Consider the following 44810-nt stretch of genomic DNA (forward strand, 5'->3'; position numbering starts at 1 on the left):
GTGTAATTAACCAATGCCATTAAAGCTGGCACTTCTGAAATTTTTTTAGAGGCATATAAGCCGATATTAAAATCACAAATACGGATACCAATTGGTAGTGCTGATGTTTCGTTAATCGCAAGATTCATCATGAGATACTTGTGCATATTAATTTACCTAACAGGTTGAATGTATTTTTAGATTAATGTATTTAAAGTGGGAATAACTTATGCTTAAAAATTAGAATAGCCATGGAATAAGTCGAATATTTTAATCAATTAAAAGTACCGTATGCGGTTGTAAACAAAACGCACTGGTGTATATTTGATATATCCAAATTTTCGAGATTAGTTATGGAAGTTGAAAACCTAAGTAAAGACCAGTTAGAAGACCTAATTAAAAAGGCACAAAACCAAATTGTTGTAGTAGAGAATAAGAAACTTGATGACGGTTATCTCAAAATGTTTGAGATCGCAAAAGAATTAGGCTTAACTATTCTTGAATTAAATGAGCACGGCGAAAATCGTAAATTAAATAAAAAGCCAGTGGTTAAAGCAGATCCTAAATATCGCAACCCGAATAACCACAAAGAAGTGTGGGCCGGTCGTGGTAAACGTCCATCCTGGTTAAATCGTGAGATTGAATCTGGAAAAACATTAGAAAGTTTTCTTATCGTATAAATATTAAAAGGGCTTAAATGATTTAAGCCCTTTTTTTAAATGCAATTGTCAGTGTTGTTTAGAGCACGTGCGCGACTACTTAACAAAGTTCAGCTTTGATGTGTTCTAACACATCATCTTCAACACCCTCATTAGAAAATGCTTCAATGAATTCATTCAGGTTTTCATTGCTTAATGGCAAACTTCCGTATTGATCTACTGCAATCATTTGTGAGTTATGCACCAGATATTCAATACTGCAGTCAACAGAACAAAAGGTTTCTTGAATTACATCATTCACCTGATGGCCAGACTTTTTATCGTTAGTATCAATATCACTATTACAGTGAGGGCAACTAAATAATCCCATTACGCAACTCCTTTCTCAATTAAGCTAATTACACCGTGTTCTAATTGATCATCAAACCAGTGCCAGATAATGAAGCGGTCTGTACCTTTGCCCCATAGATGAAAGTCTTCTTCGATTTCATCATCATTGTTTATCGGGGTGTTGCCAAACTCTTCCCATAATGTTTTATGGGTTTTGCCTTGCAAGCTTAATACGCCATTTTCAGAATTTGCTTCAAACCAATCTAGGATCTGATAGCGATATGTACCTTTATTCCAGATATGGAATTCGCATGGTAAGGAATTAGATTCATCAAATTGAATCTGCTGTAATTCACTCCATAACTGGTCTATTGATTTAGCCATGCTTTATAACTCCTTGCTTAATAATTCAATTTTAATAAATAAAAGCGCTCAAAAACTTTTCTTAAAAAACATATAAAATCTGTTAATAATTCCTTTTGGAAAAATACTATCTAAGCAAAACTATTGTTATTATCGAGTGAGCTTATTAAGAGGTTTAAGCATGAATCTAGATAAATACGTTAAAACAGATATAGACGATGGCAATGGTCACATTTGGCTTAAATTTACGAATGATTCAGGTAATGATACTTTTGCTTGTAGTCAATGTGGCTATATGAGACGGGTAGATAGTAATAATCGCCCACTAAACAAAAAGTGTGTTGGTAAAGTGAAAATCACGCTGCGTTAAAATTGAGATTTACAAAAACAAAATAAGAGCCAACATAGGGCTCTTTCTTATTTCATGGGGCTTTTACTGGCTTTACGGAATCAGTGTTGGAATCCAATATTTTTTAGACTACCCAACCATTGCGTAATTAATAACTTATTCCTTAGAGCCCTTTTTCTTTAGGCACACCGCCAACAATCTGAAATGGTATCCAATGGTTAACCCATTTTTCTTTGGTACCACGTTTGCCCAACCAGTAAAAGTTCCAGTGAGGAACCCGTGGATGTGGTTTTTTGGTACCTTTGTAGTTGCCAGACTTTAGATCTTCATCGCGCTTTAGGATCGCTTCATTGATCTTTTTATTTGTTTCGGTACCAACAATAGTCGGCTTGTACTTATTGGCCTCAAATAAACGCAATTCACGCTTAATCAGCTCTAATTTAGGCCTGGCTTGTGTTGTTTCTGGTGTTAATGGTCTGAGATCTGGTTCTTTTTGGCTGAACCATAGAATCAAATTGATTAGCTTCTTCTGCAGTTCCATGAACGTGTTAATTTCTTGTTCATCTGGCAAGTTCTTTTCATCAAAAAACGTATCAATGAAATCGGTCATGCAGTCCTCAACAGTTGATTCAAAATCATCATCATCAGGGAAGTGCATGGTAATGGTTTTTGCTAAGCCAGTATCGGTATATACCGTGGTAAATAGCACCTTGCGATCGTTCAACGTGTTTTTCGCAAAAATAACACCGACCACTTGTTCATTTTGCACGTAGAGATTGGCATTGTCGGTTTGAACGTAGATCGCAATATCAGGTAGGTTTAATAGGAAACCGGGGATACTGCGGTTGTACTCGGTCTTTACAAGCATTTGAATGACTTGATCTTCAAACCGATAAATATTTTTGGTTAGGCTCCATGAGCCAAGAGTAATGATTTCACCAATGTTGCAAGGTAGCTGATTGATAAATGAGAGTGGAATTTCTTGGCCAGTGGCTTGAACACCCATAATGGTACTGGTGCGTTTCATTCGTTCACGCCAGATAGGATCTCGACAATCTAGTGCAGCATATGTCCATTCATCACCACTGATTAGGCATTCGTGCGGATCTTTACTGTTTTGTCGTGCGATCGCATAAGCTTCTACACATTTCATTAAGCCATTGAGGTTAAACTTCACATGTTCTAATCGCGCTGTGATGACTTTAAGTGGTATTCCTATCTTTGGATCTAAATCTTTATTTCTCATGTTGAGCAACCAGGATCTATATCAGATCAATATCTGAAAAAATTTCGTTTAAAAAAGGACTTTAAAAGTCCTTTCGATTAGTCGTGAGCACTATTATTACAAGGCGGTGTAAACAAAGTACCATCTAAGCGGATCATTCCAAAGCCGTAGGTTTTATCACGACCAATACCATTGAGCCATGCTGTTTTAAATAGCTCTAAATCACCAACAGTCGCACTAAATGAAATATCTATGGTCTGGACTGGAATATTCAAAATGCTGAGCTGTGGTCCACATTGTTGCTCAATTATAGTGACATCCAATAGACCTTTGCTACTAAGAGCGTTTTTGGTGAATTCGGCTGCTTCATCTCCAGTTAGATTTTTACGCTTCTTACCTGAATTGCCTTTGGGTTTTTCGCCGTGGACCGAAATGTATTCTTCAATTTCTTGGCGGTTAAAGCTACATTCACGGTTAAGAGGAACCATGATTTTTCCAGTGATTTGCTGACCGTGCGAAATTTCAATGTATTCTTTGGCCATTGGGATTTTGACGTCCGATACGCACGTTCTTAAATAGATGTGCTTGCCATCTGTAAAAAATATGACTTTTGCGGAACAGAATGTCTCGACCTTATTTCGTTTAAACATTTCTCTAAAAATGTACTTGAACAAGTTCTTTTCATTTTCAGGATGTGTAAGGGCAAAACAATTGGCTGTTAGTTTTATGTTATTCAGACTCATTTCGATATCCAGTTTTCTATAAACAGCATTATTAAGAACCATTGCCTTTAAATAGCGCCTTATTGACAATAAGGGTATTATTCAGCATTTATAAACGCTAAAAGTAACTTCTATGTGCATTTAACAAAAGTGGCTTATAATATACTTAAAACCCTCAAAATTGATATAGGAACACCAGTTTTGTGTGGAAGTAAAGCGTAACACTCATATTATGAAAACCAACCACAATTTATTAAACCTACACTTTAATGATACTTATTTTTTGTGTTGTAATTTTTTTTTAAAAAAATATATGCTTTGCTGATTATTTTAAACTATTGACTGTATTTTAAGCTGTGCGTAAACTTTAAACGTTGTTTTGTACAATCCACACCTAGTTTGATCCTGTTTGGACGACTGAAAAATGAACATAAAGAATAGAACTACGTTGCAGTTTTATGAAGAACTGCAGTTGGTGTATGACCGTTTCAATGAAAGGCTATTCAAAAATGAATTACCAGATTGTTTGATTACGCTTCAACGTATCAACAAAAATACCGGTTATTGGTCTGAGAATAGATTTGCTTCGACAGAAGATGATACGGCGTATACGCACGAACTGGCCCTTAACCCTGATTACTTTGGCACCCAACCATTGCTTAACATTTTTAAATGCTATGCACATGAGATGTGTCATATGAAACAAAGCATTTTTGGTGAGCCATCTAAACGCTCATATCACAATGCTGAGTTTGCGGCATTTATGCTTGAGATCGGTTTGATTATGACTGATGACGGCACAAAAGAAGGTCGCACGACAGGCGAGAAGATGACCGAAATCGTTGCACCTGATGGCTTGTTTATTCAAGTGTGCAATGAGCTTGTCGATGAAGGGCGTATCATCAAATGGTATGACAAGTACGCACCCAAAACGATTTCAAGTCTTGAAATGATTCAAGAGCAAGTGCAGTTGTTGGAGTCCATTCCGACTGCTTCTCCAAAGCTATTTCATATTGCCTTACTTGGCAATGAAATCAATTCAGCTTTGAAATCACCTAAAAAAGAGAAGCCAGTTGCCGAACCGTCAAAAGCACCAGATTCCCTCACTGGATATGCCATCCCAACAAGTGATGAAGAAGAGGAACCGACTCCCACTACAATGAATCCCTTTGATGTAGCGATCGGACTAATCGACATATCAAATACCGGTGCAAACCTTGGCGGTTATTATCCAACGGCTTTTGATGAAGATCCGTTAGATGATGACGACAAACCAATACCAGAACCTAAGGTTGTTAAACTTTATAAGGGTGAACAACCAAACGGCGATGATAACGAGCTTATTGTACTCAAAGAAACTATGATCGGTGGAACACTCTATCAAGAGCTTGGTTTAGCCAATTTTGAAGAGCCTGAGCCTGAGCCTAAGAAACAGACTAGGGCATCTTTTGCGTGTCCTGAGTGTGGCCGTGGTGCAACGTGTAGTCCTACTTTTAGATTATCGTGTACTGAATGTGAAGTTGAACTGGTACCATCAAAATCCATTGATAAAAGCCAGGTGAAGAAAAACAAAAAGGCTGCTAAAGCTGACCAAGGGGATGCAGAATGAAAACGATTGAAGAGCTTGGAATTCTGTTTTCTTCACACAAATACCGTTTTTATAACGAAAAAGACTTACAACTCGCGATTGAGCAAATGTTTATTGCCAATGAGATTCCGTATGAACGTGAGGTTCGTCTATCAAATAAAGACATCATTGATTTTACTGTTGAGCTTGATGTCGGCAAGGTGGGTGTTGAATTAAAAATAGATGGTGCACGTAACGCATTATTGCGTCAGATCAATCGCTATTTAAGCCATGACAGCATAAAAGCGCTCTATGTGGTTGGTACACCGTATTGGGTGAATAACATTCCAATCCAACTGAACAATAAATTTATTTACCGCCATCGTATTTTAGTGGGGGTCTTCTAATGTCTAAATCTTACGGCACCATTTCTCGTCAAGAAAAAAACTGGCACATTGAATGTGAACCACATGTTAAAACACGACTTAAGCGTGTATTCCCACAAGTCAGCCAACATGCATCAAAATTTATTGAGTTAAGCGATACGCCGTCTAATTGTCACGACCTACTTTGGTTTATTGAACGTTATCCAATGCATGTTGATGATCTTAAATACATGAAAGCGCAATCTAAGGCTTATGTGTCGCTAAAAGAAGATATTTTGGATGTGATGGACTATAAACGTCCGATCAAAACATTTGATCTTGCCGTGCCTCCATATGAGTATCAAAGAGCAGCTGCAGATCTACTACTTAATGTTAAAGGTTTGCTCTTGGGGGATGATTTGGGCCTTGGCAAAACAGCGAGTGGAATATGTCCGATGATTCTACCTGAATCGCTCCCGGCGCTTTTTGTGACAATGACACATCTTCCAATGCAAATTAAGAATGAAATTGAACGCTTTGCTCCGCACCTAAAATGTCACATCCTAAAGAAAGCATCGCCTTATCCATTGCACAAAGAGGGTGAAGCAGCACCCGATGTCATTATCACCAGTTATTCAAAGTTGAACGGTTGGGCTGAATATCTTGCCGGAAAGATTAAGTACGTAGTGTTTGACGAGATCCAAGAGTTACGGACTGGCTATACATCGCAAAAGTATTCCGCTGCTAAACTCATTAGTGACCAAGCTGAATTACGCCTCGGTCTATCAGCTACACCGATTTATAACTACGGTGATGAATTCTACAACATCATTGAAATATTGCGTCCAGATAGCTTAGGTACCGCTACCGAATTCGCTCGTGAGTGGTGTTCACACGAAAAACGTATTAATGATCCTAAAGCGTTCGGGATGTTTTTACGTGATGAAGGTCTAATGTTGCGCCGTACTCGAGCAGATGTAAATCGAGAGTTACCGCCAGTACAAATCATCCCTCAATATGTCGAAAGCGATCCTAAAGTACTGGATCAAATTAAGGGCAAGGCAATGGAACTGGCAAAAGTAATTTTAAGCTCTACTCAAGAATTCCAAGGGCAAAAGCTTCGTGCGACAGAAGAATTCAATATTATGATGCGCCAAGCAACAGGTATCGCCAAAGCGCCGTATGTCGCTGAGTTCGTGCGTATGCTTGTTGAGTCTGGTGAATCAGTCATGCTTTATGGTTGGCATCGAGATGTGTACAACATTTGGCTAGAACGCTTGGCTGAATTCAATCCTGTTATGTATACAGGTACGGAAGGACCTGCAGCTAAGGAACGATCTAAACAAGCATTCTTGAATGATGAAAGTAAAGTCTTCATTAGTTCATTACGTTCATCTGCCGGGCTTGATGGCTTGCAGTACCACTCAAAATGCAAAACATTTGTGTTTGGTGAGTTGGATTGGTCGCCTGGTGTTCATGATCAATGTATTGGTCGCTTAGACCGTGACGGTCAAATCAAACAGATCTCGGCATATTACTTGTTGGCTGATTCGGGTTCAGATCCAATTATTTCTGATGTCTTAGGCATCAAAAAAGGCCAGTTGGAAGGAGTTAAAAACCCGAATGGCGAATTATTTGAACATTTAATTACGGACGGTGGCGGTATCAAGCGCTTAGCCGAACACATACTGAATAAGAAGGTAGCTTAAGAGAAACTTTATGACTGAACTTTACCTAGCTTGTTTTAGAGATTCTGCTACAAAACTTCGGTATGACCAGGCCCTTTCGTTAAAAGATCGCTATATTCTTCTTCCTTTTGATATAGCCGATGCACATAAACTACCATGGTGCTATTTATGAATATTGAAATGCTTTTGTGTATGTCCAACTTAAATTGACCAACAAATTAGGTTCTTTATCCAAAGCGAATAGATCTGAATAAACATTAAAGTTTTTACCCAAAAATGCATTGTGTAAGAAGTGAATAAGGTCTAGATCCACGTAGTTAACCGTAGACACAATCTTTAAGTATTCAGACAAAGCTTTAAACATCGGTGTTAGCTCTGCGATGGCACGGCTATACCGCTGTTCTGATTTATGCTCTCTATATTTTTCAAAGCCATTTTTCAAAATCCTTTTGAGCTCTGCATCATCAAATGGAATATTTGAATAAAACTCACCAGTACTAAGATCTCCAAAATTAGACATAAAGTTATCAATCACGGGTAATTTACGTTCTAGAGATAAGCGCTGCGTTGATCTGATTAATTTAATGAATGAATAGAAAAACGGTAAGAAGCGTCTGTAGTAATCATAAATGACCTCTGCAAGCTTACGATCGCGAACATCAGCATTGATGGGTACACATTTAGGATATTGCGTAACAAAATTGGGTTTCTGCAGATAAATGGTTAGGTCCTTAAACACCTCAGCACCATTTAGGCGATTAGATTTAAGAAATGACCAATCTACCAAGTCATAATCTACTGCACGAATCTCTCTTAGATTTAATTCATCAAACTTAAAGTTGAGTAGGCGTAGGTAATCTACAAAATTAGCCAAGTACCATGGCTGAGTTTTATCGATGTTGTATTCAGGATGACTATCAATGTCCAAGTGATTTAATAAATTGGTCCACGACTGGTCAATTCCAGCCAAATTAACTTGTTTGTCTATTCGATCAGGGGTAAGCATAGTAATCCCAATTGTATATACTAATTCGTAAGAAATTAGATACATTGTATCAATAATTCCTAGAATAAATATTCTTTTAAATTTTTTATCAATTCTAATTCGCCACACAACAAAAATGCTTATTTACTGAGCTAAAAACTTATATCCAATTAATTAAAACCCTATATAATTATTTTAATACTCTAATTCGAGTGAGTTGTTATGATTAGTGATCCAATCGAAATCGCAAAATTAAAACAAAGCATCTTAGATTTAAGAAACAATATTTTTCCTCCACAAAACCTTTTAACGGTTGATGGATTACCAATTTATTATGGTGAGAAAAAGTTTGTTGATGAATATCTTGCACAATGGATGGACTTTTATCAAAAAGCATTAGAACTTTCTAATCCTTTTGGTGATCCTATTGATTTGTCCGAAATAAATGAAATTCATTTGCCTGTGCATTTTAATTTGCCCGTGTTTGCTCGTAATGTCACTCGCATGATTTTAAATAAAACACTGGCCAAGGAATCTATTACTTTTCGTTCAAGTGCAGATCTGTTTGAGAAGTGCGGATACTTCAATCGTGAATATACGGATTTAATTTATGAGTACTTTGATCGTGATGAAGATAACGTATTGGTCGGGCATCGACCGTATAACGATATTCGTGCGTACTTGTTTTATGCCGGCGATGAAGAGCGTCATCGCACGAGATTTTATAACTCTGGCCTGGTGCTCGGTTATCCCGAAGGTTGGAATAGCATTGAGATCTTAGATAATCGTAACAACACCCGAAAACAGCGTAGTGATGCTTATACAAACCCTTTAGCGAAAAATAACACATGGTTCATCTACAAGAAGCTGTAATTAGCCAAAGCGCCGTGCGAGATCGCAATAGAGCCTTGGATCTATTGAAGTGGATTGCGATTGTGACCATGGTTATTGACCACGCATCAATATTATTTCCTCAATATAATCTGTTGTTGAGGACGATTGGCCGTTGGGCTTTTCCTATTTTTTGTATCATGCTTGCATTCAATTTGAACCAAGCTATTTCTAAAAAGAAAACCCATACATTAAAAAACTATTTTAAAAATTTGGCGTTGTTTTGTGTGCTATCAGAAGTACCGTATCAACTATTCAACCAAGAGCCATTTACAACTCTGAACGTCATGCCTACGTTGCTTTTAGGATTTTTGCTTGTTGTATTAGGGGAATCTAAACATAAATATGCAACGCTGCAGTTTGTCTCTCTGTTAGTCGTGATCACATTGCTATCTAATTTTATTATGTATAGCGTGTGGGGCGTTTTATTAATTGTATTCCTGTATTTATTCTTTAAAACAACCAACGTTCATTCTAAGAAATACTTTTTAATGATCAGCGTCTTGCTCACTTCATTGGCCAACATTTTCAACTGGTTGATTGGTGGCTACTATACGGATATGACTACATATTCTTTGGCATTCTCATTTGCTGTCAGTAGCGCCATTGCAACGTGTATTGGTGCACAATTCCTACTGAAAGGACAGCACATGAATTTACCTTTTGAATTACCGCCAGTGGGGAAGTGGGCGTACTGGTTCTATCCAGTACATCTCGTCATCATTTGGATTCTTTTTAAATTTGCATAATAAATTTAGGCATAAAAAAAGCACCAAAGTATTTATGACTAAGGTGCTTTTTTATTGCTTAATCAGCGTTATTCGCTAGATCCAGCATCTAAACCGAATGAGCTAATTTCTTGCTGTCTTTCTTGCTCAGCTGCTTGTTCTGGTGATGCTTGTGGAGTAGGTGCACCAGATTGGTTATTTTGTTGATCATATTGATTCAGCAATTGCTTTAATGCTTCAGGATCTTGAGCAATTTGATTCGCAATTTCTAATGTTGGGTCCTGTTGTTTTTTACCAGCAGCATAACCAAAAATAGCCAAACCAATGAAAGCAGCAAAGAAAGTGGCAAGTACGATCAGTACAAATTTACCAATAATGCTACCTTTGAAGCGTTCAAACCAAGTTTCATCTTCATAGTGGTAAGGTTGGTTAATGTTTTGGCAACCATAGCTAAATGCATCCATCCACGCATTACGAACCAATTGTTTAATTTGTTCTGTTTGCGGTAAATGACCTTTTTTAGCCACGTTTACTTTGATTTTTGGCTCTGCTAATACAAAACGTTTTTCTTCACCATTACCTAGTGTATTAACGAGCTCTACGGTACCAGAACAAGTGAAATAACGACCAACATCATTGTTTTCTAAAGTATCAAAACCACTGATTTGTATTGTTAACTCTTTAAGATCGGCATTCGGGATTTTTATATTTTTAGGTTGACGATTCAAATCTTCAGAATCCGTATCAACTGAGATTGTTAAAAGGTCATTGTTACTAAAAATTGAAACAAGAGGGTCGTGAGATAGAATGTCTTTTTGCTTCTTAATTAAACTCACAATGTATCACCAGTTAAAATAGAAATTAAAAGTATTATATTTTAAAAAAGGGTTTTAGTGATAGTTTATTTTATGTTTAACGTAAAAAAGCCACTTTTAAGAAAGTGGGTTTTAGGTTTAAGAGAGGTAGTTATTATTTATAAAATATTCCTTTTTAATTCTCTTAATCTCCATGCCTTTGTCTAAAAGCAATTTAAACTCATTAAAATCATCACGCATAAGCTTATGAACCTTTAATGATTTTTGACTCTTAGCTTTGATAGCACTGTTGTATTGTACTGCAGCAACCAGATCGTAATGCTTATTTAGATCCAAACCATAAAGTGATGTTAATTTTTCAGAAATATAATCAAATATAACGGTCAAACAGATGACCTTATTGTTAGTGTTAGTCAGTATCTCTTCTGGAAATTCATTATTTCCCGAAGCTGCACTGGCTAAACGTGCCCATTCTGTCATGGGTAGGGAACCATCTTCACCAATCACGTTGATTAAGTTGTTTAAAAAGATAAAGCGGTGATTAAAAAACTTCACTTTGCTTTTTTGCAAAATTCTAAATGTATAAACGTTTGCCCAATACACAACATAGTTTTTAATCTTTAGACCATTGATTGAGTCTTGCGTTAATAAATCTTCATTGGTGATGCCATGATATTGAGTTGCTTCTTCAGTGACTTGTTTTTTTGGCTTCCAGTAGCTCTCTTCAGCATTATAAAGATACTGAGCCTGTTCTATTGATGATGTGCGGCACTTTTTAATACGCGTCAAAATAGACGACTTAATAATGTCAGGCACATCAACTGGATTCTTGACTTTGGCGGTAAATTCCAGTGTGAGGAAACATAATGGTGCTGGCATAGCTTGGCCTTTCTAATATCCCTTAATTTATAACTTAAAACGTTCTATTTTCTGAATTGATATTCGCGAAATAAGGAACTAATTGCTTTTCTCGGTCATGAATGTATGCAGTTGATGACATATCCAATACCGCACCTGGTACATAAGTTAGGTTTAGATTGATATTTTCACCGTTACCATCGATCAAGACGCCATTAAACCGCGCTTTGTCTGGATCTCCTTTTACAAATAGCTGTTGGCCAACATAACCGGACAAGCTATTGATATAGAGGTTTTTCATTTTTTCCGAAGATTGCAAAGCATTTATATAGAGAAGATCCATAATTTTTTCTTCTCCATTTTGATTTCTAATTTTTACTGTTTTTGGACCAACAACATCCACAATTGTAGCAATCCATAAGTCATGATGTTCAACTTCCCAACCATTGTAGCGACTTTCAATCCAATCGGGGCTTAAGAGTCTTGGCTTAAAGGGGTAGGAGTAGATTTTGAATATTAAGATCGAAACCACAATTATGATTGGCAAGCCAAAACATATTTTTATTTTATGTTTCTTAAAAGCACTGTTAAACATAACCGTATATACCAAAAAATTTAAAATCATTTTAACTTAAAATAATAAGTTTGTATTGGTTAAAACCATTGATATATCAATTATTCATCACTGTTATAGGTATAACCATCATCACTACTGCGATCTTTACCTACTAATAATTCTTCAATACGCTTAGCTTCAGCTATTGTTCTGAGTGCATTTTCCTTTTTTTCTTGTCGTTCTGTATTTTCACGAATCGCTTCAAGAATCTCAGGAGATAAGGCCTTTTCAGGTTGTTGTTCTTGGGCTTCAGGCTCGGAAGCACTTGCTTCTTCAGCCTTTATAGGTTGGTCTTTTTTCTTAGGATCTACCAAGTCATAAAACACAAGTTCTTTTGATTCACTCGTTGCGGATTCGTCTAAAAACTTCTTTTCTTGACCTTTTAATGGATCTTGTTCATTTGGAGTATTAGAGTTATTACAGGCACTTAAAAGGGTGGAAATTAAAATAACCGTTGCGAAGTTAAAAAGGGTTTTAGACACGTTGAAAATCCTTTAATATAATAACGTATTCTACATAATAAAAGTCCGTAGGTAAAAGTATGTCTTCAGATAAAAATAGTTCTGATAGTGCTACACAAAAGGTAAATATTACCAATGAGGTTTTAGATGAAGCTGCCATTAAACAGGCAATTGAAGCTAATCAACCCCGTAAATCAGGTATTTTAAAGCGAGTCTTTTTTGATTTCGGGCGTAAAAGCCACTGGAGTTCAGCTAGAAAAGGGTTTTTACCGCATTTATCTAATATTAGATCAATGCTGTCGCCAACATGCCCCGAATGCGGTAAATCGATTTTAATGCATGACAACAGGATTCCACGTTCTTATAAAGGCAACGTGAATTGGGTATGTGCACACCCTTTATGTGAATATGAAATTGTCGCACCTAACAATTTTAAACAACTGAAAAAACTCATTGCTAATACTCACTACCCAAGAGGGCAAGAACGTTTAGCTTCAATGAGTAATGATGAAATAGACAAGCTTATTAAAAACCATCAGTTTTCTTCTTATTTGTATTTAGCATTATCTATGTTTACAGGCTTGTACGTAGTTTATATGTTCTTTAAAGCGCTATATCCAATGCTTGTTGTACCAGGTGTATTATTGGTGTTTTATCTATACATGGTTAGCATCAATTCAGCTTATCGTGCATGGCAAGTCCGTACTGGTCTTTTATTCTTACCGAATTCGCCATTCTTGGCATGGTTCCGCTATGCGCCAAAAAAATATAGCTTATCGTGGTATGACGGCAAAAACCCATTGCCAGTTGAAACACTGAATAAGTTAGCTGACCGTAAACAGCACCTAATCGACAATTTCAACAACAACGATAAAGGTGCTGATTAATATGCTGTTAATACCAACGCTATTTGCGACTCTATTAGGATCAAGCGTTGCTTATGCTCAATTGCCTCAAAGTTCTGAGGCTCTAGGTTCATATGCAAACCATGTCAATTCTAATGGATCAAGTACACCATATCGACCATTTCAGGTCATGACCAACACTCAGCAAGAAACGGCGCCAGCAAAGCAAAGAGGCTTTACGAGTCGTTACTTGGGCGTGAAGTACACACCGAAAAAAACTGAAGAAACTTCGACTAGCACTGAGCGCACGGCAGTTGCACAAAATGGACCACAACCTAGTGGCCAGCAAGCACCAGCACCACAACAACAACCCGTTCGCCAGAATATCCGTCCTGTTACTTATACCTATCCAACTACGCAATACAATCAAGCGAGTGCATCTTACGATCAAACCGTACCGGGTAGAGTCGCTACTTTGAGTTGTGTTATTCATGCTGCGCGGTCAGAAGGTGTTCCGCTGTATGTTTTATTGGGTATACATAGCAAAGAGCGTGGTACCAATGGACAAACAGTGCAAAACAAAAACCTTTCATTGGATATGGGGCAATTCCAAATCAATACCATACACTTTAAACGTGGCGGTATGTTTGAAAATTATAACAGCCATTATGTGCGTACTGATGGATGTCTGAATGCGCGACTTGCAGCCAAGATCTTGCGAAATCGATTAACCACAAAACCGTCAACCGATTTTTGGGTTAGAGCAGCTGCTTACCACTCATGGACGCCATCTTTTAATGCGATATATCGCAATGGCACGGCGAAACAACCTGGTTTAGTTGCGTATGCACTTCAATGGAAAAAATGGCTTGAGAGAAAGGGGATAAATCCTAACTAATCAGCTGAATATATTTTTTAAGAAAAAAATTGCAGTTACGTAATGCGATATAATTTACCTATTCTTTACCCACTAAGGATTCAAAATGAACCTTAATACAACTTTAAAAAGTTTAGCTTTAACCTTATCCATGTCTGTTGTTGCTACTGCAGCTCAAGCCGATTTTGTTGGCAAAGTTGTACGTATTTCTGACGGCGACACTATCACCGTTTTAAACAACAACAATGAGCAGATCCGTGTTCGCTTCAACCAGATTGATGCACCAGAAAAAAGTCAAGCTTTTGGTCAGAAATCGCGTCAGAACATCAGTTTCTTGCATGAAACGATTGTGTATGTGCAAGAAAATAGTAAGGACCGCTACGGTCGTACTCTTGGTACCATTTTTCAGATGCGTACAAACCAAGTGCCCAACTTAAACATCGTGAATAGTGTTAACTATAAGCAAGTTAAAGATGGCTATGCATGGGCTTATCGTGAATATCTCAAAGATAAAATTATTTTGAGTGCTGAAAGCAACGCACGTTCTCAACGCCTTGGTTTATGGGCTGATCCAAACCCTGTTTATCCAAGCCAGTACCGTCACAATAAGTAATATTGATGAACGGTGAATTAAATACCGCTAAAGCCGTAGCGGTATTAAATAAATATCTACTGCAACAACAATGTGGTAATCGTATGGAACTGCAGTTTTTCAGTGAAGAACTGCAAGCTCAGATTGAAGCTCTCAGCTTGGCTTCTGTACGAAATGAGTTGGTTACTCAGTTGGCAAATTTGGGAAAATGTCTTTGTGATGAAAAGTTGGTGAATTGTTCAGCCAACGCAAATTACTCAGAAGTGGCAATAGATTTCCTTGAAATGCACTTAGAGTCGCTGGAAGGGCGACAGTTCAAAGAAGGTTTTATATGACATCTATTGTCATATCCACGGAATCCAATTAATCACCAGATCAGAACGAACCACTAAGCAATTAGTGGTTTTTTTCCTAAGGGAACTAGATCAATTGTAGATTTTTAAAAGGTAATGTTATGCCGAACAAAGATGATGAACATGCAACTAAATAAAGCTTTCTACCTTTACCTTACTTTTGTAGCGATTCTTTGGGCTATTATCTGGTGGTGTTTACTGATTAATATGCACCAGTACTTTAGTGCGGTTTTTTATGTTTTAACGGGGTACTATTTTATTAATAAAATTTTGATGAAAATTAGTCCTTATATGGTTGAAATTAGTTCTTCATCTAAATATTCATCACCGCCATACAATTCAACCAAGGTTGGAATATAAGCGCCATATTCCAACTTATTATTCTCTTGCTTGGTTGGAAATGCAGTTAAACCCTCATAACCTTCGGTTGATTTTAATGAAGATGAAGGAGTCTTTAAAGTTGAAATAGATCGAGCCACTTTGTTATATAACATTTTTGCTCGAAGCACCTCAAAGGTATATCCTCGTCCCATTCGATTTGCGACCCTTGTAATACCATTATGCCCCTCAGTATAAGCATTGGTAATTCTTATTGGCGCATCCCAATAGGTGAATATATCCTCAAAGTGATTATTCACAGTTTTAGCAACGTCACGGAAAGACTTTAAATATTTGGGAATACTGCTTTCCCATTCATGAAACCTTTGTATGGCATCGTCTTTGGTTGTTGCTTCATAAATATTATAAAACTGCTCTTTGAGGTCATAAGCTTCCTTAAACTCAGGATGCCATTTTTCTAAATTTCCTAAAATTCTTTGTTGATCTTCGGTCAATGAATTTGGTCGTCTAAGCAGTATCCACCGTAAATGTTTTTTCATATTCAGTCGGGCATCACGATCCAAACTATTTTGTAAAGCTTTACGTTCAGTGTCTAAAGCTTCACTTGCCATTCTCACTACATGAAACTTATCAATAACCAACTTGGCATTTGGTAGGTGCAGACGGAATGACTTTTTGAAGGGTCGCCACATATCACTACAAATCCATTCTACTTTTTCTGCATCAGGCAGTTTGGCGAAGTATGGTATCAATGTATCTTGAGTTCTTTCAGGCAACATATCATATAAGCTGTTCATAGCAAGGTTGGTGATGATACAGCGATATGTTCCCATCAATTTAAGTTCATCAATACCCATAATCGTTGGAGTTTCAAACTTAATATCTCGTTCTAATTCCTCCACGAAATCGAGCGTAATATTTTTAATGGTGTTCACGACTACACCCGTATCTTCGGCAAGCTGTGTAAAAGTTCGATCTAAGCAACGCTTGCGTACTTGCTGAATCAGCCGATGGGTCGCTCTGCGTTTTTCATCTAAGAAGCTGAGTTGAGGGGTAATCATGCTTTTGCATTCAGAACAGCGATAGCGTGTTCGTATCACCTCAATTTTTACAGGTTGCATCTGCAAGGGGGTATCAGCAAAATGATTGATACGCTGGCCGTGCTTATATAAGCGTCCACCGCATTCAGGGCATGTTTCCAAATGCTCACCGCTTGACTGTACGGTAATCATAATACAGCCATCTTCATTACGGTAATCTATCGGCTGTACACCTTCCAGTTGCAGAATATCAATCATTCCAATACTCCGTTATGTTAGACGATGCACATCAATGGTTTCACCATCTTTAAGCAATTTATACAGCACCTTGATCACATTCTGCATCGCTTGTGCATCGGTCTTGAGCAACAATGCTGATAAGTCTTGATGTGAGGTCAGTGCTTGAATAATTGCGCCTTTCGTTGCCGATGGCAAATTACCTTGCAAGGCTGTGGATTCAGGATTATTTTCAATCTGAGCCATAACTACATCGTTATTTCGTAGAATGGTTACTAAATGATTGATGTACACTACCTGTTCTTCACGGGTAGAAATATCCCCAAAGGTCTGTGCAATCAGCTCGATCACTTCTTTGAGATAAGTCATTTTGTTTGGCTGTAAGTCACCGTTCGCTGTGCCTTGGATGGGGGCTAATGATTGAGGTTCATCCGCTTCGGGATGATCGGTATCATCGGTTTTAAGTTTCTTTTTAAAGATGCCAAAGCCAGTCAGTACCAAGCCTGAAATATCAATTTCTTTAGCAGACATACCATTTAATCGTTTGGATAAGAGCTTGGTAAATGCCGAGAAGTTTTCAAGTTCAGGATCGCCAAAGTCAATAAGCTGTGCCACATAGGAATAAATACGGCCAAACTTATCCAAATTGCCCTTAAAGCGCATCAAGGTTTGTAATTCTACGTCTAACTGCTTGCGCTCAAATTCCGCTTTTTCTGCGCCTTCATCATTGCCGTCTGCTTTGGCTTGATCAAATACGGTTTCCTGTAGCTGAATCGCCTGTTTGAGCATTTTCAGTTTTTGGTTAAACAGGCGGGCGACACGATCGGTTGCTTTAAACAGGTCGGGATGTGTGGTTTCTTTGAAATCATGATTACTAATATCGCGGATAGTTTTAAAACGAGCTGCTTTAAACTCCTCCAAATCATCTTCGGTAATCAGATCAAGTTCTTCAATATTATCTTTGATGGTATAAACCACATTCGGGTCTTGTACATCCACCATTTTTGCCCCGTTGTCGTACTTCTTGAAGCACTTTAAAATCCATTCAGGGTCATTTACAAAGTCAATTACAAAAGTTTGATCTTTGCCTGTGGTGGTACGGTTTAAGCGTGACAAGGTTTGTACCACTTCAACTTCATTGGCAATGACTTTATCAAGATACATGGCGCAGAGTTTGGGTTGGTCAAAACCTGTTTGGAATTTATTCGCCACTACCATTAAACGATATTCAGGGCGGTCAAATGCGATGCGTAAATCAGAATTAGGTACATCGGCATTCATATTGGCTTCGGTAAATTCAGCATCTTCACCAACTTGAAATAGCGCCCCGTTTTCGTTATCACCATCTGCTTCATGGCTAATCTGTTTGCCAGTGAGCTTACCCGAAAATGCCACCAAGACACGGTAAGCACTGTATTCAGGGTTATCTTCAATATATTTTTCCAAGGCAATTTTATATCGTGCTGCCGCAGGGCGTGAACTGGTCACAATCATGGCTTTGGCTTGACCATTAAGCAAATTGGCAACATTGTGGTGAAAGTGTTGAATAATAAACTGCACCTTTTGCGTGACATTGGTCGCGTGTAAAGCCATCCAACGGGCTAAGGCTTTCTTGGCTGCTTTAGAATTGACCCGTTTATCATCATCAACAGCTTCACCGCCAAGTTTAAAAGCTGTTTTATAAGGCACGTAGCCTTGCAGTACATCTAAAATAAAGCCTTCTTCAATGGCTTGACGTTGCGGATATAGATGGAAGGATTCAGGCAAGTTATCATCACTGGCAGGCTCACCATTTTTAGTGCGCCCAAACAGCATTTTAGTCGAGTGTTTTGGTGTTGCAGTAAAGGCAAAGTGACTGATGTTTTTGGACTGTACACGCGCTTTTTGAATCTGCTCAAGCAATTCCTCAACAGTCAGGTTAGCCATTGCTTCACCCGACTGCAATGCCAATGTCGCTTGCAGTTTAGATGCTGTTGAGCCTGTTTGCGAGGTATGTGCTTCATCAATCACAATACCGTAGTTACGGTCGCTTAAACTGGTATTGGTCAGAATCGCTTCCATCACATGCGGGAAAGTCTGAATGGTCACAATAATGATCTGTTTATTGGACAATAGTGCATCTTCAAGCTGTTTACTTTTCGATTTGCCTGCATGTTCTTTGTCATCACGGTTAATTGCAGCAATTAAGCCTTTCTGATGATCTAATTGTTGAATCGCTTCCTGTAACTGGTCATCCAGTACCGTTCTGTCTGTCACCACAATGACGGAGTTATAAAACGGTGTACCGTCATTGTGACGCAAACGCACCAGTGAATGACACACCCAAGAGATTGTCGATGTTTTGCCTGAGCCTGCACTGTGTTCACACAGATAATTCAGTCCTACGCCTTTTTCTTGCACATCGGCAATGATTTTATTCACCGCATCAAACTGATGATAACGCGGGAAGATCAGACGTTCCTGTACCGTCCAATTACCATATAGATCGACTTTGTTTTTCTTTTCTACATAGACAAAATTATGGAAAATTTTCAGCCAATTATCACGTTGGCAGACATAATCCCAAAAATACGCCACTGGATAATCTTCACCTTTGGCTGAATCCGCAGGGGGGTTGCCTGCATGTCCCTGATTACCTTTATTAAACGGCAAGAAATAGGTGCTTTCACCATCTAAAGCCGTGGTCATGGCAATTTCAGATTCAGACAAAGCAAAATGCACAATTGCACCACGCTTAGGTGTCAGCAATGGCTCTTTACGTCTTGTTTTAGGGTCTATCGGCTTACGGTCATTTTTATACTGCTCAATGGCATCTTCTAAAGACTGGTTAAACTCGGTCTTAATTTCCACCGTTGCCATTGGCAAGCCATTAATAAAAAATACGAGGTCTAAAATGCCTGCATCTTTGGATGGATGATATTTGAGTTGTGGGACAACACGTAGAATATTGGCGTTATAGCGGTCAATGACGGCTTGATTGCGTCCATCTTCGGGTGCGCTTTCACTGAGGTCGATTGTGCCTGCGCCCGCCATGCTAAAGCCATTACGAAAGATATGGATTGTGCCTTTCTTATTCAGTTCATCATCCAAGCGGTCGATGATGCGTTTTTCGGTATTATTGCCATTCAAGGCTTGCAGTTTTTCCCACTTTTCAGGCTGTGTGGCTTGAATCCATGTGATTAAATCTTCGGGATAGAGTGCATATTCGGTATGGTAGTTTTTACTTTGCCCAACCACCCAACCTTGCGCTTGCAGTTTTTGCACAATATAGACTTCTAAGTGACTTTCATAATGAGCTTTGTCTGTCAAAATATTCATGCTTTTTCCCTAATTTTTAATTCTGTTGTAATGCGTATTGCCAAAACGGGTCTTGATACCATAACTCAGGCATTCCCATGTTGGCTTTGGATAGTGATGGATACTGCTCAATTAAATCTTTGAGTCGTTTTGCCCATGTTGAATTTGGGCTGATCTTATAAAGTAAGGTTTGTATTGCCACCAAAAGCATATAGGTACGCTTCTCATAGCGAATCGCGGTATTACTCAATATGATTGGTTGTTGAAGCCATTGAATTGCATTTGACGTTGGAATCTTGATACTTCGCCCATGTTCTTTATTCCATAGTCGGCTATGGTGGGCGCAAATATTGCGTACATCATTCAGCGTTTTCAGCCATGATTCTAAAACTTCGGCATGTATTCCTAAGTTTTGAGCAATCTGTTTTTTGGCTTGAGTCGATTTAAGTCCAACATAAAGATGGCTGAGTTCGCCCCAAGTCAGCATTTCAATCATCATCCACGAAGGCGGTAATTTTGGACTGTCATATTTAGATAAATAGTGGCGTAAGAAGTTTTCTTTACGCACTTTGTCTTTCAAAGCATCTTTATCAGCTTGCGATACAGATTTACGTTGATCAATGGCTTTTTCATCACGCTCTAAGCGGCTTTTTTCATCCAGTAATTGCCGTTCAATACTGGCAAGCAAGCGCATGTGGGCATAGCCATAATTAAAATGCTGTTCATCGGTGTACCAAAAAGCATCATTGGAAAGATGACATAACACATTACAAATTTGTGCCCGTATAGCGACTTCGATACGTTCAATCGCATCCATAACCAAGAGCCGTAACTCCCGATCAAAGATATATAGATCGAGTACATCATCAAATGTGGTATTGGCTTTAAATTGATGTAAAACCGTTGAAGGCGTAGTGACAATTTGCTGAAATGGAATGGTATAAGCCGATAGGCGATAGTAGCCAATAAAGCTTAAATAGCGGTCTGCCCGTGCAAGATCAGGAATGTTCAAGCCACGGTCTTGCCATGTTTGCAGATGGTCTTGGTTGCTTTTTGCCTGTTTGGTGAATTGAACCATCGTCTTTTCTCAGGCAAAAAAAACCTGCCGATTTGTGCGTGAACAAGCGAACTTGAACCTAGGCATGGCAGGTATGTTGGAAAGAATAATGACAAATGTCGCTATTGAAGTAAAGCGAAATTTACACTTTGCTAAAGAAATCATGCGCCGAACGCCCTTACGTCAATTTTGCCTGTGACAGCATGGGAGATAATCGAAGCACGATATTCTTTAAGCTTTTCGATTAGTTCTGTTTGCTTGGCTTTTAATAATGATATTTTTTTACATTCATTATCTAAATACTCAACAATTAAATCTTGTTCATGAACTGGCGGCAGCCAAGAATATATGTCTTTTAATATACCTTGGGTAATACTAAAAACTTTAATACCTTTAACTTGTGTTTGAATTTGTTTGCGATGTGCATTTGAATCAAATATGTATGCAAAGAATCTCGGTTTTTGTTTCGATTTTAAACGAGCAATAACAGTATGATACCCTGCGAAAACTTGGGAATTACTATTTAAATATGAGAAATTACCTGAACCTTCAAAATCTTCTGATGTATCAGCAAAGATAAAATCACCACTATTCAAAAGGCAGTTTTTTGAGGTTTCTAAATATTCTTCTGACACAAATTTCATGTCATTAATTTCAGGGTTAAATTCAAATCCAAATTTTGAGTGCACCTCACCATAACTAACACACGGAATTCCTGATTCCTGTAAGTTTTCTTTCGTGATACTTAGGCCTTTACTAAAATTGAATATGTGTCTGTTCTTTAACACCGTCCAATGCTCAGGCACTTCGCCCAACCATTCCACACCACTATCTTTCATTGGTGCATTAGGATTTAAACCTTTAGTGACAGCATGAGAAATAATCGACTTACGCTGTTCTTCTAAAAGCTCAATTAACTTTTCTTGTTTGGCGATGAGGTTATCAATTCGGGTGGTTTCCGTGTCGAGGAATGCAACGATTTTTTCTTGTTCCTCAATGCTAGGAAATGGCATTTTTAAAGTATTAAAAGTTTCACTCTGCAAACGCCATCTGCCCATCTGAGCAGCACCTTGACCAAAAGCAAAAAGAATTTTATTTCTATAACCTAATTGGAATAAATGTAAAAAATATTCTTTATTAACTTTTTTATTTCTAACTTCAAATACTCGGTAATCAGGGCTAGTAACACCTTTAACTTTGGCAATATCAATCCATCCCGTTAGTAAGTCCATGTGATTCATTGCAAAATCACCGATATTTACAATTTGGTATTTAGAATAATCTTGAGCCATTTGCCCCGCATTACTTTCAATATCTTTAATTTTTAAACCTTTTTGAGTAATTGAAAGAACATTAAAACCTAATGTTCCTGCAATACGCTTTTGGATTTTAAATACATACTTATTGGGTTTGACTTGCCAATGCTCAGGTACATCACCTAACCATTCCACACCGCTATTTTTATAGCTTGGGTATTGTTCAAATTGCATCTTTAAACCTCCCCAAGCAATTGCGCAACTTCGGCAGACAGTTCTTTAATCTCCGCCATAATCTCATTCGGGTGGCGTGGCTGCTCAAACACATAGAAATAGCGGTTAAAGTTAATTTCATAACCGACCACACCCACTTGACCGTCTTTGCTGTCGGTATAGGTAGTATCAACTATCGCATCAGGCGCATGAGGAAGGACCTCTTTCGCCATATAAGCAGCAATATCTTGATTAAGCGGGATGTTCTCGTAATCGGTAAGGTCAGTATCCATTTGCACTTCACCATTAATTTCAACGGCTTCGGCATCAGGATTTTGTACCCCAAACGCAGCGATCAAAGCATTCTTTAAGCCCTTACTGACTTTGCTGAGTGGTAGATTTTTCAGGAATGTATTGTCAAACCAAGCATAGTCTTTGCTGTCACCAAACTGCTGCTCAATATGAGCTGATACCGCATTTTGGTCGCTGTCGGATAACTTGCTAAACTCTTTTGATGCTTTAAACAATTCCAGTTTTTCCGCATCAAATTGAAGATCAATGCGTAGAGGGCGCAAGACTTTGACTCGGCGGTAGCCAAAATCGGTATAGTCAAAAATCTTACTCACCGAACTTTCTTCAAAGTCGGCATAAATACGGCTAATTTCATCAATCGAATTTTGGTCAATAAACTTACGCTTATTACCTTCGTTTTTGCGCATAGATGAACCCATAGCAGTTGCATCAATGAGCTGTACTTTGCCTTTGCGCTGTTCAGGTTTACGGTTTGAGATTAACCAAATATACGTTCCAATACCTGTACGGAAGAAAATATCGGTCGGTAATGCCACAATTGCTTCGAGATAATCATTTTCTAAAATAAAGCGTCTGATTTCAGATTCACCTGAGCCTGCACCACCGTTAAAGAGTGGCGAACCTGAAAGCACAATCGCACCACGACCACCACCATTTTCGGGCAGTTCTAGTTTGGAAATTAGATTTTGTAAAAAAAGCATTGAGCCGTCACTAGCTTTAGGCAAGCCCGCACCAAAACGCCCATTTAAGCCTTTTTCTTTATGCTCTAATTGAACCGCACTGGCATCTTTCGCCCAAGACATGCCGAAAGGTGGGTTAGAACATTGATAATGGAAACGCTGCCCTGCAAATAAGTCATTACTGAGGGTACTGCCCAATTTAATATTTTGCGATAAATCACGGCTTGGGTCAGAATCCAGTTTTTTGAGCAACATTGAACCCAATGCGACCGCATGAGTTTCAGGCTGCAATTCCTGTCCGTGGGGTACAAGTACAGGGGCAACTTTATAAAGGTCCTTAAAACCGTCTACATAGTTCATCATGTCGGTTAGGAAGCCCGATGTACCGCACGTTTGATCATAGATAGTTCTGATTAAACCATTCTTTTGTTCAAATAGCTCATTATCAGGCTCAAGCAATAAAGTCGCTGCCAAATGTACAATATCACGCGGGGTCATAAAGTCCTCTGACCCCGTACCGACTTCTGCACCAAATCTAGCGATTAAATGTTCATAGACATTACTCATGGTGCGGTCAGGAACAACATTCGGATGTAAGTCGATGGCAGCAAAATTATTGCAAATGCGTAGCAGTAAATTCGCTTTAGAAAGCTTGTTAATCGTTGTATTGAAGTCAAACTGTTCAAAGATCACACGCACGTTTTCAGAAAAATTGGAAATGTAATCTTCAAGGTTGGCTTTGGTTTTTGTACCGCCTAAATTGGAAAGGTTATAAGTCGATTTGTTATAGAACGGATTGCCGCTTACGTTAGTAAGAATATCGTCAAGCGCCATCCCTTGATCTTTAAATTGCGCATAAGTATTGAGAACAGCATCTTTAGTTGGCTCAAGTACACATTCCAAACGTCTTAATACCGTAAAGGGTAAAATGATTTTACCGAACTCTGTATGTGGGAAATCACCCCAAAGATCATTTGCATTGTTCCAAATAAAACTTGCCAGTGTAGATTCGGTATTGTTTGGTGCAGATGCCATTTTGTTTTTCAACCTTATTTTGCAATAGTTAAATATTATGCAATTAACGTAGATTTTTCAACCTTGAAATGCAATATTTAAAAAATTCAAATCTGACTACTTTTTTATTTCATAATAAAGACTTAATGTTAAAATTTATCACAGGATAATCATTAGGCTTGGTGTGAGATGCCAAATAAGCAAGAAAAAATAACAGCATTTGGACAGTTTCGTATCTTAAAAATTGGAACAAAGTATATTCAAGCTGAACTGATCGGTAGTGTAAAAAATTATCAAGCCCAACTTGTTAAAAATGCCGTGCTATCAGATATAGAAATAGGTGCAACCATTTTTCTGCGAGTAAATGATCAATCTACCCAAAACAGATACGGCACTAAAGTTCAGTTTGAACCAATTGAGCTTTTAACTGACCAAGCTGAAATTGAGAAATACATTTTGGCTGACAGGAAGCGAGTAGCAGAAATTTACATTCAAGCAGCACAAGAAAATTTGGATAAAGGTTGGTATAGCGGTGATGCCATAGATAAGGCACTATTTTTTAGCGCAAGCCATCCAACTTATAAACCAATCAATATTGAGCTACGCCACAGACGACTCAAAAATATCATTCATGCTTGTTGTAATTATCAGTACAAAACAACAGCACACTTCATTCATTTGTGTCGAGCAACTATAGATATGTACAAAGATGAACAACGATTGAGTGATTTGGAATTAAGCCAGTTTGAACAAAGCATCATTAAGATTCAATCTGATTTGAATTTATCAGAAGAAAATGCTCAACAAAAAGCAAATGAATATTTGAGTCAACTAAAAGGATTATTAAAAAGCTAAATTCACTTTCAACCTTATAATGCAAATTTTAAAAATGATTAGCTCAAGTAGTTTCAACCTTAGATTGCAAAATTAGAGTTTGTTAAGTTAAAAATAAGGTGAGATTTATAAAAATCCCACCCTAAAATGCAAATAGCCCTTAAAAGAGGTGGAGAGTATGGGCTATAAAGAGATTAAGTGTTTAGGCTTCAAGTTCTTTAATAGCGATCCTCGTGGTGAAACTGATTTTGCACTGGATTTTAGGGCAACATTGCCACACTAATCTTGAAAACATTGACTCAAAAAGAAGCCCCGATATTCGGGGCTTTTTCATATCTGCTTTTACATATCGAACGACTGTCCACGTTCGTTAGTTTTGTTTAAATTCTGCGGTTCTATACCATACAGCTTTAGACCATCACCTAGAACGAGATCATCTACACGCTTTTCAAAACGAGTAAAGAAATCGTTCAGTCTTTGGAAGACTGGTGGTTCATCTAACAGTTTGGCCATGTTGTTTAATGTTTTACTTAGACTGTTCACAAGATTGAACTTTTGTTGACGGTCCAAAGACAAGCTGTTCGATGTATCTAAAAGGGTGGTGAGGCTTTCTTGAACCTTTAGATAGTTTTGATCATTGGTCACATTACTGACAATCAAATGCACTACTTTGTTTTTGATCTTCAATGTATCCAGATTCAATTGATCAAATGCAATGGTCCTATCAGTAAGATTTTCTCTAAATGTTTTGAGATTCTGCCACTCTGGATGTGCAGCCTCTAAATCAGATAAAACTTTCATGATTGACGCACGGTATTCGCTATCAGACGCACTAATCACAAAAAGTTCAGGATACGACCGCTTCTTAGAAACTTCTTCCTGAGCTTTATTGAGCTTATCTTCAGCGACAGCAATTGAACCCTCAACATCGGCATTACTAATACCAGCTTCATGAATTAACTTTCTAGCTTTATACATTTCTGCTGAATGAAGCCAAAAAGCGGTAAAGATAGCTGACTTAGCGTAGCTTTGATGATCGATACCTTGCTGAAGGTTTTGTTCGGGAATGGTCGAACGATCCACACTCTGCAATTTAACTGTATCTTTGTTGATGTCCTTGGATACATCAATATGTACTTTGGTATTTTGCATGCTATCCATACTTGGGTTTGTGCTAGTGGTTGGTTCTTTGGCACCCATTTTCTCGAATTCAATATCACCGGCTTTAATCTTTTGATGGCCATCTGCAGTAGCTACAACTTTCAAAACATCATTTTGAACTTTGGTGACATCAATTTCAGAAAGGATCTCCATATAAGACTTAATGCCCTCAAGAGTCATGACGGGCGAAGATACAGGTGCCGTAGCGGTTGGAGTTGATTTATCATCAAATGCTTTATCAAATGACGGCGGTTGGTACTTTGGTTTTGCATAGGATTTCGTGCTACCTGTACCAGCTGGTCCATCATAGTTAGCTTTTGATAGATCTTGTTTACGCTTTTCAATATTTGCGTTGTAATTTTCAATATTTGCTTGGTTTTTAGCTCGTATGTTCTGCAATTCCAGATATTTTTCATCTGATTGTGCAATCACAATGCCGTAATTCGGTTGGTATTCTTTATTAGGGAACTTGGCTGCATAAGCTTCGCGTTGACGGTTGTAGCGGTTAATTGCATACGCAACTTCAGGGATCTTGTTGTCTATACGTTTGACGGCGTTATTTAGTTCTTTTGCCAACTCTGCAGCTAAACGTTCAACTCCTAAATATTGACGAGCATCATCCCAATCAGAAACAGATAATTTATTTTGGAAAACTGGGGGTAGGGTGATACGTGTATTTTCATGTTTGCTCACATCACCTAACACACCACTTAATGAAAAGTTGTGACAAGCTTCTTGTAAGCCAGGATTCAAACCAGACTCAAGCGTTTGGCCAGCATCGTTATCATAACCAACAAATATATTGGCTTCAGGATTGATGCTGCGGATAAGCTCAGCAACACTTGAGATATTGGATTTACTGTATGACGCTAAAACTTGTGTGTTTTCTGCAGTAAAACCCTCACCCAATAAACCAAGCTCTAAACCAGCATCCAACGCCTTACGTGCGCTGATCGCTGTTGCCCAACCCTCCTTGATCAAATAGTTCTTTGCATTTGGGTTAAAGACTTCATAGCCAACATCAGGATTTTTGCTAACAGGCAAGAATGCATCTTTCGTTTTGGCTTTATCAAAAAAGTACTTGCCCTTATGCAGTACTTCTTCAAGCTTGTTGGTTTCTTTGTTGCGCTTTTTTTGGCGATGGTGGGTGATACGCTGTAAATTGACGACTTTGTTATTGGTGTCAATTAACGGTGCAAGAATGACAGCTCTGCTTTTACGTAAATCAAAGCCTTTTTTCTTTTCGCCCTCAAGCTCAGGTTCAAAGTTGATAAAATGCTTTTGATACGCTAATACATTCTCTACTGTTTCAACGAGAAGCTGTTGATTGGTGGCTGATTCAGGAAGTTCACGCTTTACTGCTTCAATGGCTTCATCACGGGTAAAGTTATCTTTACGCATGATTTTAGCGCCGTATGGCTCTAGGTTCTTTTCAACCATATACGGCATTTGTCGAATGTCGCGTTTAAAGGTCTGAATGCTTCCAGTTTTATTATTAAAAAATGAATCGTCAATAACTTTACCAGCACGTTGCCACTCAATACGGATAGCGATTTGTGCAGCTAAGAGCTCTTTTTCTTGTTGAAGTAGATGCTTCTTTTGAGCTTCTTCAAACTCACGTACACGGCGATCAACATCTTCTTTGCTTGGTGGTTTGTAGTTAGGGTTTGAATCTCGTTGAGGCTTGATTACGTTCTTATAGTGGTCAGCAAAAGCAATTGAGATTTCAATGTCAGTTACACCAAAGCGGTGTCCTTTGAGCACTGGCCAGTATTCACCAGTATCACGGTTCATGTTTGGATAGATCCAATACATCCCTCGTGGTTTGACATTGTTGCTACTTGATTTACTAGGGTTATCTGATTCGGTGAGGCAAGGCACTTTTTCATCAAATACGGTCACGAATTGATATTTACCAGATGACTTGAATACGAATCCGTAGTTTCGCTCCAGTTCTTCTTGGAAAAACTGAAACATCGTATTTAAATCACAATTATGTCGGGCGCTCGGTACTTTCTCAGCCATAACAATTCCAATTTCTAATATATATTCAGGTGCAATGTGCTACCCAGGTTGCATAGGACTATTAATCATATGCTTAAGAAAATTTATACTTTTAGTATATACCGATTCTAAAAACATTTCTGTTTAATCTTTAATATAAGCTATGTCTAATAAAGGTTTAAAGAAAAATTAAAAGTTTTAATTTATTATTTTAATAAAAAAGATTTAAGCCCTCAATGTTATAATTTACAGACAATAAATAGGTTATGAGTGACCACTTATTTAGGGTTAAATTACTTTTATTAATTTGAGGTTTATATGTCAAAACAGTTTTTTTCGGGTTCTGTTGTAATCAATGGCAACGCCAATGTATACAGTTCAGGTTCAAACCATCAAATCGTTGGAAGTGGAAAACGAGTGACTAAGCAAGTACCTGTAAGCCCATTTAACGAAATCTGTATGAAAGGTCCAATGAGTCTGAAGTTTTTTGCTTCAAGTGATTCTAAAATGGAAATTACTGCAGACGATAATATTGTGGATCTTATTAGTGCTACTTTTCAGGGTGGTGTATTGGTTTTAGCTATTCAGGACAATGTGAGTTTTAGTACTCGTTCACCGTTAGAAGTATCGATCACTTACCCAACTTTAAAAGCTATTGATTTAAAAGGTTCAGGCAATATCCAGATCTTAAATCTAAATGAAGATAAATTTACCGCAAGTATTAGTGGATCTGGAAATATGGATTTAGACGGTACCATTGAACACTGTGTCTTATCTTTGAAAGGATCAGGCAATTTTGATGCGTTACCACTGAAAAGCACCAATTTAGAAGTGGCGCTATCTGGTTCAGGCAATATCTTTTGTACAGCTATCAATTCAGCTCAAGTACAGCTTTCAGGCTCAGGCAACGTTAAAGTTTATGGAAACCCAATCCATAAGACACAAAACCGAACTGGTTCAGGACAAATTAGTTTTAAATAGGTCGATAAACCTAGTTGTAAGACACTAAACCGAACTAGATCAGGAAACATTTGTCTTAAGTAGATCGATAAACCTAGTTCAATGAAAGTTTAGAGAAAAATAAACCCCAAAAGTTTGCTACCTTTGGGGGTCTATGTTTGACATTCAAATTATCGAAATAAAAATATTATTAATGAAGTTTTCGGACCATTCAGGATCGTTCGATTTACTCAAAATATCTTTGAGCCAAACCTTTAATGTTTCAATTGGATAATCTGCATTTTTGTATAAGTTAATCACGGTGATAATCTGTTGATTCAGTGCTGTTGTTGAATCATTACGTGCGATCATTTCTACAAGTTTTGTGTAGGCCTGAAGGAGTTCTGGTTCTTCAGCTCCAGTGACTTTACGGGGTTGCTTGCTAATCTGGCCAAGAATCTCAATAAATTGTTCTTTGACCAGCTCAATCGGGTGGATCTGACTAAATCCCTGTTGAGTCAGTAAGGCGTATGCGCGTAAAACCAAGCTAAACCAATTCTTTTTGGTCATGCTATCAGGATAGAGGCCTATATCATCCAACTGTTGTTTGATGCCAAAGAATAGGGCACTGATAGAGTAGTTCGGGTTAACCGTGCTTTGAATTGCAGTCGTCCACACGGCATTTTGCATTTTATGACGTATAACATCACGCGTGTAATCAACGCCGTATAAACATTTAAAATCGTTCCAGTCACTTAGATCTAGCTGTTCTTCAGTAAATTCAGGTCCAATCATGGCTGCGTTTACAGCTCGGCATGCTTCTGTTGCGTAATAGATACCGGGATTGCGCTTTATTTTGCTTTCTAATGCTGTTTTATGGTCATTATCATTGAAAATATAGAAGCGTGAAAACGGGAATTCGGCACGGAAATCACGTACTACATTCATGATGTTGCCAGCCACGTACACAACAATGACTGGAATAGAGTATTGAATTGATTCTGCAATTGCTTCACCAGTGGCGTAGCCCTCACAAAAGATTATCCGATCTTGGTTCCATGCATCCAATGGATCTTTATATAAGATTTTGAAAGCGCCGTTTGCAAGTACACCACGTAATGTAAACTTATCTTCACCACGCTTGTTTTTGTGTTCAGCGATGGTCTGAAGGAAAATGATTTGATTTTTGAGGTTTTGCCCCTCAACTAAAAGCTTGTTCTGGCGTAGCGACTGTTGATCTAGATCTGGTTGCAGATCAATAATACGGTTCAGAATAATGGTGTTGTTCTTGTGTTGAGGGTAGTACTGGCTGACATAATCAATCAGCTCATTTTTAGTGAAGTTGCTTGGATTGTACAATCTAGCATGACTGAAGCTAATCTGCTTTTTCACATTGTAGTTGTGTGGACGGTTTGACAAGGGTAGGCTTCTGGCCCATTCAAAACCCATATAGATTTGAGCCAATATCTCTTGGTCTTTTTTGTTCTTCTCAGCACTTTTGCATGAGTTTAAGAAGCGTTTAAGATCTTCTTCTTGCTGTTCCTTGGTATATACGGTGTCACCAGGTTGCAGATCCATTTCTTGAATGTATTCATACAAGCTGTAAGTGAAGTTTGCACCGCCAGCATGAAACCAACCATAAGACATACGTGCGTTATCTAGATCTACAAGATACCAGGCCGTTTTTTTCTTATTTTTTGTGGCGTCATTGTGGTGATTGGTTCTGAGGTAAATACGTTTAGAGCTTCGTTCAAGCTGAAAGTCACTCTCACGATCAAATACAATGCCCTCATTTTCAAGATGCGATCTAAATATTTTAGATAGCGTACCAATATCGATACCATACTTGATCATGAGGGGGTTCATAAATAAAGAAACTCACTTATAAATATTTTATAACCAGCGGTTGAGCAACGACATATTTTGATGGGTTGTTAGTTTGCAACGTGATTTCATGAGCGTAATGCCATGCCTTAGTGATACGGTTTAGGATGACACTTTCAAGGTCGTCTTCTAAGAATTCGTAAAGATTAAATCGCACGTTGTTTAAGATCAGTTTTTTATAACCTTTCACAAGGGTATTTAAAAAATTCTGGGATTGGTCCATAAAGGCGTTAACGTCAGCATCATAACTTATTGTGTTATTCACGACTGCATTATAAAAGTACTGCTCAGAATCAATTTTAATAATATGCATCTGCTCTAAGAATGACTCTAAATAAGCTGGATGCATATTTTTACTTAAAAACTTACAGATCCGCTTATTCTTGTTGTCGTTAAAATAGATGTATTTAGAGGTTAGCTCAGCATTAATCACTGTGACATATTCGCCGTCCACACGAAACTTCACGGTATTATTGTTGGTGAACTGCAGCATTAATTCTGTGAAGATATAGCTATCTAACGTTTTTTCATGCTTAAACGTCTGCTTGTCCAAGAAATAACTGTTGTACTGAAGATCTGCAACATTGGCATAGCTTTGAACGAATTGAGCTATGTCATTGTGCATGTTTTGGGTGTTGAGATCCGATACTTCAGTTGAAACCGATTGAAAGGCACTATTTTTATAAAGATGCCCTAATAATTCTGTTTGATTGTAGTTTTTAGGTTTAACTTTCAAGCCAACAGTAAACTCGTCTTGCTCATAATTCCCTTTAATTAGATTGCTTAAATAACTTTCAGCTTCTTGAAAAGATACGTTTCCAAGGTTGTCTAAAAATGATTTTAAGGAAGTGCCATCTAATCGTACTGCAACATGAGATATAAATGATGGATCGAACTCGAAACGCATAATACTTCATTGATTGAAATGGGTATTAAAATTATATAACAGGTTTAAGGAAAAAAGAATGAAAACCTTTAAGTATTATTACCATAAAAGTAATTTTGAATTGATTTAATAAGTTTAGTTTCGGTTTCTTGAGTATATAAACTACCTGAAATTAGTTTTAAGCCAGTATCAGTTTTAAGCCAATGTAGTGTATTAAAATGGTCATTAGCGATATGGCTACTCTTGTGCATGCGCGACACAAAACCAGTGTTCAGACCAGTATCAAACAGGCGTGGACAACTTGGTGCGTGGACATGATAGAGGACTTCACGGCGTTGATTGCTAGAGGGTGATTTACCTACGCCACGGCGTACTGGCATACCTTTGTGCTTTCTATAACTATTGAGAAATGAATCAATCGTATCGTTATACGTGGGTTGCATCAGGTAGCCACGGTGATTGTAGATGTCAGTTTTAGGATGAATAGAAAAATTAAATAAGCTAAGCATTTTACCAAGTAAGATTAATAGCTCAGGACTACCTTTAAGGTTGGTACCAATCAAACTATCTTTAATGGTTTTAATAGTATCCGTGCGATACTCTAAAACCACATAGTCTCCCCAATTAGAGGTTAAGCTTAAAGGATCTTCATCAGATATGTTGGCTTCAGTATCTTCATAGCAAAACACGATGATCAGTACTTTAACGTTGTTTCCGTTAAACAAAACTTCGTTTTGATGCGCGAAAAAACCATATAAAGGTTTGTCGTTGTGTCCTAGACCTGGTGTATGAATAAAGTTGGTCCACTGAAAGTAGTAATTCAGCAAATGACCATCGACATAGCGACCGTTTTCATCATTCAATAGGGTGCGATATACATCATTTTCAAGCTTTAGCACGGGTTGGCTGTACCGCCAAGCGCTCAACGCTGCAGTCGTAAATGCAAAGTCATAAAAGTTAAACTCAGGGTTCATATTTTTATAGAACAATGCATAAGGCTGTAACACACTTTCCCATACCTGTAATGGGATAAAGATGTTGGAACCCCACTTAGGAATCTCCGCAAAATAACCAGTGCCATAGGTATGATTTACGTTATCCCAAAACAGGCGTTCTAGCTGTTTATAGTCTGGAATGTCTTCGCTTTTAACCAATGATGCTGTACATAATGCTAACTTTTTCTCCAGTGCCAATAATTGACTGACAGGAGGGTATAAGCGACCAGCTTTTTGCGTAAAAACTTCCGCATTCAACTTTGATATAACATCAGCAAAGATTGAATCTTTCACTATACTGGTCTTCCATAAAAGGTGTGTGAGGGTGGCTAATTAGTATAAGGCATTCTAACAAGTTGTATGTATTCTATAAGGCGTAAAACTCTAAAAAGTTGATAATATATATCAGTTTTTAAAGCATTCACATTTCATACATAATTCTAACCTTGCTCAAATATAACATCATATTGTTTGCGATTTCTAAACAACAGTTTAACTAATCTGCAATATATCAGGGTAGAGCTGAGTATAGGGCTTAATCATTACTTTTGTTCAGCATGAGATAATAGTTTGTGGAATTTCCGTGAATATGATTAAAAAAGCTTTAAAACTTATTAGAGATCGGTTATATTACGAATCAAGGGATATTACCCTATTTAATAAACTATTAGACTGAGATTGTTCTAATAGTTTTTTTTTGCCCTTTTTTTGACATTTCCTGTTTTTTCTTCTATAGCTTCTGCTATATTTCTCCATATTTTACTCTATTTTTCGTTATTTTGATTAATTTTTAATCAATGTTAAAAGCTTAAATAATCAGCAACTTAGCCATTTATACCCACTACTATCCACAAAAACCTGTGCATAAAAAAACCAAATATTAAATCCCAAAATGGAATTTCTTCAATTTTAAGCTATAATTATGCTCATAGTTTTAATCATTGTAGTGGACTTAGTTATGAGCCATGTAGACCAAATAGAAACGATTAAAATTACTAACCGCGAAATCGGAATATTGCCTAACAATGTGCCAGTAGTAGATCAGTTTTTGAATAACTACCGCACACATAAAGCATCAACGACTCATTCAGTGGCTAGTAATTCACCTTTAATGAACATTACCAATTCAATGCATGTGCATCGAGTAGAAGATTCCCCCTATACTCAACCTATTCGTAAACTTCATTAGAAATAAAAAAAGCAGCGATTTCGCTGCTTTTTTATTGCCTATTGCATTTCTTTAGTGCTGATCCATATAGCTTTGAGTGAGCTTCTTACGCTCGTAATTCTCTTTGAGCTGTATGCCAATACCAATAATTATTATAGGTAAAATGGCTAGGGCAAAAAGAATGCAGATCGAATCAAAAATTGGCCTGGGCATATGAGCGCATTATTGCGGATTCGCATTGGTTAATTCCTCCAGTGTTGGTGGTTTTGTGGCGACTGGTTCATTTGCTGGTGCTTCAGGTGACACTTCTGGTACTTCAGGTGATACTTCTGGTGTTGAATTTGGTTCTTGTTGTGGATCTAACTTGTCTTCATAAGACTCTTGTGGAAGGCTATTGCTTGCAACAAAGTTATCTAGAATATCCTGAGCCTTATATGCCTTATTGCATTCGTCATTTGAGGCGTACATTTCTTTTTGTACGCTATCGTCTAAATACTTTTCTCGGCCATCACTAACATCATCGCTGTAATAACCAGCTTTCTTAGCAGAATCTATATAAATGGAATAACAAATATTTAAAACATTACTACGCTCGTAATCATGTTTGTAATACCAGTCAATACTACGTTCCTTTGCATCAGTTTTCGTATCTTCAAGGTATTGATCTAAGCGTTTCTCTTGTGGCGTAGACGAACACCCGATGATTAACAATGAGGTGCTTAAAACTATAAGTTTTTTAATCATGGTTTTAGCTTAAAACAAACGATACCTTTATAGTACAACATTAATTCGTTAAATAATATTTTTGGAATTTTAATTTGTGACGGTTAAACAGTGCATTTTCAAACAATTAAGCCATTTTTTCCCATAATTTTAGATAAATATTGTTGTCTTTTTTCGCGTAGATTATTGAAAACAGGAAGTAATTTAACCACTTGAAATGTTCATCCAACTAAAGATTAAGAAATAAGCCCTTAAAAGTGTTTGTTTATCAACCCTTAAACCTATTTAAACATTTTAAAATTGTATATACTTAAACCATTACTAGATTAACTTCAGTAATTATTACTAAAGAAAGTTAAAAATTGGATGAATTTTAATGAGTAGTTTGTTCATAGTAGAGTCACCCGGAAAGGTCGAAAAAATTCAACATATCTTGGATGACCTGTATCCGCACGAATTCGTTGTACGCGCTTCAGTTGGCCATGTATGTGATTTACCTAATCATGAGATCGGTTTCTCATATCCAGCCTTTGTTCCTAAATACGAAATATCTCAAAATAAAACACGCGTTGTTCAAGAATTAAGACAGGCTGCTAAAAATGCAGATACGGTTTTCCTCGCAACTGACTTGGACCGTGAAGGTGAAGCCATTGCATATCACTTAAAACGTATCCTGAACTTATCTGACGATCAGTATATTCGCGTCAAATATAACGCTATTGATAAAACTACGATCGCTAATGCACTTCAAAATGGTGAAGAGCTGGATCAAGGTATGGTGGCATCTCAAGAAACACGCCGTTTCCTTGACCGTATGATCGGTTTTTACTTGTATGAGCCAATTTCAAATATTTTAAAAGGCAAATTTCCTGTTGGCCGTGTTCAATCTGCCGTACTCGTTGTGCTTGGTGATTTAGAAGATCTACTGAAAAACTTCAAATCACATGAACATTACAACCTTGAAGTAACTCTAAAACAAGGTTGGGCTGCGAAATGGGATTTTTCTAAGTGGCTTAATCCTGAAATGAAGGATGTGCACAATAACCAGTGGTTAGATAAAGCTTCAATTACCCGTCTACAAAGCGAAATTGATAAAAAAGACTTAACCATTACCAGTGTTGAAACTAAGCCATCTTTCCGTAGTGCTCCAGCGCCGTTTATTACTGTTGATCTGCAAGCTGCAGCTGCAGCGCGTCTTGGTTTGGATCTAAAACAAACTATGGATGCAGCGCAAAAGTTATATGAAGGTGGTTATATCACTTACCATCGTACTGATGCTGCCGTAATTTCGCCTGAGGGCATGCAAGCTCTAGAAGCTTTTGGTGAGAGAGAGGGCATTGCGATTATCGGCAATAAAGCCAAATCTCGCGATGGTGCTCAAGAAGCACATGAATGTATTCGTCCTAGTGACTTCTTTACCTTTGAAGCTGGTGAGGACAAAGTTCAAAAGGATCTATACCGTCTAATCTGGTTGCGTACTGTTGCATCGCAAATGGCTCCAGCTGAATACGAAGTTAAATCCGTTGTAGGTGTCTATAAAGATGTCACGCTCAATGTAGATGGTGAAAGCATTACTAAAGATGCTGAATTCAAAGCTTCTAGCCGTATCTTAAAGGAAGATGGTTGGTTGGGTTTATTAAAGACCTACAGTATTGATGAAAATGCACTTGAATACGTGGACGGTGAAGAAGATTCAGAAAAAGAACCTGAACATACGCTACCTATGGATATTGAGGTCGGTCAAAACCACAATGTTATTGCTGGTAAAGTTATCGCGACCAAAACCAAACCACGTTCACGCTACACCGTACCATCATTGGTCAAATTACTTGAGAAAAAAGGAATTGGTCGTCCTAGTACTTATCAATCAATCTTTGAACGTTTAATCAAGCACGGCTATATCAAGCTTGTTAAAAAGAAAATTGAAGTTACACCGCATGGATTGACCTTGATTCAAAACATTAGAGGTAAGTTTAGTTTTGCAGATCCGCTTTACACCAAAGAAATTGAAGAAACACTGGATCTAATCGCTACTGGTGATGCCGATTACAAACAAGAACTCCAAAAGTTCCATTTAGGGATTGAAAGTGAATTAGGACAGTTCTCAAAACATTGGCTTGATTCATTCCCTATCTACAAATGTAATAACTGTGATGACGGACGCATGTTGCCGAAAATCGGTACCAATCGCGACAAAACAACATCGGTCTACTGGTCATGTAATTCATGCAAAAGTTCAGCGCCAAACAGAAATGTTGATGGTAAAGATGAACCGGGTAAGCCAACTGTACGTGAGCCAACTACTCATTTATGTTTATGTGGCAAAACACTGACTCAGGTTACAACTGATAAATCTGTATTTTTTGAGTGCTCTCAACGTGCGTTCGTAGATGGCACCTGTAAAGAAACATACCGTTCTACAAATGACGAAAGCGGTAACTTGGTTCCTGATTTTGACGAATATCGCCGTAACCATACATACAAATGTCAGCTTGAAGGGTGTGGCGGTTGGTTGCGTGAGTTAAAAGGTATTTCAACTTCTTCAGGTAAGCCGTATCACTTCTTTTCTTGTGAAAAATCCAATCCAAACCTGAAAGGCAAAAAATGTAAGTCGGGTCCATTAGAGGTGTTCCCTGATGGTAGTCCTAACTACGAGCCAAGATTCCAAGTGACCAAAACAGAGTATCCATGTATCTGTAAAAAGCCTCTTATACATACCAAGTACCGCAAAGAACCTGGTGTTTACGAAGAGCGATACAGTTGTGAAGCTGCATCATGTAAACGTTATTTCGACATATTGCCAGATGGATCACCAGATACCCAACTTACAAAATCTCGCACTGGCAACGAAGCCAAGTGTTTTGAGTGTGGTCAGACCATGATTCAGTCTGCATTTAATTTACGTGGTGAACGTAAGTTTAAATGGGATTGCTTTAGCTGTGGTGCAAGTGGATACGACAACAACGGTGAGCCAGTTCAACGTGGTAAAAAGAAAGCCAAGTCTAAATCGACCTCTACAAAAGCTAAATCAAGTAAATAATTGAATAGGTGAATAAATGAGTAATCACGAACCAGATGATATGGACAACATCGGGAAGGAAGCTGAAGAAGCGCTCAAACCCCAACCCGATGATGAACATGTAAGTGAGCCTGAACAGCCGGCCAAAACAGCAAAAAAGGGCAAAAAAGTAGACATTGATGAAAACTTTTTTGCTAAGCATAAAAAGCTAATCTTGATTGGCGGTGGTGTTCTTTTCTTTTTGTTAGTTGCTGTGGTTATTTTTGGCAATCAAAACATCGAAGTTGAACGTCCACAACAAAGCGATGTTGAACTTGAAGCTCGACTGCAGAGTGAAGTTGCAAGACGAGTAAAAGAAGAAAGTATGAAATTGGCTGCTCAGCGCAATGAAATTATCGACCGTATTAGTCGTAACTTTGACTGTAACGCACCACAAGTATTCTGTCATGCACAAGATACGTCAGAACCGTATTCAACTGTCGTTTCTAGTTTGCAGAACTTCCAATTTAAGCCAGATACGCCGTATGAAGTTTACATTGAAGTCTACCCCTTGAAAGTGGATGCCCAAAACCCACAATCAAGTCAGCGTAAAGGAAGTGTTTGTAGCCCGAACAACGTGCACCTTTTCTTATGCCAAAAAATCGTAATGAAAAATCCTGCGCTTATGGCCAATCAGATCCGCGAACTATATGCGCTGCTAACGCCGTCTATGACTTATCGCTTGCAGATCAGCAGTCGTCCAATTACGCCAAGTGACATCGATCTGACATTGATTTCTACCGAACTGGACAAAATGAATGCCGATTCTGCAACTGCTAGTGAACCTGAATTGGAGTGTGTACCGCCAGATCCTAAAAAAGATCCTGTTGCGTACAACTTATACGAAACAGGGGGCATGTCTTGTCAAGACATCATGAAGGACTTAGCTTTACGTAAGACTACTACTCCAGCTGGTCAACCTGGTCAAGCTCAACAAAGTGGTGGTGAGCAACCACAATATCAACCGCAAAGTCCTGATGCATTTGGTACGCCAGAAGCAACACATTAAACATACCAATAAGAAACGGATTGATTTTGGTTAATCCGCTATTAATTGGCTTTTGGTTGAGAATACTAATTTAAGCATCTGTTTATCAAATAGATCTTAAAAAAATGAAACAATAAAATGCAGATTTATTCTGCATTTTTTAATTTTCACATTACAATAGTTTAAATTCGCAACTTTTAAGCAACCGGGTACGCTATGAACAACCCAATCAAAATTCAAGATCTGCAAGTGGCAGATTTGCCGTCCACGTTTAAGCTGAAGAAAAAACATAAAGAAGAAGTTTTTCTGAAGTACAAAGAGTTGAATGAGGCACTATTCAAAGTAGGGTACATTCCAGTGACGTTCTCAGACTTTGTGCATGCACTTATAGAAACTGGCGTAAAGGGATTTTCTGTCGAAGAATATGTCAATGCTCAATTAAACTCTTAATTTTAGAAGTCTAATTATTTTTTTGATGTCAAAAAAAAGTGGACCACATTCGTAATCCACTCCTTTATTTTTTTAACGATTAACTTTCTTTTTTGGTACCACACTGAGGGCAAAACAGCATATTGTCCTGAAGTGGTTCACCACATTTCACACAAAACATATTCTTTTTCGGTTTGATGATCACGGGTACTTGATCTGATAGATCCTGACTGTGTGTTTCAGGGTTATTCATCAATCCAAGATGTGTACCATGTGTTCTTGGTGAGCTTTTATTGATTGCGCTATTCATCTGGTTCATAGATGACATGCGGTTAATATCTACTTCAGACGTTGGGGCAACCACAATGCTTTGGCTTTTGGCAAAGTCGGCTAAATGCTCTTTCAGTACAACAGCATCATCAGTACAAGCAGTCATGCTCAAGATCGCACGGTTTTGATATTTACCGAAGGTCGTTGTGCTAATTTCAGCGTACCAGACACGTAACGTCATGGTTTCAACATTGATGACTTCTTTTTGTGATTTCACGCTGTCGTCAAGGTAACGGCCAAAGTTCATTTGAGACAATTGATAGCTACCTTTAGCCTCAACCCATATTAGTTTTGATACAAAGTCAAAACGGCTCCATAGGTAATTACCGTGCTCAAAACAAAACTTCCCTAAGATCCACATCGATACACCAAAGAAACCATAAGTGAAGTCGCTAAAATCCAGATAGCTTCCGTTATATAGACCTTTGGCAAAAATAGTCATTAATACGACTGAAGCAATAAAACTTAACAATCCAAAACTATTGAGGATGGCTAACCAGCGATACTTTTCTTCTTTGAAGCATGAGCTCAATGTCATATCACGAAGGGTATTGATTGGCACTGGTTGAGTTTCTTCTAAGATCTCACCCTCAAAAGCACCGTTTTTACTGCGAGAGTTGATAACTGGCAACTGGCGTGAATAGATTCTGTTAGGAATAGCACTTTCCCAATTCTTTTGTAGATGGCGTTCAAGTTCATCAAACAATTGCATTGGTTGGCAATTCATACTCAAACTATCCTGAACGACTCCAGCACTGGCTTGTGGTGGCTGTTTTACCATTTGAGCAATCACGGCCAAGAAGAATATCGCAATCGCAATCAGCGCTGCAATTAACGTAAAAATTGCTTTATCCATGCTTGGCAACCAAATAGGTGCAACTGCATGTTGGGTAAGGATAGGAACCAATACAGGTCCAAGAATGGCGACTAAAACCAAACCAATGACTTTAGATAAACCAATTTCTTGTGCACCTGAGTTCGGATTAGCCATAGGACGCAATAAAACAATCAAAATAATGGCGTTGTAAACAATCCCAAGCCAAGCACCTGTATTGGGTGATGCACCCACATACGCGATTAGAGCACTCACTAAGGTAATCAGAAAAACAATCGCATTTTGAAATTGAGCTTCTGCAGCGTTACGGATGAATAATGGCGAAAAAATAAGATTAGGGAACAGTGAATATAGAATCCCGTTCACTGAGCCTTTTGGTTCTTCATAAATCAAAGCGCTTTGGCGTAGGATCTCTTTAATATCGGTTGCACCAGGATAAGCACCAGTTTCTTGAATGGATAACTCCTGTGCAAGTCCGGCTGGTTGATCACGACCAAAGTAGAACTTTAGGTTTGATAAGCCTGTGGTCAGCAGTAGAGCGCCATAACTGAACATTGCTAGACCAACTATAAGCGGTGGTAGTGCAACAAATACACCGTTACTGAATAGACCTTTTGCACTGAAAATTAAGCTTAGGCCAGCCAGCATAAAAACGATGGCACCGATCACTTTAAAAATGTTTTCTATTCGGTAGGGATTAGGGAATTCAAACCGCTTATCTTGCGAGTTATATTCATATGCCATTTTTAATACTCCTTAACGCATTTATCTAATTACGTTTTAACTGGTTAATTATAACTAAGTCGTGGGGTATAAAGTTTTTTTAGTTAAAATGAATCACTGTTTTAGTTAAGTTTTAATAAGGGAATTTAAAAAGTATTTTAAAGGCGCATTAAAAAAGGGGATAACGAATCCCCTTTAAAGATGTACCAAGCTTATGTGCTGTTATTTGTTTTGATCTGCTTGTTTTTGAGCATCTGCAGCTGCAGCGTTCAGCATAGAAGACATATCATTTTGCTCGTCCTCTTTTGGTGGATTTTGTTCTGCAGTTTTTTGATGTGCATCAAAATCGTGGCCCTCAACTTTTGAAGGTTTTTCATTATCGACATAAGCTTCACGCGCTGCTTGTAGGTCTGCAGATGGATCTACTTTGTCAATTTGTTCATCTGGTTGAATAGGTTTTGATTGAGATGTTGATTCTTCTTTTTTACTACAACCAACTAAAACCAAACCTACAGATAATAAGCCAGTTAATAATAGAGTTTTGAATGACATTTAATCGCCTCCAGCGAAACATAAGCAAAGGTATAGTCACATATACTTATAATGTATATACCAAAATTTAACTAAAACTAGTCCGTTGTATAACGTGACCTTTATAAAAACGGTTTAAGTATATACCAATTGCAAATTTTCTTGTTATCGGCTGAAAGCTAATAGAATAGGGTATCGCTTAACGACACTATATAATGGCAAAAAAAAACCACCTTTTACGGTGGTTTCACTAGTTTTAAAGATTAAATCTCTTTAAGGTCTAGATTTTGTTCGCAATAACTACGTACTGCTTCTTTATCTGTAGGATCAAAACCCTTTTCAATCATTTCTTCACGTAACCATTTAATTACTTGACCGCGACCAGCCCAACGTAAGCTGTTGTTTTCACGGTGAACCCATTCATGCGTAAGCTTACGTTTTTGACGTCTTACAGGCTCAACTTTTGTGGTATCAATGTGGTTGTTTTTTAGATATTCGCTAAGTGTATGGATGTCCACAACACCATCGGCAGTAATTTTTTCTGAAATGATTGCATTAATGGCACTAACAGCATCGTGAAAAGCTTTATTTTCTTTAACGACTAGTTGTTGTTGAAGTTCTTCAATATAATTCTGAAGTTCAACAGGTGACATTTGAGCAACATTTTCTGGTTTTGATACATTTAACATGTCATTAGTTCCAGTATTGCGAGTTAAGTTATTCATGATTAAACCTTTAGAAATATATTTGAAAATTAATTCAAAATATCTCTTACGACAAAACCATTTTTACACATTTACATTATTAAAATCAATTAGAGTTAATCGTATTTATACCTAAATATACCTTGAAATGGTTTTTCTTATAACTTTTATGTCGGGAATTTCCTTAAACCTAATGACAGGAATGCCAGCACTCTTCAAAAGCTCGTCACGCCTTTTATCTTTATCCTGGGTATATTTATGATAATGCCCATCAAGCTCAATAGATAATATAGGATTGTAGTCTTCATCAACAATCAAATAGTCCACGTAAAGCCTAGAAAACTGATTTCGGGTACTTATGTTTTGCGTGGTCATAAAAGCACTCATGCTTACTTGCACCAAAATGTTGCGTGATGGAATGACCTGTTCTAGTGCATCAAGCATTATAATCTCGTCTTTTGTAAGGACTTTTTTAGATACAAGCTCCTGATTCTTTTGAGGCTTACGATAGCCTTTTTTTGAATTCTTTTTGGCTTTAGTTTTAGGTTTGCGAAATACGCCACATAAAGCAAAAACAAACTTATACACTATATAAAACAATAATGAATAAATTATGGACTTTAACAAAAAGGAATTTAAAATCGTTTCCATAAACCTAATACACAACAAATTTTAAAGGGTGCTTAAACTTCTTAAACATATTAGATAGTTTTAACGGTGATTGATACGAATTAACTAAAAATGTTTAAGGACTATTAGTGATGCAATGTTAAAAATAGTATAATCTTGTAAAGACAGCTTAGAAGTAGTTTTAAAAGTAAAACTGGTTCTCACAAATAACACCGACTATTTCACTGGAAAAGTTTAAAATGGTATTTAATAAACGTACTTTAGCTTTACTGATTGGTACAATCTCGCTATCAGCACACCTCTATGCCAACAACACAACCGTTAAAGTCTCACAAACTCCAATTGTATCATCTTCACCAATTCCCTTAGTTAAAGCGAATGCAATTGAACAATACTATATCAATGTTAAACATCGCTTTAATGGTGCGGAATTTGAACAACCGCCTCGTAAAATTAAGAGCATTAAACTTAACTTGAATGTTATTAATAACGGGGAAGTGGTTTTAACGGCGCACGAAGCTGATAAATCCAAGCTGGAAGACTATTTACAGCAAAACCCTAAAAACTCGGAACTATTGGCCAGTTACGTTGCTCGTATGATCAATTACAACCACGGCTATACGGTTCCTGAAAACAAGGGTAAATACAGCAAGTATGCAAGTACGACTGTATATGAAGCTCTTCTTGATGAATTGAACTATAACTTCGCAACTACGCCAGTAGTATCAGTAGATAGCTATGCAAGCCAACAACAGCTTGAATCTGCTTATCTATACATCCTTTCTCGTTTAGATCCACAAGAAAAAGCGGTGTTTTGGCAATTTGTGAACACATACAAAGTAGGGGATAAGATTGAGATCCCTGAAGGTACTGTTATAGCAGATGTCTTGAACACTTATAAAATCCAATTGAATTTTAAAGCGCCTTAATCACTAAACAGGTAAGGAATATTTAGGAACAAACTATATTATTTTTTTAAAGTTATTTTTTACCTGTTCCTATATGTATTCGCCTTTTTATGTTTCCTCATGGTATTGGGTGTTTTATTCATTATTTTGGTGTGAGTTCTAATTAACTATGCGACATTCCAAACAACCATGCGATAAGGCTTGCTCAAGGGAATTTAGATGAAAAAAACAAATGTCCATATCTTCATTTGGAAATTTGTAATTGGATTATTCTTTTTTAGTTTTCTTATGACTTATGTTCACTCAAATGCTGAAATTACAAATTTATCAATGTTGTTTTATGGGTTTAAGGTAGGTCTGTGGTTTG

40 protein-coding genes are annotated in these 44810 nt (G+C 37.7%); 17 read left to right on the forward strand and 23 right to left on the reverse strand.

The window, feature by feature from the left end; all coding sequences use genetic code 11:
- Window positions 1–332 precede the first annotated feature (332 nt).
- Entirely contained in the window at window positions 333–659 is a 327-nt protein-coding gene (locus tag ACWQ4X_RS14805; protein ID WP_024160744.1) for an H-NS histone family protein, read from the forward strand.
- A gap of 79 nt (window positions 660–738) precedes the next feature.
- Here ACWQ4X_RS14805 and ACWQ4X_RS14810 read toward each other — a convergent pair whose 3' ends face one another.
- Both ACWQ4X_RS14810 and ACWQ4X_RS14815 read right to left on the reverse strand, forming a co-directional pair.
- Window positions 739–1008 carry a hypothetical protein gene (locus tag ACWQ4X_RS14810; protein WP_024160743.1) on the reverse strand — a complete coding sequence of 90 codons (270 nt, stop codon included), beginning with the start codon at window positions 1006–1008 and terminating at the stop codon, window positions 739–741.
- The gene (locus ACWQ4X_RS14815) at window positions 1008–1352 is read right to left on the reverse strand and encodes a hypothetical protein (RefSeq protein ID WP_038350037.1); all 345 of its coding nucleotides are present in this window, start codon (window positions 1350–1352) and stop codon (window positions 1008–1010) included. The genes ACWQ4X_RS14810 and ACWQ4X_RS14815 overlap by 1 nt, the downstream gene beginning before the upstream one ends.
- 160 nt (window positions 1353–1512) lie before the next feature.
- Between ACWQ4X_RS14815 and ACWQ4X_RS14820 the strand changes: the two genes are divergently transcribed.
- Window positions 1513–1701, forward strand: a complete 189-nt coding sequence (locus tag ACWQ4X_RS14820; RefSeq protein ID WP_125274517.1) for a hypothetical protein — start codon at window positions 1513–1515, stop codon at window positions 1699–1701.
- A gap of 142 nt (window positions 1702–1843) precedes the next feature.
- Here the strand turns inward: ACWQ4X_RS14820 and ACWQ4X_RS14825 are convergent, their stop codons facing one another.
- Together ACWQ4X_RS14825 and ACWQ4X_RS14830 are read right to left on the reverse strand one after the other, a co-directional pair.
- Window positions 1844–2926, reverse strand: coding sequence for a hypothetical protein (locus ACWQ4X_RS14825; protein WP_098733232.1), 1083 nt, complete (start codon window positions 2924–2926; stop codon window positions 1844–1846).
- A gap of 77 nt (window positions 2927–3003) precedes the next feature.
- Window positions 3004–3648, reverse strand: coding sequence for a type I-E CRISPR-associated protein Cas6/Cse3/CasE (locus tag ACWQ4X_RS14830; protein WP_457904164.1), 645 nt, complete (start codon window positions 3646–3648; stop codon window positions 3004–3006).
- A gap of 403 nt (window positions 3649–4051) precedes the next feature.
- On the opposite strand from ACWQ4X_RS14830, the gene ACWQ4X_RS14835 reads away from it, so the two are divergent.
- The 3 genes from ACWQ4X_RS14835 to ACWQ4X_RS14845 are packed head-to-tail and all read left to right on the forward strand — an operon-like array spanning window position 4052 to window position 7268.
- Window positions 4052–5236 (forward strand): SprT-like domain-containing protein, encoded by a 1185-nt coding sequence (locus tag ACWQ4X_RS14835; protein WP_098733233.1) that lies wholly within the window; start codon window positions 4052–4054, stop codon window positions 5234–5236.
- Complete coding sequence (locus ACWQ4X_RS14840) at window positions 5233–5601, forward strand: hypothetical protein (RefSeq protein ID WP_005006108.1); 369 nt, start codon at window positions 5233–5235, stop codon at window positions 5599–5601. The genes ACWQ4X_RS14835 and ACWQ4X_RS14840 overlap by 4 nt, the downstream gene beginning before the upstream one ends.
- Window positions 5601–7268: an SNF2-related protein gene (locus ACWQ4X_RS14845; RefSeq protein WP_024160737.1), complete on the forward strand. Its 1668-nt coding sequence runs from the start codon at window positions 5601–5603 to the stop codon at window positions 7266–7268. The genes ACWQ4X_RS14840 and ACWQ4X_RS14845 overlap by 1 nt, the downstream gene beginning before the upstream one ends.
- A 145-nt stretch (window positions 7269–7413) precedes the next feature.
- On the opposite strand, the gene ACWQ4X_RS14850 is transcribed toward ACWQ4X_RS14845, so the two are convergent.
- Window positions 7414–8253 carry a hypothetical protein gene (locus ACWQ4X_RS14850; RefSeq protein ID WP_227553478.1) on the reverse strand — a complete coding sequence of 280 codons (840 nt, stop codon included), beginning with the start codon at window positions 8251–8253 and terminating at the stop codon, window positions 7414–7416.
- A 201-nt stretch (window positions 8254–8454) separates the two neighbouring features.
- Here ACWQ4X_RS14850 and ACWQ4X_RS14855 point away from each other — a divergent pair, with 201 nt between their 5' ends.
- Window positions 8455–9105: a hypothetical protein gene (locus ACWQ4X_RS14855; protein ID WP_024160879.1), complete on the forward strand. Its 651-nt coding sequence runs from the start codon at window positions 8455–8457 to the stop codon at window positions 9103–9105.
- Complete coding sequence (locus ACWQ4X_RS14860; RefSeq protein ID WP_038350041.1) at window positions 9081–9872, forward strand: TraX family protein; 792 nt, start codon at window positions 9081–9083, stop codon at window positions 9870–9872. The genes ACWQ4X_RS14855 and ACWQ4X_RS14860 overlap by 25 nt, the downstream gene beginning before the upstream one ends.
- Before the next feature lie 68 nt (window positions 9873–9940).
- Here the strand turns inward: ACWQ4X_RS14860 and ACWQ4X_RS14865 are convergent, their stop codons facing one another.
- The 4 genes from ACWQ4X_RS14865 to ACWQ4X_RS14880 form a co-directional block, all read right to left on the reverse strand.
- Entirely contained in the window at window positions 9941–10687 is a 747-nt protein-coding gene (locus ACWQ4X_RS14865) for a hypothetical protein (RefSeq protein WP_024160733.1), read from the reverse strand.
- A 117-nt stretch (window positions 10688–10804) separates the two neighbouring features.
- Window positions 10805–11545: a hypothetical protein gene (locus ACWQ4X_RS14870; RefSeq protein ID WP_457904165.1), complete on the reverse strand. Its 741-nt coding sequence runs from the start codon at window positions 11543–11545 to the stop codon at window positions 10805–10807.
- A gap of 34 nt (window positions 11546–11579) precedes the next feature.
- Entirely contained in the window at window positions 11580–12119 is a 540-nt protein-coding gene (locus ACWQ4X_RS14875; RefSeq protein WP_024160732.1) for a hypothetical protein, read from the reverse strand.
- Window positions 12120–12199: 80 nt separating this feature from the next.
- Window positions 12200–12622, reverse strand: coding sequence for a hypothetical protein (locus ACWQ4X_RS14880; RefSeq protein WP_024160731.1), 423 nt, complete (start codon window positions 12620–12622; stop codon window positions 12200–12202).
- A 59-nt stretch (window positions 12623–12681) separates the two neighbouring features.
- Here ACWQ4X_RS14880 and ACWQ4X_RS14885 point away from each other — a divergent pair, with 59 nt between their 5' ends.
- The 4 genes from ACWQ4X_RS14885 (at window position 12682) to ACWQ4X_RS14900 (ending at window position 15250) form a co-directional block, all read left to right on the forward strand.
- The gene (locus ACWQ4X_RS14885) at window positions 12682–13488 is read left to right on the forward strand and encodes a hypothetical protein (RefSeq protein ID WP_024160730.1); all 807 of its coding nucleotides are present in this window, start codon (window positions 12682–12684) and stop codon (window positions 13486–13488) included.
- Between the two features lies 1 nt (window position 13489).
- Window positions 13490–14344, forward strand: coding sequence for a transglycosylase SLT domain-containing protein (locus ACWQ4X_RS14890; protein ID WP_457904166.1), 855 nt, complete (start codon window positions 13490–13492; stop codon window positions 14342–14344).
- 85 nt (window positions 14345–14429) lie between these two features.
- Window positions 14430–14936, forward strand: coding sequence for a thermonuclease family protein (locus ACWQ4X_RS14895; protein ID WP_005006141.1), 507 nt, complete (start codon window positions 14430–14432; stop codon window positions 14934–14936).
- Between the two features lie 5 nt (window positions 14937–14941).
- A complete protein-coding gene (locus tag ACWQ4X_RS14900; protein WP_005006143.1) occupies window positions 14942–15250 on the forward strand; it encodes a hypothetical protein in 309 nt (102 codons plus the stop codon).
- 305 nt (window positions 15251–15555) lie between these two features.
- Here the strand turns inward: ACWQ4X_RS14900 and ACWQ4X_RS14905 are convergent, their stop codons facing one another.
- From ACWQ4X_RS14905 to ACWQ4X_RS14925, 5 genes are all read right to left on the reverse strand, one after another.
- Window positions 15556–16905, reverse strand: a complete 1350-nt coding sequence (locus tag ACWQ4X_RS14905) for an ISL3 family transposase (protein ID WP_047471638.1) — start codon at window positions 16903–16905, stop codon at window positions 15556–15558.
- A 12-nt stretch (window positions 16906–16917) separates the two neighbouring features.
- Complete coding sequence (locus tag ACWQ4X_RS14910; protein WP_457904167.1) at window positions 16918–20202, reverse strand: type I restriction endonuclease subunit R; 3285 nt, start codon at window positions 20200–20202, stop codon at window positions 16918–16920.
- A 16-nt stretch (window positions 20203–20218) separates the two neighbouring features.
- Entirely contained in the window at window positions 20219–21259 is a 1041-nt protein-coding gene (locus tag ACWQ4X_RS14915; protein ID WP_457904168.1) for an Abi family protein, read from the reverse strand.
- 140 nt (window positions 21260–21399) lie between these two features.
- Entirely contained in the window at window positions 21400–22728 is a 1329-nt protein-coding gene (locus ACWQ4X_RS14920) for a restriction endonuclease subunit S (RefSeq protein WP_078389070.1), read from the reverse strand.
- A gap of 2 nt (window positions 22729–22730) precedes the next feature.
- The gene (locus tag ACWQ4X_RS14925; RefSeq protein WP_078389069.1) at window positions 22731–24734 is read right to left on the reverse strand and encodes a type I restriction-modification system subunit M; all 2004 of its coding nucleotides are present in this window, start codon (window positions 24732–24734) and stop codon (window positions 22731–22733) included.
- A 168-nt stretch (window positions 24735–24902) separates the two neighbouring features.
- Here ACWQ4X_RS14925 and ACWQ4X_RS14930 point away from each other — a divergent pair, with 168 nt between their 5' ends.
- Window positions 24903–25568: a hypothetical protein gene (locus ACWQ4X_RS14930; RefSeq protein WP_078389068.1), complete on the forward strand. Its 666-nt coding sequence runs from the start codon at window positions 24903–24905 to the stop codon at window positions 25566–25568.
- Window positions 25569–25889: 321 nt separating this feature from the next.
- Here the strand turns inward: ACWQ4X_RS14930 and ACWQ4X_RS14935 are convergent, their stop codons facing one another.
- The gene (locus tag ACWQ4X_RS14935) at window positions 25890–28733 is read right to left on the reverse strand and encodes a hypothetical protein (RefSeq protein ID WP_098733204.1); all 2844 of its coding nucleotides are present in this window, start codon (window positions 28731–28733) and stop codon (window positions 25890–25892) included.
- Between the two features lie 297 nt (window positions 28734–29030).
- Between ACWQ4X_RS14935 and ACWQ4X_RS14940 the strand changes: the two genes are divergently transcribed.
- Window positions 29031–29693, forward strand: a complete 663-nt coding sequence (locus ACWQ4X_RS14940; RefSeq protein ID WP_044112290.1) for a head GIN domain-containing protein — start codon at window positions 29031–29033, stop codon at window positions 29691–29693.
- A 144-nt stretch (window positions 29694–29837) separates the two neighbouring features.
- Here the strand turns inward: ACWQ4X_RS14940 and ACWQ4X_RS14945 are convergent, their stop codons facing one another.
- The 4 genes from ACWQ4X_RS14945 to ACWQ4X_RS14960 all read right to left on the reverse strand — a co-directional run bounded on the left by ACWQ4X_RS14945 (window position 29838) and on the right by ACWQ4X_RS14960 (window position 35328).
- Window positions 29838–31505, reverse strand: a complete 1668-nt coding sequence (locus ACWQ4X_RS14945) for a virulence-associated E family protein (protein ID WP_010591044.1) — start codon at window positions 31503–31505, stop codon at window positions 29838–29840.
- A gap of 28 nt (window positions 31506–31533) precedes the next feature.
- Window positions 31534–32442, reverse strand: a complete 909-nt coding sequence (locus ACWQ4X_RS14950) for a hypothetical protein (RefSeq protein WP_457904169.1) — start codon at window positions 32440–32442, stop codon at window positions 31534–31536.
- Window positions 32443–32510: 68 nt separating this feature from the next.
- Window positions 32511–33710 (reverse strand): hypothetical protein, encoded by a 1200-nt coding sequence (locus ACWQ4X_RS14955; protein ID WP_005028487.1) that lies wholly within the window; start codon window positions 33708–33710, stop codon window positions 32511–32513.
- 1096 nt (window positions 33711–34806) lie between these two features.
- Window positions 34807–35328, reverse strand: coding sequence for a hypothetical protein (locus ACWQ4X_RS14960; RefSeq protein ID WP_005028478.1), 522 nt, complete (start codon window positions 35326–35328; stop codon window positions 34807–34809).
- 355 nt (window positions 35329–35683) lie between these two features.
- Here ACWQ4X_RS14960 and ACWQ4X_RS14965 point away from each other — a divergent pair, with 355 nt between their 5' ends.
- The 3 genes from ACWQ4X_RS14965 to ACWQ4X_RS14975 all read left to right on the forward strand — a co-directional run bounded on the left by ACWQ4X_RS14965 (window position 35684) and on the right by ACWQ4X_RS14975 (window position 39803).
- A complete protein-coding gene (locus ACWQ4X_RS14965) occupies window positions 35684–38347 on the forward strand; it encodes a type IA DNA topoisomerase (protein WP_024160892.1) in 2664 nt (887 codons plus the stop codon).
- 16 nt (window positions 38348–38363) lie between these two features.
- Window positions 38364–39374, forward strand: a complete 1011-nt coding sequence (locus tag ACWQ4X_RS14970) for a hypothetical protein (protein WP_024160720.1) — start codon at window positions 38364–38366, stop codon at window positions 39372–39374.
- Window positions 39375–39569: 195 nt separating this feature from the next.
- On the forward strand, window positions 39570–39803 hold the full coding sequence (locus ACWQ4X_RS14975; protein WP_024160719.1) for a hypothetical protein: 234 nt from the start codon (window positions 39570–39572) through the stop codon (window positions 39801–39803).
- A 79-nt stretch (window positions 39804–39882) separates the two neighbouring features.
- On the opposite strand, the gene ACWQ4X_RS14980 is transcribed toward ACWQ4X_RS14975, so the two are convergent.
- The 4 genes from ACWQ4X_RS14980 to ACWQ4X_RS14995 all read right to left on the reverse strand — a co-directional run bounded on the left by ACWQ4X_RS14980 (window position 39883) and on the right by ACWQ4X_RS14995 (window position 43556).
- A complete protein-coding gene (locus ACWQ4X_RS14980) occupies window positions 39883–41691 on the reverse strand; it encodes a zinc ribbon domain-containing protein (protein ID WP_024160718.1) in 1809 nt (602 codons plus the stop codon).
- Between the two features lie 201 nt (window positions 41692–41892).
- A complete protein-coding gene (locus ACWQ4X_RS14985) occupies window positions 41893–42222 on the reverse strand; it encodes a hypothetical protein (protein ID WP_005006208.1) in 330 nt (109 codons plus the stop codon).
- Between the two features lie 242 nt (window positions 42223–42464).
- Window positions 42465–42926, reverse strand: a complete 462-nt coding sequence (locus tag ACWQ4X_RS14990; protein ID WP_024160717.1) for an H-NS histone family protein — start codon at window positions 42924–42926, stop codon at window positions 42465–42467.
- Between the two features lie 111 nt (window positions 42927–43037).
- Complete coding sequence (locus ACWQ4X_RS14995) at window positions 43038–43556, reverse strand: DUF2726 domain-containing protein (RefSeq protein ID WP_005006211.1); 519 nt, start codon at window positions 43554–43556, stop codon at window positions 43038–43040.
- Window positions 43557–43774: 218 nt separating this feature from the next.
- Between ACWQ4X_RS14995 and ACWQ4X_RS15000 the strand changes: the two genes are divergently transcribed.
- Window positions 43775–44464 carry a hypothetical protein gene (locus ACWQ4X_RS15000; protein WP_005006214.1) on the forward strand — a complete coding sequence of 230 codons (690 nt, stop codon included), beginning with the start codon at window positions 43775–43777 and terminating at the stop codon, window positions 44462–44464.
- Window positions 44465–44810: the final 346 nt, after the last annotated feature.

This window comes from Acinetobacter sp. NigerLNRRAM0016, assembly GCF_054112845.1.

Bases quoted from the DNA above. Each gene is read 5' to 3' on its own strand.
- ACWQ4X_RS14920 (WP_078389070.1), bottom strand. From the start codon at position 22,728: ATGCAATTTGAACAATACCCAAGCTATAAAAATAGCGGTGTGGAATGG.
- ACWQ4X_RS14825 (WP_098733232.1), bottom strand. From the start codon at position 2,926: ATGAGAAATAAAGATTTAGATCCAAAGATAGGAATACCACTTAAAGTC.
- ACWQ4X_RS14940 (WP_044112290.1), top strand. From the start codon at position 29,031: ATGTCAAAACAGTTTTTTTCGGGTTCTGTTGTAATCAATGGCAACGCC.
- ACWQ4X_RS14855 (WP_024160879.1), top strand. From the start codon at position 8,455: ATGATTAGTGATCCAATCGAAATCGCAAAATTAAAACAAAGCATCTTA.
- ACWQ4X_RS14945 (WP_010591044.1), bottom strand. From the start codon at position 31,505: ATGATCAAGTATGGTATCGATATTGGTACGCTATCTAAAATATTTAGA.
- ACWQ4X_RS14990 (WP_024160717.1), bottom strand. From the start codon at position 42,926: ATGAATAACTTAACTCGCAATACTGGAACTAATGACATGTTAAATGTA.
- ACWQ4X_RS14980 (WP_024160718.1), bottom strand. From the start codon at position 41,691: ATGGCATATGAATATAACTCGCAAGATAAGCGGTTTGAATTCCCTAAT.
- ACWQ4X_RS14975 (WP_024160719.1), top strand. From the start codon at position 39,570: ATGAACAACCCAATCAAAATTCAAGATCTGCAAGTGGCAGATTTGCCG.
- ACWQ4X_RS14885 (WP_024160730.1), top strand. From the start codon at position 12,682: ATGTCTTCAGATAAAAATAGTTCTGATAGTGCTACACAAAAGGTAAAT.
- ACWQ4X_RS14830 (WP_457904164.1), bottom strand. From the start codon at position 3,648: ATGAGTCTGAATAACATAAAACTAACAGCCAATTGTTTTGCCCTTACA.
- ACWQ4X_RS14970 (WP_024160720.1), top strand. From the start codon at position 38,364: ATGAGTAATCACGAACCAGATGATATGGACAACATCGGGAAGGAAGCT.
- ACWQ4X_RS14965 (WP_024160892.1), top strand. From the start codon at position 35,684: ATGAGTAGTTTGTTCATAGTAGAGTCACCCGGAAAGGTCGAAAAAATT.
- ACWQ4X_RS14860 (WP_038350041.1), top strand. From the start codon at position 9,081: ATGGTTCATCTACAAGAAGCTGTAATTAGCCAAAGCGCCGTGCGAGAT.
- ACWQ4X_RS14910 (WP_457904167.1), bottom strand. From the start codon at position 20,202: ATGAATATTTTGACAGACAAAGCTCATTATGAAAGTCACTTAGAAGTC.
- ACWQ4X_RS14935 (WP_098733204.1), bottom strand. From the start codon at position 28,733: ATGGCTGAGAAAGTACCGAGCGCCCGACATAATTGTGATTTAAATACG.
- ACWQ4X_RS14905 (WP_047471638.1), bottom strand. From the start codon at position 16,905: ATGATTGATATTCTGCAACTGGAAGGTGTACAGCCGATAGATTACCGT.
- ACWQ4X_RS14815 (WP_038350037.1), bottom strand. From the start codon at position 1,352: ATGGCTAAATCAATAGACCAGTTATGGAGTGAATTACAGCAGATTCAA.
- ACWQ4X_RS14810 (WP_024160743.1), bottom strand. From the start codon at position 1,008: ATGGGATTATTTAGTTGCCCTCACTGTAATAGTGATATTGATACTAAC.
- ACWQ4X_RS14820 (WP_125274517.1), top strand. From the start codon at position 1,513: ATGAATCTAGATAAATACGTTAAAACAGATATAGACGATGGCAATGGT.
- ACWQ4X_RS14890 (WP_457904166.1), top strand. From the start codon at position 13,490: ATGCTGTTAATACCAACGCTATTTGCGACTCTATTAGGATCAAGCGTT.
- ACWQ4X_RS14960 (WP_005028478.1), bottom strand. From the start codon at position 35,328: ATGATTAAAAAACTTATAGTTTTAAGCACCTCATTGTTAATCATCGGG.
- ACWQ4X_RS14915 (WP_457904168.1), bottom strand. From the start codon at position 21,259: ATGGTTCAATTCACCAAACAGGCAAAAAGCAACCAAGACCATCTGCAA.
- ACWQ4X_RS14985 (WP_005006208.1), bottom strand. From the start codon at position 42,222: ATGTCATTCAAAACTCTATTATTAACTGGCTTATTATCTGTAGGTTTG.
- ACWQ4X_RS14995 (WP_005006211.1), bottom strand. From the start codon at position 43,556: ATGGAAACGATTTTAAATTCCTTTTTGTTAAAGTCCATAATTTATTCA.
- ACWQ4X_RS14850 (WP_227553478.1), bottom strand. From the start codon at position 8,253: ATGCTTACCCCTGATCGAATAGACAAACAAGTTAATTTGGCTGGAATT.
- ACWQ4X_RS14845 (WP_024160737.1), top strand. From the start codon at position 5,601: ATGTCTAAATCTTACGGCACCATTTCTCGTCAAGAAAAAAACTGGCAC.
- ACWQ4X_RS14805 (WP_024160744.1), top strand. From the start codon at position 333: ATGGAAGTTGAAAACCTAAGTAAAGACCAGTTAGAAGACCTAATTAAA.
- ACWQ4X_RS14950 (WP_457904169.1), bottom strand. From the start codon at position 32,442: ATGCGTTTCGAGTTCGATCCATCATTTATATCTCATGTTGCAGTACGA.
- ACWQ4X_RS14930 (WP_078389068.1), top strand. From the start codon at position 24,903: ATGCCAAATAAGCAAGAAAAAATAACAGCATTTGGACAGTTTCGTATC.
- ACWQ4X_RS14900 (WP_005006143.1), top strand. From the start codon at position 14,942: ATGAACGGTGAATTAAATACCGCTAAAGCCGTAGCGGTATTAAATAAA.
- ACWQ4X_RS14875 (WP_024160732.1), bottom strand. From the start codon at position 12,119: ATGTTTAACAGTGCTTTTAAGAAACATAAAATAAAAATATGTTTTGGC.
- ACWQ4X_RS14895 (WP_005006141.1), top strand. From the start codon at position 14,430: ATGAACCTTAATACAACTTTAAAAAGTTTAGCTTTAACCTTATCCATG.
- ACWQ4X_RS14870 (WP_457904165.1), bottom strand. From the start codon at position 11,545: ATGCCAGCACCATTATGTTTCCTCACACTGGAATTTACCGCCAAAGTC.
- ACWQ4X_RS14925 (WP_078389069.1), bottom strand. From the start codon at position 24,734: ATGGCATCTGCACCAAACAATACCGAATCTACACTGGCAAGTTTTATT.
- ACWQ4X_RS14835 (WP_098733233.1), top strand. From the start codon at position 4,052: ATGAACATAAAGAATAGAACTACGTTGCAGTTTTATGAAGAACTGCAG.
- ACWQ4X_RS15000 (WP_005006214.1), top strand. From the start codon at position 43,775: ATGGTATTTAATAAACGTACTTTAGCTTTACTGATTGGTACAATCTCG.
- ACWQ4X_RS14840 (WP_005006108.1), top strand. From the start codon at position 5,233: ATGAAAACGATTGAAGAGCTTGGAATTCTGTTTTCTTCACACAAATAC.